Origin of the sequence: Stenotrophomonas daejeonensis, assembly GCF_001431505.1 — a bacterium.
GTDB classification, from domain to species: domain Bacteria; phylum Pseudomonadota; class Gammaproteobacteria; order Xanthomonadales; family Xanthomonadaceae; genus Stenotrophomonas; species Stenotrophomonas daejeonensis.
In genome coordinates, this window is record NZ_LDJP01000032.1 from 1 (window position 1) to 57,175 (window position 57,175).

Sequence of the window (57,175 nt, forward strand, 5' to 3'; positions counted from 1 at the left end):
GCCGGGGCGCGGAGCGGGGGCTGGGGAGAGGGCTGGCGGAGTCGGTGGCACGACGCGCGCAGCCACGCCGGCCAGCGAATCACCCGCTATTCATTGATCCAAGGCACAATCCATCCCGATCCCCACAAGGCTCCTGCCCATGCGCATCCTGATCCTGTCCGCCGCCCTGCTCGCCGGCACCGCCGCCTGCACCTGGGTGCCGATCGAAGCCGGCGGCAAGGCCGTGCGCGTGCTGCCGGCCGGCCCGGTGGCGCCGGGATGCGTGGCCAAGGGCGAGATCGTGGTGACGGTCAAGAACAAGGTCGGCTTCTACAACCGCAACCCGCTGCGGGTGCAGGAAGAGCTGGAGACGCTGGCCCGCAACGAGGCGCCCAGCGCCGGCGCCAACGCCGTCCAGGCACTGGCCCCGCCGGCCGACGGCAGCCAGCGCTACAGCGCCTGGCAATGCCCGCCGCGCTGACGAGACATCTTCCTCTCGTAGGTGCGGGGCTTGCCCCGCACGGTACCTTGCCTGGAAAAGTCCCCGTGCCGGGCGAGCCCGGCACCTACGAAAATCGTGCGCATCGCACCGGGGCCCCGGCATCCATCCATACGCTCGGGTGGCGAATCGTTAAAGATGCGTCAAAAGGCGCCAGCCGGTAGAATAACGCCCCCTTCGCCTGAGTCCTGGCGTCTTCCATGCACTTCCAGAATGTCTCGATCGCGGGACTGGCGCACATCGATGCGCCGCACACGCTGACCTCCAAGGAAATCACCGAGCGGCTGCAGCCCACGCTGGACCGCCTGGGGATCCGCGCCGACATGCTGGGCGACATCGCGGGCATCCACGCCCGCCGCCTGTGGGACCAAGGCATGCAGGCCTCCGACGCGGCCACCCTGGCCGGGCGCAAGGCGCTGGAAGACGCCGGCGTCGCCGCCGAGCGCATCGGCCTGCTGGTCAACACTTCGGTCAGCCGCGACTACCTGGAGCCGTCCACCGCCTCCATCGTCTCGGGCAACCTCGGCATCGGCGACGACTGCGTCACCTTCGACATCGCCAACGCCTGCCTGGCCTTCATCAACGGCATGGACGTGGCCGCGCGCATGCTCGAGCGCGGCGACATCGACTACGCGCTGATCGTCGATGGCGAAAGCTCCAACCTCGTCTACGAAAAGACCCTGGAGCGCATGATGGCCCCGGACGTTACCGCGCAGCAGCTGCGCGACGAGTTCGCCGCGCTGACCACCGGCTCCGGCGCCGCGGCGATGGTGCTGGCGCGCTCGGAGCTGGTACCCGAGGCCCCGCGCTACCGCGGCGGCGTGACCCGCGCGGCCAACCAGTGGAACAAGCTGTGCGTGGGCAACCTCGACCGCATGGTCACCGACACCCGGCTGCTGCTGATCGAAGGCATCAAGCTGGCGACCAAGACCTTCGAGGCCACCCGCCAGGCGCTGGGCTGGGCGGTGGACGAGATCGACCAGTTCGTCATCCACCAGGTCAGCCAGCCGCACACCAACGCCTTCATCAAGGCCTTCGGCATCGACCCGAAGAAGGTGATGACCATCTTCGGCGAGCACGGCAACATCGGCCCGGCCTCGGTGCCGATCGTGCTGAGCAAGCTGCGCCAGCTCGGCAAGCTCAAGAAGGGCGACCGCGTCGCGCTGATGGGGATTGGTTCGGGCCTGAACTGCACGATGGCCGAGGTGGTCTGGTAAGCGCTCCAGCTCTTCCCGGCAAAATCCTCAAGCGCCCGCAGCCACTAACTGCGGGCGTTTTGCGTTGGGCGACATCAAGCATGCATGGAAGTCTTTCCTTGTTTGAACATGATTTCACCACAAGGAAAAAAAGTGGTAAAAATATTTCCTTGTAATGGGCTGGCCTTGCTGCAAGGAAAGTGACATGCCTGACAGGATCACAGGGCGTTACGTTGCCGGTTCACTGGCCGGCAGCCGTTATCAGGCCTTCATCCCCGATCCTCTGCCTCCCGAGCCGGGTCTGGATTTGTCGGCAGGCGAGCTGATAGCGCGCAAGGAGCGTGCCGACCAGGCCCTGGGGCGGCTGGATGGCATCACCATGATGCTGCCCGACCCGGAGCTGTTCCTGTACCAGTACGTCCGCAAGGAAGCATTGCTGTCCTCGCAGATCGAGGGCACCCAGTCGTCCCTGTCGGACCTGCTGCTGTTCGAGGTCGATGCCGCTCCCGGCGTACCCATCGACGACGTGGAGGAAGTCTCCAACTATGTCGCCGCCCTCAACCACGGCCTGCGCCGGCTGCGCGAGGATGGTTTCCCGCTGTCGCTGCGCCTGATCCGGGAGATGCATGCACTGCTGCTGCAGGGCGGTCGCGGGGCGACCAGGCAACCGGGCGAGTTCCGCAAGGGCCAGGTCTGGATCGGCGGCTCCTCGCCTGCACTGGCCCACTTCGTGCCGCCACCGCCCGAAGCGCTGCCCGACGCATTGGCGGCGTTGGAGCGATTCCTGCACCAGCCTTCCGGTCGCATGCCGCCTCTGGTGAAGGCCGCGCTGGCCCATGTCCAGTTCGAAACCATCCATCCCTTCAGCGACGGCAACGGCCGTCTGGGCCGCCTGCTGATTGCCCTGATCCTGTGCAACGAGGGCGTGCTGCGCGATCCGAGCTTGTACCTGAGCCTGTACTTCAAGCGCCGCCGCGCCGACTACTACGACCGGCTCAATGCCGTGCGGGTGCACGGTGACTGGGAAGGTTGGCTGGGCTTCTTCCTCGATGGCGTGGCCGAAACCGCGCAGCAGGCCGTGGATACCGCCCAGCGTCTGCTGGCACTGCTGGCCGAGGACCGCGCCCGCATCGCCACCCTGGGCCAGCGGGCAGGCAACGTCGGCCTGGTGTTCGAGCAGTTCGCCCGCCGGGTGCTGCTGACCGTGCCGCAGGTTGCCCCGCATCTGGCGCTCAGCCCGCCCACCATCCGCGCCGCCGTGCGCGCGCTGGAAGAACTGGAAATCGTCAACGAACTCACCGGCCAGCAGCGCCACCGCGTATTCGCCTATCAGAAGTACCTCGACATCCTCAGTGAAGGTGCACAGCCGCTGTGACCCTCACTGCCGCCAACGGAAAGCCCATGTACGAAAACGCCTTCAATTCCCTCGACCGTGTGATGCGCAACGACGAGGGCCTCGCCTCCGAACTGGACTACGCCGAGCAGACCTCCTGGCTGCTGTTCCTCAAATACCTGGACGACATGGAGCGCGAATGGGCCGACGAGGCCGCACTGGAAGGGCGCGACTACGTGCCGGTCATCGACCTCCCTTTCCAGTGGAAAACCTGGGCCGCGCCGAAGGGGGCGGACGGCAAACCCGACGCCAACGCCCTGACCGGCAAGGACCTGATCGGCTTCGTCAACGACGAGCTGTTCCCGTACCTGCAATCCTTCCACGAAGCCGCCGATGATGCCGATACCCTCGAATACAAGATCGGCGAGGTATTTGCCGAAATCGACAACCGCTTCCGCTCCGGCTATTCGCTGCGCGACGCACTGGACATCATCGACACGCTGGATTTCGGCAGCAGCCAGTCCAAGCACGAGCTCTCCGACCTGTACGAAACCCGCATCAAGCGCATGGGCAACGCCGGCCGCAACGGCGGCGAGTACTACACCCCGCGCCCGCTGATCCGCGCGATGATCCGGGTGGTCAAGCCGGTCATCGGCGAAACCCTCTACGACGGCGCCTGCGGTTCGGCCGGCTTCCTGTGCGAAGCTTATGAATACCTCAAGCGCGACGACCTTTCCGCGCAGGAGTGGGAAGCCCTCCAGAGCAGGACCTTCCACGGGCAGGAAAAGAAATCGCTGGCCTACGTGCTGGGCCTGATGAACATGATCCTGCACGGCGTGGACGCGCCCAACATCCGCCACACCAACACCTTGTCCGAGAATGTGCGCGACTACCGGCAGAAAGACCTGCACGACGTGGTGCTGGCCAACCCGCCGTTCGGCGGCGGCGAGCGCAAGGAGGTGCAGCAGAACTTCCCGATCAAGTCCGGTGAAACCGCCTACCTGTTCCTGCAACACTTCATCCGCAAGCTCAAGGCCGGCGGCCGCGCCGCCATCGTCATCAAGAACACCTTCCTGTCCAACACCGACAACGCCAGCGTCGAGCTGCGCCGCGAGCTGCTGGCTACCTGCAACCTGCACACCGTGCTCGACTGCCCGCAGGGCACCTTTCAGGGCGCGGGCGTGAAGACCGTGGTGTTGTTCTTCGAGCGCGGCGCGCCGACGCGCAAGGTCTGGTACTACCAGCTCGACCCGGGTCGCTCACTGGGCAAGACCAACCCGCTCAATGACGACGACCTGGCCGAGTTCGTCGCCTTGCAGGAAAGCAAGCCGGATACGCCGAAAAGCTGGATGTTGGACGTGGCGGAGATCGATGCAGCCACCTGCGATCTTTCCGTGAAAAACCCACATACCCCGGAACAAGCGCCGCTGCGCAGCCCAGAGCAGATCATTGCCGACATGCTGGCGCGGGATGAGGAAACGCGGGCGTTGTTGGAGGAAGTGAGGGGGTTGTTGTGAAAGAAGGATGGGTGGAAACAACGATCTCTGACATAGCTGAAGTTGCCCGAGGCGGGTCGCCACGTCCAATCAAGAGCTTCATTACAGATGGTCCGGGTGGCGTGAATTGGATCAAGATTGGCGACACGGAAAAGGGCGGGCGCTACATCGAATCCACAGCCGAAAAGATCAAGCCAGAGGGAATCAGGAGTTCGCGGTGGGTTGAGGAGGGGGACTTCCTCTTATCCAATTCCATGAGCTTTGGTCGTCCGTACATCCTGAAAACATCTGGCTGCATTCATGATGGATGGCTTGTATTGAAGCCGGATTACACGCGGGTGGATCAGGGCTATCTCTACTACGTACTCAGCTCTCCTAGCGTATTTCAACAATTCGATAGCCGTGCTGCGGGATCTACAGTCCGAAATCTTAATATTGACCTTGTGTCCGGGGTGACAATTTCGTTGCCACCACTGGACGAACAAAAACGCATCGTGGCGAAACTCGATCAGGCCTTCGCTGTCCTCGACCGCGCCCGCACCCATGCCGAGGCCAATCTGGCGGATGCTCTGAGCCTGTACTCTCGTGTTGTAGATAGCGAGTTATCCGATGACAAGCTGGGCCGGCTTGAGGGTCTGGGTTCTCATGTCGACCTGCTGACTGGGTTCGCATTCAAGAGCAAAGGCTATACGGATGATCCGGGCGATATCCGTCTGATACGAGGCGACAACATTGTGCAGGGCGAGTTTCGCTGGGCCGGTGTCAAGCGTTGGCCATCAAGCGAGAAAAGCATCTACTCGAAATACGAACTGGCGCTTGGTGATGTTCTGATTGCAATGGATCGTACATGGGTTAGTGCAGGCATCAAGTACGCCATCGTGGACGAGAAGGCGCTGCCTTCGTTGCTTGTGCAGCGAGTGGCAAGACTGCGAACGAAGTCCACTCTTTTGCCGCGTTATCTTGGCTATTGGATCGGGAGCCATGCCTTCGAAAAATACGTGCTCTCCATCCAGAAGGGGCTTGGTGTTCCTCATGTCAGCGGCTCGCAACTTGAAGGTTTCAACATCCGGGTTCCTTCCATTGAAGAGCAACGTGCCGTGATAGAGAGGTTGGATGCACTGTCGGAGCACCATTCAATGCTTGTCGCAGCATATGAAAGACAATTGGCAGAAGTCGCCGCTCTCCGCCAATCCCTGCTCCAGCAAGCCTTCTCCGGCCAGTTGACGTGACTTTCCTCCATGACTGATCCCAACACCTACAACCGCCCATGGAAGTCGTTCGATGAACAGCTCGCGCTGCTGGAGGCACGCGGCATGGCCGTGGCGGACAGGGAATGGGCGCTGGCGTGGTTGCAGCGGGTCGGCTATTACCGGCTGAGTGCGTATTGCTACCCGTTCCGGATATTCCGGCACGAGCAGGATGCGCAAACGAGCGCGATCCGGTCGGTGCGGACGGACGATTTCATGCCGGACACGGCGTTCTCCGACGCGGTGAACCTGTACCTGTTCGACCGCCGCCTGCGCGTGCTGCTGGCCGATGCGCTGGAACGAATCGAGGTGTCGTTGCGGGTGGAAGTGGCGTACCGGCTCGGCAAGGCCGATACCTTCGCCCACCTGCATGAAGCCAACTTCCACCCCGGGTTCCGCGACAAGCCGGATGCGCGCAGCGGCCAGACCGCGTTTGCCACCTGGCAGCAGAAGTATCAGGGTTTGGTGCAGCGTTCCCGCGAGGATTTCGTCAAGCACTACCGCGAAAAGCACGGCCCGGACATGCCGATCTGGGTCGCCATCGAGGTGTGGGACTTCGGCGCGGTGTCGCAGTTGCTGGCAATGATGAAGGTGCCCGACCAGCAGGCCATTGCCGCCCGCTATGGAATCGCCGATTGGAAGGCATTTGCGAGCTGGGTGCGTTCGCTCAGCTACCTGCGCAATCTGGTGGCCCACCATAGCCGGGTGTGGAACCGGAACATGGTCAGCTATCCGGTTCCCCCATCAACCGCGTGGCCGTCATGGGGCAGCGCATTCGAGGGACGGCGGGATTTGTTGACCAAGCCCTTCATCCAACTGGCAATGGTTCGCCATCTGGTTGGCGTGATATGCCCGGGAAGCGGCTGGCCCGAGCGCATGGCGGCGCATTTGCGGGCGTTTCCACGGCTGGTATCGAAACGGCAGCTGTCCATCGCCGACATGGGCGCTCCGGAGGGCTGGGAGGCATGGTGGCTGCCGGGACACGGGCAATAAGAACCCCCGCGTAAGCTCCGGGGAGCCAAGAGGCGGGGGTCATGTTGGGCGTGATCCTAACAGAGGGGACGATGGATTTCCATAACCCGGTAACGGGTTCCGACAATCGGTTAAATTCCTGAACATGATCGAGACAGAAGCCGACACCCGCGCCAACCGCATCGACCCGGTGCTGCGCGATGCAGGCTGGGGCGTGGTGCCCGGCTCGCACGTCGCGCGCGAGTTGAGCATCTCCCCCGGCCGCATCCTCGGTGGCGGGCAGCGTGCGGCTTCGTTGTCGGCGGACTACGTACTCAGCTATCGCGGTCGCCAACTGGCGGTGGTCGAGGCCAAGCGCGCCGGGCTGGGGCATACCGTCGGCGTGGGCCAGGCCAAGCAGTACGCGGGCCTGCTCAAGGCGCGCTTTGGCTATTCCACCAACGGCATCGGCTGGTACGGCGTGGACATGCACACCGGCAGCGAAGGCGATATCGCCCTGCCGTTCCCTTCGCCGCAGGAGTTGTGGCTGCGCTGTTTCCCCGACGGCAACGACTGGCGCGAGCGCTTCGGCGCGGTGCCGTTCGAGACCGGCGGCGGCAAGTGGCAACCGCGCTACTACCAGCACAACGCCATCACCGCGGTGCTGGACGCCATTGCCCAAGGGCGCGAGCGCATCCTGTTGACCCTGGCCACCGGCACCGGCAAGACCTCGGTGGCATTCCAGGTCGCGTGGAAGCTGTTCCAGGCCAAATGGAACCTGAGCCGCGACCCGGTGCGCCGCCCGCGCATCCTGTTCCTGGCCGACCGCAACATTCTGGCCAATCAGGCATTCAATGCTTTCAGCGCGTTCCCTGCCGATGCGCTGTGCCGGATCAGCCCGGACGAGATCCGCCGGCAGGGAAAGATTCCACGCAACGCCAGCGTGTTCTTCACCATCTTCCAGACCTTCATGACCGGCGAGGGCGAGTTCACCTTCGAAGGTTACGAGCCGGACTTCTTCGATTTCATCGTCATCGACGAATGCCACCGCGGCGGCGCGCGCGACGAGAGCACCTGGCGCGGCATCCTCGACTATTTCAAGCCCGCCGTGCAGTTGGGCCTGACCGCCACGCCCAAGCGCGACGCCAACGCCGACACCTACGCCTACTTCGGCGAGCCGGTCTATGCCTACGCGCTGAAGGAAGGCATCAGCGATGGCTTCCTGACCCCGTTCAAGGTGCGGCGGATGGCCTCCACGTTGGACACCTACCGCTTCTCCGACGAAGACGAGGTGGTGTCCGGCCAGATCGACCCGGAGCGGGAATACACCGAAGCCGATTTCAACACGCGGCTGATCATCGACCAGCGCGAGCTGAGCAGGGTGCAGGAGTTCATGGACCAGATCGACCAGCGGCAGAAGACGCTGGTGTTCTGCGCCACCCAGGCGCACGCCGCGCGGGTGCGCGACTTCATCAACCAGGTGAAGGACAACCCGGACCCACTGTATTGCCAGCGCGTGACCGCCGACGACGGCAAGCTCGGCGAGAAGCACCTGGAGGATTTCCAGGACAACAGCAAGACCCTGCCGACGATCCTGACCACCTCGCAGAAGCTGTCCACCGGCGTGGATGCGCTGAACATCCGCAACATCGTGCTGCTGCGCCCGGTCCGCTCGATGATCGAGTTCAAGCAGATCATCGGCCGCGGTACCCGCCTGTTCGATGGCAAGGATTTTTTCACCATCTACGATTTCGTGAAGGCCTACGAGCACTTCAGCGACCCGGAGTGGGATGGCGAGCCGCTGCCGCCGGAGCTGCCGGGGGAACCGAGCGGCCCCCGCGAGCCGGGCGAGCCGCGTGACCCAGCCGGAGGAACGGGGGGCGAGCCGGGGGGTGTGCGGGAGCCGAAAACCGAGGTTGTGGTGGTGAAGCTTTCGGCCGGAAACGAGCGCCGGATCCATTACGTGGGGGCGACCACCTACTGGTGGCATGGCCGCATGATCACCGCGCAGGAATTCATGCAGAAGCTGTTCGGTGACCTCGGCCAACTGGTGGTTTCGGAAGACGAACTGCGCGCGATATGGAGTGACCCGGAGCGACGTGAAGGCTTTCTGCAAAGGCTGGCCGACCTGGGCTATGACGCCGACCGGCTGGACGACATGCGCCGCCTGATCGACGCACCCAATAGCGACATTTTCGACGTATTGGCCTACGTGCGCTTTGAACTGGCACCGCTTGCGCGTTCCGAGCGCGTACGCGCCGCCCGCGACACCGGCCTGGAAGGCTGTGAGCGCGAGATGCGCAGCTTCCTCGATTTCGTGCTGGGTGCCTACGAACGCAATGGCATCGCGGAGCTGGCACCAGGAAAGGTCGGGGACTTCCTGCGCATCCGCTATGGCGGCATCAATGACGCCAAACGCATGCTGGGAACGGTGGAACAGATTCGCTCGGCCTTCGTGGGCATACAGGCGCACTTGTTTCGTTGAAGCGGATGGGGCAAGTGCAGCGTTGCTCAGGCGTGTGGCAGTGCGTGAGAAACACTGTCGCCCGCCACCAACTCGAACCGGAGCGTGCAGCCCACCGCCGCCGCCGCCCGGCTCAGGGTGTCCAGCGTCAGCGCGGTGTCGTTTTCGTCCAGCACCCGGTTCACTGCCGCGCGGCTGGTGCGCATGCGCGCGGCCATTTCGGTCTTGCTGACGCCGCCTTGTTTCATCGCCTCGGCCAGTTGCCATGCGATCACGCGCTTGGCGGCGATGGCGGTGGCTTCTTCCAGCAGGCCTTCTTCGGCGAGGAAGTCGTCGAAGCTGGAGCCGATGTGGGTGTTCCCGTTCATGCGTGGACCTCGTTCCTGCGTTGCTTCGCCAGTTCCAGTTCGTCCCTTGGCGTCTTGTCCGATTTCTTGATGAAGCCGTGGAGCAGCACCCTGTTCATTCCGGCCAGCGTGAACAGCACACGGGCGATGCCTTCGGGGATGCGGCTGCGGACTTCCCACAGTTGCGTGTCCAGCTTGCGCACCAGCGGCATGCCGAGCGGCCAGCCTTCCTGCACGGTCTTGATATCCGCGCCGATGGCCTGCCGCGCGCCCGGTGAAAGTTCATGTTTCAGCCATTCGCGTACCGGCTCCCTGCCGGAGGTGGAACGGTAGAAGCGGGCGTCGAGGATCAATGGAGGCATGGCGATTGTATCAATATAGATACGTTTGGCAAGGTGCCTCCAGCCTGTCGGCTGGTCATGCCGGGCGGTATCGGCGCTTTTCCCTGCGCGGCTTAGGGAAGTACTGCGCCTGAGTGGTTCAACCGCGTAATGCGTCTGCCACCCGCGCCCGCAGCACCGGCAGCAGTTCGCTCTCGAACCACGGGTTGCGCGCCAGCCACAGCCGGTTGCGCGGGCTGGGGTGGGGCAGGGGCAGGACGCCGTGCTGCAGGTGCTGGCGCCAGGCCTGCACCGTGTCGGTGAGGGTGCGGCCACGGCGGTTGCCGAGCAGGCCGGCCTGGGCGTACTGGCCGATGGCCAGGGTCAGGCGCAGCTGTTCCAGTCGCGGCAACAACTGCGGGTGCCAGGTGGGGGCGCATACGGGGCGCGGTGGCAGATCGCCGCTCTTGCCGGTGCCGGGGAAGCAGAAGCCCATCGGCACGATGGCGATCCTTTCTGCGTCGTAGAAGAGGGTTTTATCGATCCCCAGCCAGTCGCGCAGGCGGTCGCCGCTGGGGTCGTTGAAGGGGATGCCGGTTTCATGGACGCGGCGGCCCGGTGCCTGGCTGACGATCAGCAGGCGAGCGCGCGGCGAGGCTTGCAGCACGGGCCGGCAGCCCAGCGGCAGGTGGGTTTCGCACAGGCGGCAGGCGCGCACGCGCGCCATCAGGGCGTCGAAGGATTCGGTCACGGTCGTCCCGGCGTTGCAGCACGCCATTGTGCGCCATCCGTGGCGGCCGGCCCGGCTGGCGCATTGGCCTACAATGCGCGCCCTGTCCGCGATTGCGTGAAACCGCCCGATGCAGTTCCCCGGTTACCCCGCCACCACCCATCGCTTCGAGGTCCGTCCCGGCCTGTCGATGAACTACGTCGACGAGGGCCCGCGCGATGGCGAGGTGGTCGTCATGCTGCATGGCAATCCGTCGTGGAGCTATTTGTGGCGGCATCTGGTCAACGGGCTGAGCGATAAGTACCGCTGCATCGCGCCCGACCACATCGGCATGGGCCTGTCCGACAAGCCGGACGACAGCCGCTACGACTACACCCTGCAATCGCGGGTGGACGACATCACCGCGCTGCTCGACCATCTCGGCATCACCGGCCCGATCACGCTGGCGGTGCACGACTGGGGCGGCATGATCGGCTTCGGCTGGGCACTGGGCCACCATGCGCAGGTCAAGCGGCTGGTCATCACCAATACCGCCGCGTTCCCGCTGCCGGCGGAAAAGCCGATGCCGTGGCAGATCGCGATGGGCCGGCACTGGAAGCCGGGCGAGTGGTTCATCCGCACCTTCAATGCGTTCTCCGCCGGGGCCTCGTGGCTGGGGGTGTCGCGGCGGATGCCGGCCGCCGTGCGCCACGCCTACGTTGCGCCTTACGACAACTGGGACAACCGCATTGCCACCATCCGTTTCATGCAGGACATCCCGCTGTCGCCGGCCGACAAGGCGTGGCCGCTGCTGGAACGCGCCGCCGCGGCGCTGCCGTCGTTCGCCGACCGCCCGGCGTTCATCGCGTGGGGGCTGCGCGACATCTGCTTCGATCACCACTTCCTCGCCGGCTTCCGCAAGGCGCTGCCGCAGGCCGAGGTGATGGCGTTCGAGGACGCCAACCACTACGTGCTGGAGGACAAGCACGAGGTGATCGTGCCGGCGGTGCGGGCGTTCCTGGAGCGCAATCCGATCAGTTGAGCGCGTTTGGTAGGAGCGCACCTTGGTGCGCGATAGGGCTTTACCGGTAGAGCCTCATCGCGCACCAAGGTGCGCTCCTACGGAAGGCTTATGCGGCGACCGGGGTATTCGGCGGCGACGATGGGCTGTTGCCGTTGTCGTCCGGGTGGTCGTCGTCGTTGTCCGCCTCGTCGCGCCAGCGCCAGTCGGCCAGTGTCAGCGGTTGCATGCCGTGGGCGATGCGCGCGCGGTCGCATTGCGAGCTGGCCTTGCCGTATTCCCACGAAGCATCGACCTCGCGGCACACGCTGGGCCGGTTCGGATGGATCGTGCAACGCGAATACACGCCGATTTCCGAGTCCAGTGCCACGCAGCGGATCGGGTCGGAATAGGTGCCGCGCATGCACAGCCGGTGCGCGTCCAGCCGCTCGGTCAGCTGGTGCGGCACGCCGCCTTCGGTGACCTCGTCCGATTCCATCCAGTGGAAGGCGACGCGGTATTGGGTGCAGCAGGCACCGCAGGTCAGGCAGGGATGGGGCATGGGTGCCGGCCTTCGGGCGGCTGCTGGAAAGAGGCGGGCGGGAAATTTTCCACGCCACCGGGCCGCGCGCAAGAAGTTTCCGCAGCGGCGACAATAGGAAGATGAACGAACCCTGCAACATCGCCGCGCGTCTGCCCGAGCTGGCGCGCGAACGCCCCGGGCAAATCGCCATCCGCTGCCCCGGCAAGCCCGGTGCCGGCGGCATGGCCGCCTACGACGTCACCCTCGACTACCGCACCCTGAATGCGCGCAGCGACGCCATCGCTGCCGGGCTGGCCGCCCACGGCATCGGCCGCGGCGTGCGCACGGTGGTGATGGTGCGGCCCGGGCCGGCGTTCTTCCTGCTGATGTTCGCGCTGTTCAAGAGCGGCGCGGTGCCGGTGCTGGTCGATCCGGGCATCGACAGGCGCGCGTTGCGCCAGTGCCTGGACGAAGCGCAGCCACAAGCCTTCGTCGGCATCCCGCTGGCGCACGTGGCGCGGCTGCTGCTGGGCTGGGCGAAATCGGCCACGCGGCTGGTTACCGTCGGCACGCGCTGGGGCTGGGGTGGCACCACGCTGGCGAGGGTCGAGGCGGCTGGTGCCGGCGCCGGCTCTCAACTGGCCGATACCGCGCCCGACGACATGGCCGCCATCCTGTTCACCAGCGGCTCCACCGGCGTGCCCAAGGGTGTGGTCTACCGCCACCGCCATTTCGTCGGCCAGGTGGAACTGCTGCGCAATGCCTTCGGCATGCAGGCCGGCGGTGTCGATCTGCCGACCTTCCCGCCGTTCGCGCTGTTCGATCCCGCGCTGGGGCTGACTTCGGTCATTCCCGATATGGACCCGACCCGACCGGGCAGCGCCGACCCGCGCAAGCTGCACGATGCCATCATCCGCTTCGGCGTGACCCAGTTGTTCGGCTCGCCGGCGCTGATGCGGGTGCTGGCCGAACACGGCCAACCGCTGCCGGGCGTGACCCGCGTGACCTCGGCCGGCGCACCGGTGCCGCCGCAGACCGTGGCGAAGATGCGCGAACTGCTGCCCGAACACGCGCAGTTCTGGACGCCCTACGGCGCCACCGAATGCCTGCCGGTGGCGGTGATCGAAGGCCGCGAGCTGCAAGCCACCCGCGAGGCGACGGAGGCCGGCGCCGGCACCTGCGTCGGCCGCGTGGTGGCGCCGAACGTGGTGCGCATCATCGCCATCGACGATGCGCCGATCCCCGACTGGAGCGGCGTGCGCGAACTGCCGGCGGGCGAGGTCGGCGAGATCACCGTGGCCGGCCCCACCGCCACCGACAGTTACTACAACCGCCCGCAGGCCACCGCCGCGGCGAAGATCCGCGAGGGGCTGGCCGATGGCGGCGAGCGCATCGTGCACCGCATGGGCGACGTCGGCTGGTTCGATGAACAGGGCCGGTTGTGGTTCTGCGGGCGCAAGACCCAGCGCGTGGAAACCGCCGCCGGGCCGCTGTACACCGAGCAGGCCGAGCCGGTGTTCAATACCGTGCCGGGCGTGCGCCGCACCGCGCTGGTAGGCGTGGGCGAGCTGGGCGGGCAGCTGCCGGTGCTGTGCTATGAACTGCTGCCCAGCGCCGATGTAGCCGTGGTCGAGCCGCAGCTTCGCGCGCTGGCGGCCAGCCACCCGAAGCTGGCCGGCATCGGCCACTTCCTGCGGCATCCGGCGTTCCCGGTGGACATTCGCCACAATGCCAAGATCGGGCGCGAGAAGCTGGCGGTCTGGGCTGCGGGTTTGGTGTAAAGCCCAAAGCACCCCTTCCCAGCCCTCCCCTGCGCTGCGCGCAAGGGAGGAGGTAAGAGCAGTTCGCTGCGAGCTGTCAGCTTTGCTCCCTCCCTTTCGCCGCAGGCGAAGGGGAGGGTTGGGGAGGGGTAGCTTTTGTGCTTCCCAACAGAAAAAACAGTCATGGACGAACTCCGCCGCCGTGCCCGGCATCTGCGCAACAACGCCATCGGCGCCGAGCGTCATTTGTGGCAGCACCTGCGCAATCACCTCCTCGCTGGTCATCGTTTCCGCAGGCAGATGCCATTGGCCGGTTACATCGCCGATTTCGCCTGCCCGGCCCTGAAACTGGTGATCGAGCTGGATGGTGGCCAACACACGGAACATGCCGCCTACGACGCGCGGCGTACCGAAATGCTGCAAGCACATGGCTACCGGGTGCTGCGCTACTGGAACGACGACGCGCTGGTGAGGACGGCGGCGGTGCTGGAGGATATCCTGCGTGCGATCGAGCAGGGCAACGGCACCCCTCCCCAACCCTCCCCCTCGCCTGCGGCGAAAGGGAGGGGGCGCAATGCTTCGGCCTCGCAGAGGAGGGCTGGGGAGGGGTAGCTTCAAAGCAACAGGACAGCAAAAGCGAATGAAGATTCTTGTTACCGGCGGCGGTGGTTTCCTTGGCCAAGCGCTGTGCCGCGGCCTGGTCGAACGCGGTCATGAAGTGTCGAGCTTCAACCGCGGCCACTATCCGGCGCTGGCCGCGCTGGGCGTGGGCCAGATCCGCGGCGACCTGGCCGACGCCAACGCAGTGCACCATGCCGCCGCTGGCGTCGACGCGGTGTTCCACAATGCCGCCAAGGCCGGCGCATGGGGCAGCTACGACAGCTATTTCGACGCCAACGTGGCCGGTACCCGCAACGTGCTGGAAGCCTGCCGTGCGCATGGCATCGGCAAGCTGGTCTACACCTCCACGCCCAGCGTGACCCACCGCGCGACGCATCCGGTCGAAGGGCTGGGCGCGGACGAGGTGCCGTATGGCGAGGACTTCCAGGCGCCGTATGCCGCGACCAAGGCCATCGCCGAGCAGGAAGTGCTGGCCGCCAACGGCCCGCAGCTGGCGACGGTGGCGCTGCGCCCGCGGCTGATCTGGGGGCCGGGCGACCAGCAACTGGTGCCGCGGCTGGCCGAACGCGCCCGACAGGGCCGCCTGCGCTTCGTCGGCGACGGCCTGAACAAGGTGGACACCACCTACATCGACAACGCCGCGCAGGCGCATTTCGACGCCTTCGACCATCTGGCGCCGGGCGCGGCCTGCGCCGGCAAGGCCTACTTCATCTCCAACGGCGAACCGCTGCCGATGCGCGAGCTGCTCAACAAGCTGCTGGCCGCGGTGGGCGCACCGGCGGTGGACAAGTCGATCGGCTTCAAGGCCGCCTACCGCATCGGCGCGGTCTGCGAGAAGGCCTGGCCGCTGCTGCGCCTGCGCGGCGAGCCGCCGATGACGCGCTTCCTCGCCGAGCAGTTGTGCACGCCGCACTGGTACTCGATGGAGCCGGCGCGGCGCGATTTCGGCTACGTGCCGCGGGTATCGATCGCCGAAGGGCTGCGGCGGCTGGCCGCGGCGTGCTGAGCGTGGCGACCATCATGCGGCGATCACGTTTCCGTCACCGTGCCACCACCGCGAATTGCCGAGCATGGAGCCCTGATTCTGCAACCGGGACATCGCCATGCTCCATTACGCCGTCGTGTTCTTCGTCATCGCCATCATTGCCGGCCTGCTGGGTTTTTCCGGCATTGCCGGCGCGGCCAGCAACATCGCCTGGATCCTGTTCGTCGTGTTCCTGATCCTTGCGGTGATCTCGCTGTTCCGCAAGAAAACCTGACTGCTTTGCAAAGTTTTTGATGCTCCTTCTCCCAGCGGGAGAAGGTGCCCCGAAGGGGCGGATTAGGGGTGATCGGAGTCCATGATGTTTGAGCCATCGGGACACCATTGCCCCTCACCCCAATCCCCGCTCCGCGCCCCGGCCCACGCCAGCGGCGTGGGCGCTCAACCGCACACGCGCCAATGGCGCGCAAGCCGTGCGGCATCGCCCCGATGGGAGAGGGGCTCGAAAACTCAGGCCGGGGTGATCGAACTGCGCAATGCCTTGTCGGCGGCGTGGCGCTCCAGCGCCAGTTCGACCAGGCGCGTGATCAGCGACGTGTAGTCCAGCCCGCTGGCGCCCCACAGCTTGGGATACATGCTGATGCGGGTGAAGCCGGGCAGGGTGTTGATCTCGTTGATGACCACTTCGCCGGAGGGGGTGAGGAACACGTCCACCCGCGCCATGCCGGCGCAGTCCAGCGCCTGGTAGGCACGGATGGCGATGGCGCGGATGCGCTCCTGCGCTTCGGCAGGAATATCGGCCGGGATCACCGTCTCGGCGCCGTTGGCGCTGATGTACTTGGTGTCGTAGGCATAGAAGTCGTCGTGCACCACCACCTCGCCGCAGACGCTGGCCTCGGGGTGGTCGTTGCCCAGCACGGCGCACTCGATCTCGCGCCCGGCAATAGCCGACTCCACCAGCACCTTGTGGTCGAAGGACAGCGCCAATGCCATCGCCGCGTGGAACTCGCCGGCATCGCGCACCTTGCTCACGCCCACCGAGGAGCCTTGGTTGGCCGGCTTGACGAACAGCGGCGTACCCAGCTCCGCCACCAGCGCGTCATAGTCGGCCGCGGCCGCGCTGGAGCGGTTGAAGCACACGCACGGCGCCACCGGCAGCCCGGCGTCGCGCAGCAGGCGCTTGGCCACGTCCTTGTCCATCGCCACCGCCGAGCCGAGCACGCCGGAGCCGACGAACGGCAGGTTGGCCATGCGCAGCAGGCCCTGCAGCGAGCCGTCCTCGCCGAGGGTGCCGTGCACGATCGGGAACACCACGTCGATCTGCGCCAGCGCCGTGGCCGGGTCGGAAGGCACCAGTTGCGCCTGCTCGCGGCCGGGCAGCACCGCCACCGCGTTGCCGGAGCGGTTCAGCGCGATGCGCGCCGGGTCCTCGGCGTTGAGCAGGAACTGCTGCGGGTCGCTGACGTGCCAGTGGCCCTGCTTGTCGATGCCGATCAGGCTGACGTCGAAGCGCTGCTTGTCCAGTGCGTCGAGGATGTTCTTCGCCGATTGCAGCGAGACCTCGTGCTCGGCCGAACGACCGCCGAAGATGATGCCCACCCGGGTCTTGCCCATTGCCTGTTGCTCCTGCCGATTGCGCTGATGCGGGTGCGCATAGCATGGGGGAACGGCCGGGAATGGGGAACAGGGAACGGGGAATGCGGGTTTGCCGGGCACCCCGTGCGTTCACCCGCTTGCCCGGCTGCACGGCAACCTCCGGCAAACGGAAACCCGTCATTCCCCGTTCCCCGCTTCGGTAGAATGCCGCCCATGTCTGCCTCCCCTCTCGATTTCATCAAGCCGCTGGCCGGCCGCGCGCTGGAAAGGGCGCTGAACCACGCGCTGGCGCTGGACCCGGATACCCGCGCCGCGCTGGCCCCGCTGGACGGCCAGTGCATCGCCCTGACCCTGGAATCGCCGCCGCTGGCGATGCAGGTCGGCGTGGACGGGCAGCGGCTGACGGTGGGCCCGGTGGACGCCGCGCGCGAGCCGGATCTGGCGGTGCGCAGCACCCTCGGCGGGGTGCTGGCGCAGCTGCCGTTCATGGCCAATGCGCGCCGCGCCGGCCATGCGCCGGGCGGGCGGGTGAAGGTGTCCGGCGATGCCGAACTGGCGCGGCGCCTGCAGCAGCTGGCCACGCGCTTCGACCCGGACTGGCAGCAGCCGTTCGTCGGCGTGTTCGGCGAGGTGCTGGGCGTGCAGGTGGCGCAGGCCCTGCGCACGGCGCTGGCGCAGGCCGGCCGCGGCGCGAAGGACCTGGCGCGCACAGCGGCCGAATACGTCACCGAGGAATCGCGCGACGTGGTGCCGCGCGCCGAACTGGAGGCCTTCCACGACGACGTGGACGTGGTCCGTGACGACGTGGAGCGGCTGGCCGCGCGGGTGGCGCGGCTGCGCCAGCGCAGCGGGGCGCGGGCATGAAGGCGGTGCGCGCGATGTTCCGCGCCAACCGCATCGGCCGGGTGATCCTGCGCTACCGGCTCGACGCGCTGCTCGACGGCACCCCGGTCGAGCGCTGGCTGCGGCTGGCCAAGCCGTTCGTGCCGCGCGCGCGCGGCGACATCGCCAGCCTGTCACGCGGCGCGCGGCTGCGGCTGGCGCTGCAGGAGCTGGGGCCGATCTTCGTCAAGTTCGGGCAGATCCTCTCGACCCGCCGCGACCTGGTGCCGCCGGACGTCGCCGCCGAGCTGACCCTGCTGCAGGACCGCGTGCAGCCGTTCGACGGCGAACGCGCGCTGCAGATTGTCGAACAGGCGCTGGGCCTGCCGATCACCGAGGCGTTCGCCAGCTTCGACACCACGCCGCTGGCCTCGGCTTCGATCGCGCAGGTGCACGAGGCCACGCTGCCCGGCGGCCGGCAGGTGGTGGTCAAGGTGCTGCGCCCGGACATCGAGAAGCAGATCGCCGGCGACATCGCCCTGCTCAAGTCGCTGGCCGCGCTGGTCGAGCGCACCCACCCGCGCGCCGACAAGATCCGCCCGCGCGAGGTGGTCGCCGAGATCGAGACCACGCTGGCCGCCGAGCTGGACCTGCAGCGCGAGGGCGCCAACGCCAGCGTGCTGCGCCGCTTCTGGCTGGATTCGGACGACCTGTACGTGCCGGAGGTGATCTGGACCCACACCGCCGAGCGCGCGCTGACCCTGGAACGGGTGTGGGGCATCCCGTCGGACGACGTCGCCGCGCTGGACGCGGCCGGCATCGACCGCAAGGCGCTGGCGGCTAAGGGCGTGCGCGTGTTCTACACGCAGGTGTTCCGCGACAACTTCTTCCATGCCGATGCCCACGCCGGCAACATCTGGGTCGATACCGACTCGGCGCGGCGCGACAACCCGCGCTTCATCGCGCTGGATTTCGGCATCATGGGCCAGCTCTCGGAACAGGACCAGTTCTACCTGGCCGAGAACTTCATGGCCATCTTCAACCGTGACTACCGGCGCATCGCCGAACTGCACCTGCAGGCGCAGTGGATGCCGGCCACGGTGCGCATCGACGAGCTGGAGGCGGCAGTGCGCGCGGTGTGCGAGCCGTACTTCACCCGGCCGCTGTCGCAGATCTCGCTGGCCGAGGTGCTGGTCAAGCTGTTCCGCACCGCGCAGCGCTACCAGCTCACCCTGCAGCCGCAGTTGATCCTGCTGCAGAAGACGCTGCTCAACATCGAGGGCGTCGGTCGCCAGCTCGACCCGCAGCTGGACATCTGGGCGGTGGCCAAGCCGGTGCTCGAACGCATCCTGCGCGAGCGCTACAGCCCGCGCCGCGCGCTGAAGGAGCTGGGCAAGCGCCTGCCGGAAATCATGACCCAGGCGCCGGACATGCCGGCGCTGCTGCACAGCTGGCTGAGCCAGCAGGTGCAGGGCAAGCACGAACTGGCGATGCGCTCGCAGGACATCGTCAACCTCGACACCACGCTCAAGCGCCTGCAACGGCGCGTGGTCACCGCGGTGGGCGGCGCCGGGCTGCTGGTGGTCGCCGCATTGCTGCACGGCCTGCACGCCAGCGGTCCGCAACTGGCGTCGATGCCGCTCTGGTCGTGGATCTGCGGTGGCGTGGGCATGCTGGCGCTGGCCTCGGCGTGGCTGCGCCGGTGAGTGAAGCCACGGACGTCGTGGCGGACGTCGTCTCCGAACCGCTGCCGCTGCTGTACCAGGACCCGTGGCTGGCGGTAGTGGACAAGCCCGCCGGGCTGATGGTCCACGACAGCAAGCTGGCCCGTGGCGAGGACGATTTCCTCGCCGACCGCCTGCGCGAGCAGCTGGGCCGGCCGATCTTCCTCGTGCACCGCCTCGACCGCGCCACCAGCGGCTGCCTGCTGCTGGCCTTCGACCGCGACACCGCCAGCGCGCTGGGCAAGACGCTGATGGGCGGCGAAGTGGAAAAGGACTATCTGGCCATCTGCCGTGGCTGGCCGGCGGAAGAAGCCTTCACCGTCGATCATGATCTCGACGGCGGCCCCGGCAAGCCGGTGAAGAAACAGGCCATCACCCATTTCCAGCGGTTGTCGACCGGCGAATTGCCGGTGCCCTCGAACGGCTTTGAAACCTCGCGCTACGCGCTGCTGCGCTGCCGGCCGCAGACCGGCCGCTTCCGCCAGATCCGGCGGCATTTGAAGCATGCGTTCCATCACCTGATCGGCGACACCAGCCACGGCGACGGCCGCCACAACCGCACGTTCCGCATGCACGGCGTGCACCGCATGTTGCTGCACGCGCAGCGGCTGGCGTTCCCGCATCCGCAGGATGGCCGCCGCATCGAAGTGGTCGCGCCGCTGGATGCGGAGTTCCGCAAGGCGTTCCAGCTGCTGGGCTGGAACGAAGCGCCGTAGGGCTTCAGGGGGCCATGCCTCCGACGCTCCCCACGTCGAAGGTTGCCCGCGTCCCCGCGTCCCCGCGTCGGCCACGTAGGGCCGACCTACCCTGGCTGGCAGCCGTGAAACCATGTCCGGCATGGCGTAGGCCGGGGCTACGCCCCCGGCGCACAGGCTACTCCGTCATGCACCGGATTCGTTCCGGCTCACGTTTCCCCCGACCTTCCGGGTAGATGCCGCGTGCCTTCCATGCGTGCACGCTTGACCACCGCCAATCCATCGCATCCTCGACCAGTCCATGCTTGACCGGATTGAAATGCAGGTAGTCCAGATGACGGGCGAAATCAGCGTCGTCACGGATGATGTGGTCGTAGTAGCGGGGTTGCCACAGCCGTCGCCCGGTTTCGGCGGAAAGCCGGGCCATTGCCGCGCGCTTGAAACTGCCCACCAGACCGGGAATCGCCACGCCGACGCGTGGGGCGAGCAACAGGTGCAGGTGGTCGTCGAGCAGGACATGGCCCTTGTGGGTGAACGGATGATGGCCGCGGGTCTGGCGCAATGCATCGAGCACGATGTCGCGGGCGTTGTGGATTGCCAGCCATGGCCTGCGCCCGGCGGTGGCCAAGGTCAGGAAAACCGTCTGGCCTTCCATGAAGTGGCGGCGATAGCGTGGCATGGAGGCAGCGTCGATGCGTTGTTCGACGCGCGCCATTGCCGGATATGGACTGCCGGGTATCGGCGGATGCCGTTGGATACCCTCGGGTATTCGGCGACTTTGCGAAGAGGCACGCCATGCCGGAGTCGTAGGCCGGGGCTACGACCCCGGCGGGCTGTTCGGCCGGTATTCGGGAACCCTGTCCGGCAGGGTGCTGTCGGGGGCGTAGCCTCGACCTACGAATAGATTTCAGCCGGCCCGCAGCGCGGCCAGCACGATCAGCGCCAGCGCGCAGGCGATGCCGCCCAGCCACGCCAGGCTGCGCAGCGGCGGCTTGTCGGCGACGTAGAACAGGCCGTGCAGGACGCGGAAGGCGACGAAGGCGAGGGCCAGCCCGTTGACCGTCTGCGCGTCCACCCCGGCCAGTTGCGCCAGCACCACGCCGGCGGCGAACGGCGCGAACGCCTCGAAGGCGTTCAGGTGCGCGGCATGGGCGCGCTGCACCAGGTAGTCATTGCTTTTGGCAGCCCATGCACGTGGGTTGCGGTTGTTGTAGCCGGGCCGGGCCGCCTTGGCGACCACCGCCCAGAGATAAGGCAGCACCGCGGCAACCAGCACGCACCAGTAGGCGATCGACATGGCCAGCTCCTTCGCAAGGGAAGTGGCCAGCCTAGCCGAAGCGCCGCCCGGCGTCGCGCACCGGCCATACCCGGTACGAGGCGACGACGCGCCCGATACAATCGGCGGCGATGACCACCCCGCAACTCATCGTCGATGCCACGCTGGCGATTCCGGAAACGGAGATCGTCGAGCGCTTCGTGCGCGCCAGCGGTGCCGGCGGGCAGAACGTCAACAAGGTATCCAGCGCGGTCGAGCTGCGCTTCGACGTGGCCGGCTCGCCGTCGCTGCCGGATGCCCTGCGCGCGCGGCTGCTGGCACGGCGCGACCGGCGCCTGACCGACGCGGGGGTGCTGGTGATCGACGCGCAGCGCTTCCGCACGCAGGAGCGCAACCGCGCCGATGCGCGCGAGCGGCTGGTCGCGTTCATCCGCGCCGGGTTGGCGGTGCCGAAGGCGCGGGTGGCGACCAAGCCGACCTACGGCTCCAGGCTGCGCCGGCTGGACGAGAAAAAGGGGCGCGCGCAGATCAAGCGCGGCCGTTCGCAACGCAACTGGGAGTAGCGCTTGGACAACGCCCCATCGCACCGCAGCCCGCCGCTGGTGCCACCGGTCCCGCCGAGCGTGCCGCGCGGCCGCTCCACCGCGTTCGGCCGCTGGCTCGGGCGCAACGTGCTGCGCCTGGGCGGCTGGCGCGTGGCCGGGCCGCTGCCCGACCTGCGCAAGGCGGTGGTGATCGCCGCGCCGCACTCGTCCAACTGGGACGGCATCTGGGGGTTGGCGGCCAAGCTGGCGCTGGGCGTGGAGGCGCGCATCCTCGGCAAGGACAAGCTGTTCTGGTGGCCGCTGGGCGCGGTGCTGCGCAGCTTCGGCGTGGTGCCGCTGGACCGCAGCTCGCCGCAGGGCACGGTGGGGCAGGCGGTGGCGATGATCCGGGACAACGAGCGCATCTGGTTCGCGCTGGCGCCGGAAGGCACGCGCAAGCCGGTGAAGGACTGGAAGACCGGCTTCATCCGTATCGCGCGGATGGCGCAGGTGCCGATCGTGCCGGCCTATTTCCACTACCCGGAAAAGACCATCGGCTTCGGCCCGCCGTTCCGTACCAGCGGCGACGATGCCGCCGACATGGCCGCCATCCGCCAGTGGTACCGGCCGTGGCGGGGCCGCAACCGCGGCACGGGTTGAACGATGGGCATCGCGCTGGTCTGGCTGCGCGACGACCTGCGCCTGGACGACCAGCCGGCCCTGCGCGCGGCGCTGCAACGCGGCCTGTCGCCGCTGCCGGTCTACATCCATGCGCCGGAAGAAGAGGGCGCATGGGCGCCCGGCGCCGCGTCGCACGCATGGCGCCGGCGCTCGCTGGCGGCATTGGCCAGCGAACTGGAACGCCGCGGCTCGCGCCTGTTGCTGCTGCGCGGGCCCACGCTCGATGCCCTGCAGGCATTGGCCGCGCGCACCGGTGCCGAAGCGGTGCTGTGGACGCGGCGCTACGAGCCGGCCGTCGAGCAGCGTGACGCGCGGATCAAGCGCGACCTGCGCCAGATCGGCCTGCATGCGGAAAGCTTCAACGGCGCGTTGCTGTTCGAGCCGTGGGAACTGGCGACCCGGCAGGGCGACCCGTACCGGGTGTTCACGCCGTTCTGGAAATCCGCGCGCGCGGCATGGCGGGTGCCGGCGACGTGGGATGCGCCGGCACGGTTGCCATCGTTGGCACATGCAGACCTGCCCGCCGGCGAGCGACTGGACGAACTGATGCCCACCCCGGCCCCGGCATGGGACGCCGGCTTCTGGCAGCGCTTCACACCCGGCGAGCAAGGCGCGCGCGCGGCGCTGCGGCGGTTCATCGACGACGCACTGCACGGCTACGCGCAGGCCCGCGATTTCGCCGCCGAGGCCGGCACCTCGCGGCTGTCGCCGCACCTGCATTTCGGCGAAGTGTCGGTGCGGCGCGTGGTGGCCGAAGTGCTGGCCATGGGCGACGCCATCGGCGAGGCCGACCGCGACCGCTTCCTCGCCGAACTGGGCTGGCGCGAGTTCGCCCACCACGTGCTGCACCACTACCCGCAAACGCCCGACCGCAACCTCGACCCGCGCTTCGACGATTTCCCTTGGGCGGCTCCGGACGAAGCGCTGCTGGAAGCATGGCGACATGGCCGCACCGGCGTGCCGATCGTCGATGCCGGCATGCGCGAGCTGTGGCACACCGGCTGGATGCACAACCGCGTGCGCATGCTGGTGGCCAGTTGGCTGACCAAGCACCTGCGCCAGCATTGGCGGCATGGCGCGCGCTGGTTCTGGGACACGCTGGTGGACGCCGACCTGGCCAACAACACCCAGGGCTGGCAATGGAGCGCGGGTACCGGCGCCGACGCGGCGCCGTACTTCCGCGTGTTCAACCCGGCCACCCAGGCGCGCCGCTTCGACCCGGATGGGGCCTACATCGCGCGCTGGGTGCCGGAACTGGCGGGTCTGCCGCCACCGGCGTGCTTCGCGCCGTGGGAGCACCCGGAACCGGCGCGGCGGCTGGCGCCGGGGTATCCGCCACGGCCGCAGGTGGACCTGGCCGCCGGCCGCGCCGATGCGCTGGACGCCTTCGCCAGCCTGCGCCGCGGCGCGGTGCAGCGGTAGGAGCGCACCTTGGTGCGCGATGGGGCTCTACCGGGAATGCCCCATCGCGCACCAAGGTGCGCTCCTGCCGGGGCAGCATTGCCGCCACCATCGGCACATGCCAGCCATGGCGCGAAGGAGTAGGGTTTGCGGTTTCACCGCACACTACGCAGGAGCACGTTCCATGTCGCGCACCGTCATTCTGGCCGCTGCCATCAGCCTTGCGCTGGCGGCCTGTTCCGGCAAGGAGTCCAACGCACCCGTGAATACCGACAGCACCGCCGGGCAGCCGGCCGAGGCCTCGACCAACCCGTTCATGGCCGCCAGCACGCTGCCGTTCCAGGCACCGGCCTTCGACAAGATCAAGGACGGCGACTACCTGCCGGCCTTCGAGGAAGGCATGCGCCAGCAGCTGGCCGAGATCAAGCGGATCACCGACGACACCGCGCCGGCTACCTTCGACAACACCCTGCTGCCGCTGGAGAAGTCCGGTGCCATCCTCGACCGCACCAGCCGCGTGTTCTTCAGCGTGGTGCAGGCCGACACCAACCCGGAGCGGCAGAAGATCCAGGAAGAGGTGATCCCGAAGCTGGCCGCGCACGGCGACGCGATCCACCTCGACGCCAAGCTGTTCGAGCGGGTGAAGGCGGTGTACGACGGCCGCGCCGAGGCCGGGCTGGACGCCGAGCAGCTGCGCGTGGTCGAGGAAACCTACAAGGGCTTCGTCAAGGCCGGTGCCCAGCTCGGCGACACCGACAAGGAAACGCTGAAGCAGTACAACGCCGAGGAAGCCACCCTCGCCAACGACTTCCACAACAAGCTGGTCGCGGCCACCGCCGCCGGCGCGGTGGTGGTCGATGACAAGGCGCGACTGGCCGGCCTGAGCGATGGCGACGTCGCCTCGGCCGAGGAAGACGCCAAGGGCCGCAAGCTCGACGGCAAGTGGGTGCTGGCGCTGCAGAACACCACCCAGCAGCCGGTGCTGATGTCGCTGCAGGATCGTGACCTGCGCGCGAAAGTGCTGGAAGCCTCGGAAACCCGCACCGAGCAGGGCGACGCCAACGACACCCGCAAGATCATCCAGCGCCTGGCGCAACTGCGCGCGGCCAAGGCCAAGCTGCTCGGCTTCCCGAACTACGCCGCCTACAACCTCGGCGACCAGATGGCGCAGACCCCGGCCAACGCGCTGAAGCTGCTGACCGACACGGTGCCGGCGGCGACCGCCAAGGCGCGCGGCGAGCTGGCCGAGATCCAGAAGGTGGTCGACGCCCAGAACGGTGGCTTCAAGGCCACCGCCTCGGACTGGGACTTCTACGCCGAGCAGGTGCGCAAGGCCAAGTACGACCTCGACGAATCGCAGATCAAGCCGTACTTCGAGCTGGACAACGTGCTGCAGAACGGCGTTTTCTTCGCCGCCAACCAGCTCTACGGCATCACCTTCAAGGAGCGCAAGGACATCCCGGTGTACCACCCGGACGTGCGCGTGTTCGAGGTCAGCGACGCCGACGGCCAGCCGCTGGCGCTGTTCTACGCCGACTACTACAAGCGCGACAGCAAGAGCGGCGGCGCATGGATGGACGTGTTCGTCGAACAGGACGGCCTGACCGGCACCAAGCCGGTGGTCTACAACGTGTGCAATTTCACCAAGCCCGCCGCCGGGCAGCCGGCGCTGCTGAGCTGGGACGACGTGACCACCATGTTCCACGAGTTCGGCCACGCCCTGCATGGCATGTTCTCGAACACGAAGTACCCGAGCGTGGCCGGCACCGGCGTACCGCGTGATTTCGTCGAGTTCCCATCGCAGTTCAACGAGCATTGGGCCTCGGACCCGAAGGTGTTCGCCAACTACGCCAGGCACTACCAGAGCGGCGAGGCGATGCCGCAGGCGCTGGTGGACAAGATCGCCAAGGCCCGCACCTTCAACCAGGGCTACGCCACCACCGAATACCTGTCGGCGGCGCTGCTCGACCTGGCCTGGCACACGCAGGGCGCCGACGCGCCGTTGCAGGATGTGGACGCCTTCGAGGCCGCCGCGCTCAAGCGCTTCAAGGTCGACCTGCCGCAGGTGCCGCCGCGCTACCGCAGCAGCTACTTCGACCATATCTGGGGTGGCGGCTATTCGGCCGGCTACTACGCCTACTTCTGGGCGGAGATGATCGACGACGACGCCTTCGAGTGGTTCGAGGAGAACGGCGGCCTGACCCGCGAGAACGGGCAGGTGTTCCGCGACAAGATCCTGTCCATCGGCAACACCCGCGACCTGGCCACCGCCTACCGCGAGTTCCGCGGCAAGGACCCGAGCGTGGAAGCGCTGTTGAAGAACCGCGGGCTGAAGTAAGCGCCGCGCCGCGGGAACGGGAGGGGCGACCCTCCCGTTCCGCATCGGCCATTCCACGGCTGGGCCATGATCATCTCCGCCTCCACCGATTACCGTGCCGCTGCGCGCCGCCGGTTGCCGCCGTTCCTGTTCCACTACATCGACGGCGGCGCCTATGCCGAGCACACGCTGCGGCGCAATGTCGCCGACCTGGCCGACGTCGCGCTGCGCCAGCGCGTGCTGCGCGACATGGCCGAGTTGAGCCTGGAAACCCGGTTGTTCGGCGAAACGCTGGCGATGCCGGTGGCGCTGGCGCCGGTCGGCCTGACCGGTATGTACGCGCGCCGTGGCGAGGTGCAGGCCGCGCGTGCGGCCGACAGCCGCGGCGTGCCGTTCACCCTGTCCACGGTGTCGGTGTGCCCGATCGAGGAAGTGGCGCCGGCGATCAAGCGGCCGATGTGGTTCCAGCTGTACGTGCTGCGCGACCGCGGCTTCATGCGCAACGTGCTGGAGCGCGCGCAGGCCGCGGGCGTGGCCACGCTGGTGTTCACCGTGGACATGCCGGTGCCGGGCGCGCGCTACCGCGATGCGCACTCGGGCATGAGCGGCCCGCACGCGGCGCTGCGCCGCTACCTGCAGGCCGCGACCCATCCGCGTTGGGCGTTCGACGTCGGCCTGCGCGGCCGTCCGCACGACCTGGGCAACATCTCCGCCTACCGCGGCGACCCGACCGGGCTGGAGGACTACATCGGCTGGCTGGCGGGCAACTTCGACCCGTCGATCTCGTGGAAGGACCTGGAATGGATCCGCGCGTTCTGGAAGGGGCCGATGCTCATCAAGGGCATCCTCGATCCGGAGGACGCGCGCGACGCGGTGCGCTTCGGCGCCGACGGCATCGTGGTGTCCAACCACGGCGGGCGCCAGCTCGACGGCGTGCCGTCCACCGCGCGGGCGCTGCCGGCCATCGCCGATGCGGTGCGGGGCGAATTGAAGATCCTCGCCGACTCGGGCGTCCGCAGCGGCCTGGACGTGGTGCGCATGCTGGCCCTCGGCGCCGACACGGTGCTGCTTGGCCGCGCCTTCGTCTATGCGCTGGCTGCGCAGGGCGAACGCGGCGTCGCCCACCTGCTCGACCTGATGGCGGCGGAAATGCGCGTGGCGATGACCCTGACCGGCGCGCGCCGTATCGCCGACATCGGCCGCGATTCGCTGGCGCGGATTCCCGGCTGAAACAGGTTGGCGGCCGCGGACCGACGACGCCGGATGGCGGATCGAAGGCAGGCCGCCAAGCAGTACCTCAGGGCCATGTCGTGGTCGTAGGCAGGGCTTATGCTCTCCCCCGGTCCAGTCCGATTGCAGGATGCTCCGTGCGCCTTGACCCATCGCCCACGCCATCGCCGCCGTCCAGCCCGTTGCCGGTGCTGAAACCACGCGCATGGCGCTGGCTCACCTGCCTGTGGCTGGCGTGCGCGTGCGGGTTCGCCACGGCGGCCGCGGCGGCCCCGCCGGCCGCGGAGTCCGCGCGGCCGCAGGTGCTGGTGTTGCTGTCCTACCACCCCGGCTTCAGCTGGGAGGAGCGCATCCTCGACGGCCTGCGCGAGTGGGGCGGTGCCGGCGAGCGACCGGTGTTCCATGTCGAATGGATGGACGCCAAGCGCCATCCCGATGCCGCGCAGCGCCAGCGCCTGACCGACTACCTCGGCGGGAAGTACGCCGGCCAGCGCTTCGACCTGGTCGCCACCGTGGACGACGATGCGCTGGCCTTCGTCATGCAGCACGCGGCCCTGTTCGGCGACACCCCGGTGGTGTTCAGCGGCCTCAACGCGGCGCCGGAACCCATCATCGGCACGCGCACGAACGTCACCGGCATCCTCGAACGCTTCGACCTCACCCGCACCCTCGACATCGCGCTGAAGCTGCACCCGCATACGCGCCGGCTGCTGTTCATCACCCCCGACGACGACAACGGCGCGGCGCTGCGCGACACCGTCGATGCGGCGCTGGCGCGGCTGCCCGGCCACCCCGGGGCCGAGCACTGGCGGACCGCGTGGCTGGAACAGGTGGCGCCACGGCTGCCGCGGCTGCCCGGCGACACCCTGGTCTTCGCCCTCGGCAGCCTGCCGGTGCGCGCCGGCGAGCTGCCGCTGGAGCCGGAGTTCGTGCCGGCCTGGCTGCGCGCGCGCACCGGGTTGCCGGTGTACAGCGACCTGGACACGGCGGTGGGCCACGGTGCGGTCGGCGGCTACATGAACAGTGGCCTGGAAACCGGCCGCCAGCAGGCGGCGATGGCGCGGCGGCTGCTGGCCGGTGAGGCCGCCGCCGGCATCCCGCTGGTGCGCGAAACGCCGCTGGCGCTGCTGTTCGACACCGCGGAGCTGCGCCGGCTGGGCGTGGACATGCGCGCCCTTCCCGCCGGCAGCACGCTGGTCAACGCCCCGCCGTCGATCTTCGCCCGCGAATACCGCGCGCAGCTGCTGGCCATCGTCGTGGTGGTGCTGATGCTGCTGCTGGTGGTGGTCGGGCTGGTGGTGCGCAACCGCATGCAGGCCGCGCGCCAGCGCGCGCTGCACCACCAGGCCACGCACGACGAGTTGACCGGCCTGCGCAACCGCAACGGCCTGGCCGAGCGACTGCAGGCGCTGCCGCAGGCCGCCGCCGAGGACGAGCGGGTGGCGTTGGTGATGCTCGGCCTGAACCACTTCAAGTTGGTCAACGACACCTATGGCCATGCCTTCGGCGACAAGGTGCTGGTGGCGGTGGCCGGGCGCCTGCGGCAGTGCTGCGGCGAGCGGGAAACGCTGGTGCGGTTCAGCGGCGATGCCTTCGTCATCATGGCCCGGCTGCCGGACGCGGCCGACCTGCAGCGGCTGCACGCGCTGTGCGATGCCCTGTTCCAGCAGCCGTTCCTGATCAACGGCCGGCGCATCCCGATCACCGCGGCCTTCGGCCTGAGTTCCGCGCCGCTGCATGGGCTGGTCCCCGGCAGCCTGCTGCGCGAGGCCGACGCCGCCATGTACGAGGCCAAGCGCAACCGCGGCGCGGGGCTGGTGGTCTTCGACCGCGGCATCCACGAGCGCGCCGCGCGCCAGTTCCGGATCGAGGCCGGCCTGCCCGAGGCGATCGAGCACGGCCAGATCGAGGTGCACTATCAGCCCATCCACGACATCCAGCGCGGCTGCGTCGCCGGCTACGAGGCGCTGGCGCGCTGGCGGCACCCGGAGCTGGGCTGGATCCCGCCGCCGGAGTTCGTGCGCGCCGCGGTCGAGACCGGCCACGTCGGCGCGCTCACCCGCTGCATCCTGCGCAGCGCCTGCCGGGCCTTCCTGCCGCACCTCGGCAACCCGTGCAGTCCCTACCTGGCGGTGAACGTGTCGGTCAGCGACATCTACGCCAGCGATTTCCCGGCGCAATTGGCGCAGGTGCTGGCCGAGGTCGGCATGCCGCCGCAGCGGCTGGTGCTGGAAGTGACCGAGGACATGCTGCTGGGCGACCAGCAGCACGTGGCCGCCGTGCTCGAACAACTACGCGGGCAGGGCGTGCGCATCGCCATCGACGACTTCGGCACCGGCTATTCCTCGATGGGCTACCTGTCCAGCTACCAGGTCAACCTGATCAAGATCGACCAGTCCTTCGTGCGCCGCCTGCTCGACAGCCCGTCGGACCGCAAGATCGTGCGCGCCATCGTCTCGATGGCCGGCGACCTGGAGCTGGACGTGGTGGTCGAGGGCGTGGAAACCGAAGCGCAGATCGAACTGCTGCAGGAGCTGGGCTGCCGGCTGCTGCAGGGCTACGTCTTCAGCCGCCCGCGCCCGGCGGCGGAATGGGCGGCCGACGCGCTGGCCGGCTGCTGAGGCAGCTGCGGCATGCTTTCGCAGGTGCCGGGCGGCTTCACCGGGAAGGCTTCATGCGGGGCAAGCCCCGCATCTACGGGAAGCCGGCATTCACCGTAGGTGCCGTGCTTGCCCGGCACGGGCTCACGGGGTCCATTGGCGGCTTCAGCGCTCCGAATGCCCGGTGTCGTCGTACTGGCGCGGGGCGAACAGGTCCGGGCGGATCAGCTCGATGAAGGCGCGCGCTTGCGGTGACAACACCTTGCCGCGGCGTACCGTCACCCCGTAGCTGCGCTTGGGGAAATAGCGCGCCATCGGCCGGATCGCCAGCCGCTCGCGGTCGCCGTCGTTCAGGCACAGCGCGGTGACGATGGAGATGCCCATGCCCATCGCCACGTACTGCTTGATGACCTCCCAGCCGCCCACTTCCAGCGCTACGGTGTAGGGCACGCGGTGGCGCTGGAACACCAGGTCCACCAGCCGCCAGGTGATCTGCCGCTTCGGCGGCAGGATCAGCGGCCAGGGCGAAAGATCTTCCAGCGTCAACTCGCGCTTGTCGGCCAGCGGGTGGCCGTGGGGGGCGATCAGCACCTGCTCGAAGTCGTAGACCGGCGCGTAGCTGAGGTCGGCCGGCACGTCCAGCATCGAGCCGACGGCGAGGTCGGCGGCATCGCTGCGCAGCAGCTCGTTGCCGTCGGCGCTGATCGCGTCGTGCAGGGCCAGCCGCACGTCGGGGTGGCGGCGGCGGAAATCCTCGACGATCTTCGGCAGCAGGTAGAGGATGGTCGAGGAATTCGCGGCGATCGTCAGCTCGCCCGCGTCCAGCCCGCGCACCTTGTCGCGGAAGCCGGCTTCCAGCCCGTCCAGGCTCTCCACCAGCGGCTGTGCCATCTCGTACAGCAGCTGGCCCTCGCGGCTGGGCACCAGCCGTCGCCCGCTGCGCTCGAACAGCACTACCCCCAGCTCCCGCTCCAGTGCCTGCAACTGCAGGCTCACCGCCGGCTGGCTGACGAAAAGCGCCTCGGCCGCACGTGAAACCGAACCCAGCCGGACCGTCTGGCAGAACGCGCGCAGCGGCTTGAGTCGGTCGGATTTGTAGGAAAAACGCGGGTTTGCGGGTTTCTTCGCAGGCATGGCGAGACACTATTAGCACAATTTATATATCGCATTGCAAAAACTGCATTGTCGAATAATTGATTGCGCAGCACGGTGGAGCTCCCCGACAAACGCAGGGTTCCGCCATGTCCGCCGTCGCCTCCGCCATTCCCGCCACCGCCCACGCCGTCCGCCCGACGCCGGGCATCACCGTGACCGAGCGGCTCGCCGGCCAGTCGGCGCTGCTGCCGGCCGGGGTGCTGGCGCTGCTGGTGTCGCTGCACCGGGCGGTGGAGCCGGAGCGGCAGGCGCGACTGGCCGCGCGCCGCCAGCGCCAGGCGTTCTTCGACGGCGGCGGGCTGCCGGACTTCCGCGCCGACACCGCCGCCATCCGCGAAGGTGACTGGCAGGTGGCGCCGATCCCGGCCGCGCTGTCCGACCGCCGCGTCGAGATCACCGGCCCGACCGACCCGAAGATGGTCATCAACGCGCTGAACTCCGGCGCCAAGGTGTTCATGGCCGACTTCGAGGATTCCACCTCGCCCACGTGGCGCAACCTGCTGGCCGGGCAGCAGGCGCTGTCCGCGGCAGTGCGCGGCGATCTGGATTACACCGCACCCAATGGCAAGCACTACACGTTGCGCCCCTACGAGGAGCAGGCGGTGCTGATCGTGCGCCCGCGCGGCTGGCACCTGGACGAGAAGCACGTGCGGGTGGACGGCCAGCCGATCGCCGGCGGCCTGTTCGACGCGGCGGTGTTCGCCTTCCACAATGCCCGCGCGCTGATGCGCAAGCAGCGCGGCCCGTACTTCTACCTGCCCAAGCTGCAGTCGATGGAGGAGGCGGCGCTGTGGGAAACCGCGCTGTCGCACATCGAGGGCATGCTGGGTTTGCCGCACGGGCAGATCAAGGTCACGGTGCTGATCGAGACGTTGCCGGCGGTGTTCGAGATGGACGAGATCCTGCACGCATTGAAGGAGCGCATCGTCGGCCTGAACTGCGGGCGCTGGGACTACATTTTTTCGTACCTGAAGACCTTCCGCCGCCACCGCGACAAGGTGCTGCCCGAGCGTGGCCAGGTGACGATGACCCAGCCGTTTTTGAAGGCGTATTCGGAACTGCTGATCCAGACCTGCCACAAGCGTGGCGCGCATGCGATGGGCGGCATGGCCGCGCAGATCCCGATCAACCACGACGCCGCCGCCAACGAACAGGCGATGGCGCGGGTGCGCGCGGACAAGCTGCGCGAGGTGACCGCCGGCCACGACGGCACCTGGGTGGCGCACCCGGCGCTGATCCCGGTGGCGCGGGCGATCTTCGACGAACACATGCCCGCGCCGAACCAGCACAACGTGCTGCGCCGCGACGTGCAGGTGACGCGCGACGACCTGATCGCCCCCTGCACCGGCACCATCACCCGCGCCGGCTTCGAGAACAACGTCGAGGTGTGCGTGCGCTACATGGCCGCATGGCTGGACGGCAACGGCTGCGTGCCGATCCACAACCTGATGGAGGACGCGGCCACCGCCGAGATCAGCCGCAGCCAGCTGTGGCAGTGGCTGCACGCCGGCAACCAGCACCTGGACGACGGCACCGCCATCGACTTCGCCCTGCTCGACGCCAGCCTGCGCGCGCTGCCGGCCCGGCTCGGCGACACCTCGGCGCTGCCCGGCGGCACCCGCATCGCGCAGGCCATCGCCCTGCTCGACGAACTCAGCCATGCCGACGAACTGGCCGAGTTCCTGACCCTGCCCGCCTACCGGCAGATCGACTGACCCGGCCCTCGTGAAACCGCTCTCGTAGGTGCGTGGCTTGCCCCGCACGAGGCATTACCGGGAAAGCGCCATGCGGGGCAAGCCCCGCATCTACGCGCTTCCCCGGTGCAGGAATCGAGAGAAGCCCCATCGCGCACCAAGGTGCGCTCCTACACAAACCCCGCGCCACCCCAATCCCACTGGAGAACCCCCATGAGCAAGCTGCCGACCGCCGAACAGATCCAGCACGACTGGGACACCAACCCGCGCTGGAAGGGCGTGACCCGCAACTACACCGCCGCCGACGTCGTGCGCCTGCGCGGCACCGTGCACGTCGAGCACTCGCTGGCCCGCCTCGGCGCGGAAAAGCTGTGGAACTACCTGCACGAGAAGGATTTCGTCAACGCGCTGGGCGCGCTGACCGGCAACCAGGCCATGCAGCAGGTCAAGGCCGGCCTCAACGCCATCTACCTGTCCGGCTGGCAGGTGGCGGCCGACGCCAACCTGGCCGGGCAGATGTATCCGGACCAGTCGCTGTACCCGGCCGACTCGGTGCCGGCGGTGGTCAAGCGCATCAACAACACCCTGCTGCGCGCCGACCAGTTGCACCACGCCGAGGGCAAGGACGAGATCGACTTCCTGCAGCCCATCGTGGCCGACGCCGAGGCCGGCTTCGGCGGCGTGCTCAACGCCTTCGAGCTGATGAAGGCGATGATCGAGGCCGGCGCCGCCGGCGTGCACTTCGAGGACCAGCTGGCGGCGGTGAAGAAGTGCGGGCACATGGGCGGCAAGGTGCTGGTGCCGACCCGCGAGGCGATCGAGAAGTTGAACGCCGCGCGCTTGGCCGCCGACGTGCTGGGCGTGCCGACCCTGCTGGTGGCGCGCACCGACGCCGAGGCCGCCGACCTGCTGACCAGCGACATCGACGGCAACGACCAGCCGTTCACCACCGGCGAGCGCACCGTCGAAGGCTTCTTCAAGACCCGCAACGGCCTGGACCAGGCCATCAGCCGCGGCCTGGCCTACGCGCCCTACGCCGACCTGGTGTGGTGCGAGACCGGCAAGCCGGACCTGGAATTCGCACGCAGGTTTGCCGAGGCGATCCATGCCAAATACCCGGGCAAGCTGCTGGCCTACAACTGCTCGCCGAGCTTCAACTGGAAGAAGAACCTGGACGACGCCACGATTGCCAAGTTCCAGAAGGAGATCGCCAGCTACGGCTACAAGTTCCAGTTCATCACCCTGGCCGGCTTCCACGCCCTGAACTACTCGATGTTCAACCTGGCCCACGGCTACGCGCGCCGGCAGATGAGTGCCTTCGTCGAGCTGCAGGAGGCCGAATTCGCCGCCGCCGACAAGGGTTTCACCGCGGTCAAGCACCAGCGCGAGGTCGGCACCGGCTACTTCGACGCGGTGACCCAGGCGATCCAGCAGGGGCAGTCCTCGACCACCGCGCTGACCGGCTCCACCGAGGAGGAGCAGTTCCACGGCGACCGGGCGGCCGCCTGACCGGTCCGTAGCGGCCGGGAGGATGGAGGAACGGGCGACCTGCGGGCCGCCCGTTTCCGTATCGAAATGCGCGCGCAGTCCCTGCGGATTGCGATGTGCCGCACGCTTTCACCGGTGCTATGCTGCCCGGATGACCCGCAGGAGCGGGGATTACCGGGGCGGCAGGGGCGGGAGATGAACGGCAACGGGGCTGCAATCAGGGCGGATGAACACGAGCAGAGCGTCGCCGCCACGGCGATGGCCGAGATCGTGCATCCGGTGCTGTCGCCCGCCGAAGCCGCCCTGTTCGCCGAATTCGGCCACGTGCGCGAGGTCCCCGCCGGGCAGGTACTGTTCCACAGCGGCGAATTCGGCAGTTCCATGTACGTCATCCGCAGCGGCATCGTCGACCTGGATTTCGGCGAGGACCTGATGGTCAAGTACCTCGGGCCGGGCGAATTCTTCGGCGAACTGGGCCTGCTGATCGGCAACCACCGCCGCGGCGCCGACGCCCAGGCCTCCACCGACGTGGTGCTGCTGGAACTGGGCCACGACGACTTCCAGCGGCTGGTGGACCGCGCCCCGGGCCTGATCGCCTATTTCCTGCGCCGCACCATCATGCGCGTGGTGTCCAACGAGCAGCTGCTGATCCGGCAGTTGCGGCACCGCAACCACGACCTCGAAGCGGCGCTGGACAACCTCTACACCACCACCCACCAGCTCAACCACACCGAGGAGCTGGTGCGCACCGACGAACTGACCGGGCTGGACAACCGCCGCGGCCTGACCCTGTACCTGCAGGAATGCCGGCAGTCGCGGCGCATGCCGCCGCAGGGCCTGCTGCTGATCGACTGCGACCATTTCAAGCACATCAACGACGAATACGGCCACCTGGTCGGCGACCGCGTGCTGCAGGCGGTCGCCAACATCCTGCGCTCGGTGGTGCAGGTCGACGGGCTGGCCTGCCGGCTGGGCGGCGACGAGTTCTGCCTGCTGGTGCAGGAAGCCGATGCGGAGAAGCTGGCGCACGTGGCCGGCTTCATCCTGCAGGCGGTGCACGGGCTGCTGGAACGCGCGCAGCCGGTGCCGCGGATCTGCCCGGTGAGCATCGGCGCCTGCCTGCTCGACCCGCGCAGCGACTGGAACGACTGGTACGCGCTGGCCGACAGCGCGATGTACGAAGCCAAGCGGCTCGGCGGCAACCGGCTGCAATGGCCGCGGGATTGGCTCGGGGCGAACTGACGTGCTGCCGGAGCTGGCCATGCAGGATGCAGGGGGAACGCCGGCGACTCCCGCGCCGCAGGTGCGCACCCTGCTGCTGACCGACCTGTGCGACTCGGTCGCGCTGGTGGAGAAACTGGGCGATGCCGCCGCCGCCGAGCTGTTCCAGCAGCACGACCGTCTGGTGCTGCAACTGCAGCAGCAATGGAAGGGGCGGCTGATCGACCGTTCCGACGGTCTGCTGCTGTTGTTCGAGCGCCCGATCAACGGCCTGGCCTTCGCCATCGACTACCTGCGCGGCCTGCGCGAGCTGGGCCGCGCCCGCGGCCTGGTGCTGCATGCCCGCGCCGGCATGCACGTCGGCGAAGTGCTGACCTGGCACAACAGCGCCGAGGCGGTGCAGGCCGGCGCCAAGTCGCTGGAAGTGGAAGGCCTGGCCAAGCCGCTGGCGGCGCGGCTGATGGCGCTGGCCCGGCCCGGGCAGATCCTGCTGTCGGCGGTGGCCGAATCGCTGACCCGCCGCGCGGTGCCGGAGCTGGGCGAGTCCGGCGGGCAACTGCTGTGGAAGTCGCACGGGCGCTGGCGTTTCAAGGGCGTGCCCACCGCGCAGGAAGTGTTCGAAGCCGGTGTGCCGGGCTTCGCCCCGCTGCGCATGCCGCGCAGCTCGCCCAAGGCCCGGCGCGACCTGCCGTTGTGGCGCAGTCCGCTGGCGCTGGTGGCCGAAGCGGCCCTGCTGTTGGCGCTGGGTGTCGGCCTCTGGTTCGCTACCCGCCCGGAGCCGGCCATCGCCTTCGCCGAGCGCGACTGGGTGGTGATGGGGGACGTCGCCAACAGCACCGGCGAATCGGTGTTCGACGCGTCGATCCGCCAGGCGGTCATGCTCGGGCTGGAACAATCGCGCTATGTGAACGTGTTGTCCGAAGGCAAGGTCCGCGAGAGCCTGGAGATGGCCAGGAAGCCGGCTGATGCCACGCTCGACCGCAGCCTGGCGGTGGACGTTGCCATCCGCGAGGGTGCGCGCGCGGTGCTGCTGCCCGTGGTGACGCGGCATGGCGATGGTTACCGGATCGCCATCGACCTGGTGGATCCGAACGCGGACAGCGTGGTGCGTACCTATCATGCCGTCGCCACCGCCCCGGACAAGGCCGCCGCCGCCGTGGACGATGTCCTCAACCAGTTGCGCAAGGGGCTAGGGGAGTCGGTTGCCGAGTTGCAGAAGTCGATCCCGTTGTCGCGCGCCTCCACCGGCAGCCTGCGCGCGCTGCGTTCCTATGCACTGGCGGAAACCGCGATGGGAAAGCGCAGTTTCGAGGAGGCGCGCAACCTGTACCAGGCCGCGGTGGAGATCGACCCCGAATTCGCGCTGGCCTACGCGGGGCTGGCGAAGCTGCACGCCCGCATCGGCGAGATGCAGCCGGCGCGCGAACAGTTGCAGAAGGCATTGGCCTTGCAGTCGCACCTGCCGCATCGCGAACGTCTGTACCTGAAGGCATGGCAGGCCGAGCTGGAACCCGGTGGCTGGCCGCTGGAGAATTGGCGCGCCTTGGCCAGGCTCTATCCCGACTCGTTCGCCGGTCTTTCCAATACCTCCTGGTACCTGCTCCAGGACAATCGTTTCAGCGAGGCCGAGCCGTTCGCCCGCGCGGCAGCAGTGCCGCAGGACCACCTGCGGATCTACCCGATGGTGCAGCTGGGCCAGATTCATATAGCGCTCAACCAGCCCGAACTGGCACTGCGAACCCTGCGCCAGGCACACGAGCTTGAGGGTAAAGGCGATGCCGATGATGCTGAGGTGGATGCATTGGTCGCGTTGCGGCGCAACGAGCAGGCCGAGCAGCTGCTGGCCAGGCTCGACAACGGCGGGGATTCGCTGCAGAGCCTGATGAACTTGCGTGCGCGCCTGCTGGTGCAAGCGGACCGGGACGATTGCGCTGCGATGCGGGCGACCGTGGTGTCCGACCGGACCAAACCGACCGTGGCTTATCTGCAGATCCACCAGCAATTGCTGTATGCCAGCATTGATGTGCTTTGCAAAAAGGACGGGATTACCCGGCTGGATGCGATTGCCAAGCAGCTTTCTCCCCTGCTGCGGAAGACGGACGATCCGGCGTGGCGGGACCACAACCTGCAGATGCTGGCCCTGATCTACCTGGCGCAACGCCAGGGACAGGGTGCCTTGGCTTCACGCCTGTTGCGTGAAAACCATGACGTGATCGAGGCGCAGCGCAGCCCGGTCGTCGCCAAGTGGTATCGCCTCGTGCAGGCGATGGCGTACCTGCAGGACGCCAGGGCTGATGCTGCGATAGCGGCCCTGCAGCCATTGCTGGATGGCAGCGAGCCCGTGCAGGCCCATGTGGTGTTGCTGGAGTCGCATCGCCTGTCGGGAGACGCCGCTGGGGCCAGCCGCCAGCGGCAATGGTTGCTGGCCCATCGCGGCCAGGCCATTGCCGAACTGATGGCGATGAAGGTGTTGCAGCCACTCAACGTGCATGACGTCGCCATGGCGGCGTCATCGGTGGATGATCTCTCTGCACCTTGATGGGCGTTAATCAACCGATGGCGTCGCCGACCTTGCCGGCCTCGAAGCAGAACACCACCGTCATCGGCATGGTGGATGCAGTCAGATAAGCTTCCAATTCGGCACGCACCTGCTGCAATTCTTCCGGTGATGCCAGCATGTCGACCTTTAGACACTCGTGGTGATCGACATCCATGCCGAGGGAAGCCAGCGCCGCAGCCGGGTCGGTGGTGAACGACGTGCGGAATGCGGCATCGTCGATCAGATGATCCAGCAAGGTGGACGCTTCGGAGGGAGTCAATCGACTTGCAGTCATGGCGCTTTTCCAAGGTGAGAACGTGATATCGGCCGTGATCGGGGCAAGTTGAGCAACCCGTGGAGCGGGCGTGGATATGCGGCACGATGGGGTATCGTGCGACCGCCATGCCGGCCGGCATGGAATGATCCGGGAAGCCGCCATGCGTGTCCGCCGTTGTACCCACCTGTTGCTGGAACCGCGCGAGCGGGTTTCGTTCGGCCTTGCCGCAATCCTGCGTGGCAAGGCCGAGGTGGACAGCGAGGTGGCCTGGGTCGCCCTGGCCGCGCATCTGGACCAGGCCGTTGCCGTGGATGCGGCCGAGTGTGCCCTGCTGGGTGCGTTCAGCGCCCGGCGCTGGCAGGAACCAAGCGAGCAGCAATGCGCCTCGCCGGCAGTGCTGCGGTTGCTGGAACTGGGGCTGTTGCTGGGCGACCAACCCGAGCATGCGCGGCATCTGGCGCGTGACCAGGCCATGTGTGACGCGCACTGGTGGCCGCTGGCGGCAGTGGCGCACCGGCATTCGCGCTGGCAGGGCGTGGACAGCGTCGGCGACATGCATGCGCGTGGCCTGGTCACGGCCAATGACCTGCGCCGCAATTTCGGCGCACCGCCACCGGCGGTACAGCCGCGCGATGGCAGCTATGCGCCGCTGCCAAGGCAGGCCGACGACGCATTCGATGCATTGCTGGGGCGCCGTGCCACCTGCCGGAACTTCGATCGCGATCGTCCCTTGCCGCTGCCCTCGCTGGCACGGCTGCTGCAACGGACGGTGATGGCGCAGGCCACCGTCGAGGCCGCGCCGGATACCGTGTTCCTGAAGAAGCACGTTCCTTCCGGTGGCGGCCTGCACCCGGTGGAAACCTATCTGCTGGTGCAGAACGTCGAAGGCCTTGCTTCGGGCTTCTATCACTACCACCCGGTCGAGCATGCGTTGCTGGCGCTGCCTTCGCCGCCCGCTGCGGAACTGGCCCGGCTTGCATGCACGATGCTGTCGGGCCAGGAGTGGTTCGCCGATGCCCCGGCGATGCTCGTGCTGGCGCCGCGCTTCGAGCGCTGCTTCTGGAAGTACCGCAACCATGCCAAGGCCTACCGCGCCGTGCTGCTGGACGTGGGCCACGTGTCGCAGGCGTTGTACCTGTGCGCCACCGAGGCAGGCCTCGGCGCTTTCGTTACCGCCGCGATCAACGAGGCCGACACCGACCAGGCGCTGGGCCTGGATGGCGTCCGGCAGGGTGCCGTGGCGATCTTCGGTGTCGGCTGGCGCGCGGTGCGGCAGCAGACCACCGAGTTCGATCCGGCACACCGCGTGTGGGGGTGATCAGTCCGCCTCGAAATCCACCAGCATCGCGCCGTCGCCCACCTGGTCGCCGGCCTTGACCCGGAACCACTGCACGCTGCCGTCGGCCGGCGCCTGCAGGGTGTGCTCCATCTTCATCGCCTCCATCACCAGCAGGGGCGTGCCGCGGGCGACGCGGGTGCCGGGTTCGGCCAGCAGGGCGATGACGCGGCCGGGCATCGGCGCCAGCAGGCCGCCGCCTTCGGCTGCCGGTTGGTCGGCGTCGGCCACCGGGTCGTGCAGCTCGAAACGCAGCGGGCGGTCTTCGCCGAACAGGTACAGCGCACCGTCTTCGACAACATGGTCGCCGCGCCGGAGCCGGCCATCGACTTGCAGGGCGAAGCACCGGCCATCGGCCCGTCCGCTGACGGCGATCACGTCGTCTTCCAGTTCGACGCGCCAACCATCGTCATTGGCATGCAGTACGGCGGTGCGCCGTTGCTCGCGGTGTTGCAGCAGCACGCGGCGTGGCGCGCGGCCGCACAGACGCCAGCCGTCATTGTGTTCCCAGGCTGAGGCAGTGGTGGGTGCGGGTGCGCTCGGCTGCGTCGCCAGCACCGCCGCGATGGCCCAGTCGGCCGCGTCGGGCTCGGCGTGCTGCACATCCAGCGCCTCGCGTTCGCGCTCGATCAGCGCGGTGTCGAGATTGGCGCTGCGGAACGAATCGGTCAGCACCAGCCGGCGCAGGAACGCCGCGTTCGTGGTCACGCCGACCACCTGGCACTGCGCCAGCGCCCGCTGCATGCGCCGCAGCGCGCTGTCGCGGTCCACGTCATGGACGATCAGCTTGGCGATCATCGGGTCGTAGTACGGGCTGATCGCATCGCCCTGCTCGACACCGGCATCCACGCGCACGTGCCCATCGGCGGCCGGCAGGCGCAGGTGGCGCAGGGTGCCGGTGGAGGGCAGGAAGCCGCGGTCGGCGTCCTCGGCATACAGCCGCGCCTCGATGGCGTGGCCGTGGATATGCAACTCCTCCTGTGTCTTCGGCAGCGGCTGGCCGGCGGCTACGCGCAGCTGCCATTCGACCAGATCGGTGCCGGTGATCAGCTCGGTGACCGGGTGTTCCACCTGCAGCCGGGTGTTCATTTCCATGAAATAGAAATCACCGATAGGCGAGGCGATGAACTCCACCGTGCCGGCGCCGATATAGCCGACCGCGCGCGCGGCATCGGTAGCGGCCCTGCCCATCGCCGCGCGGCGCTCGGGCGTCATGCCCGGCGCGGGCGCTTCCTCCAGCACCTTCTGGTGGCGGCGTTGCACCGAGCAGTCGCGCTCGAACAGGTACACCACGTTACCGTGGCCGTCGCCAAACACCTGGATCTCGATGTGGCGCGGGCGCTCGACGTACTTCTCCACCAGCACGTGCGCGTTGCCGAACGCCGATTGCGCCTCGCGCTGGCAACTGGCCAGCGCCGCGTCGAAGTCCGTGCTGGCTTCGACCTTGCGCATGCCCTTGCCACCGCCGCCGGCGCTGGCCTTGATCAGTACCGGGTAGCCGATGGCGTCGGCCTGCGCGCGCAGGAAATCGGCGTCCTGCCGCTGCCCGTGATAACCCGGCGTCAGCGGCACGCCGGCCTGCTGCATCAGCGCCTTGGCCGCGCTCTTGTCGCCCATCGCGTCGATGGCGCTGGCCGGCGGGCCGATGAAGACGATGCCGGCCTCGGCGCAGGCGCGGGCGAAGCCTGCATTCTCGGACAGGAAGCCGTAGCCGGGGTGGATCGCCTGCGCGCCGCTGCGACGGGCGGCGTCGAGGATCGCCTCGCCGCGCAGGTAGCTTTCCGCCGCGGGCGCGGGGCCGATGTGGATGGCTTCGTCGGCCAGCCGCACGTGGCGCGCGTCGCGGTCGGCGTCGGAATACACCGCCACGGTGGCGATGCCGAGGCGGCGGCAGGTGACGATGACGCGGCAGGCGATTTCGCCGCGATTGGCGATCAGGATCTTGTCGAACATGGCAGGTCTCCGCTCGCCGTTACATGCGGAACACGCCGAAGCGCGTGTCCTGCGTGGGTGCGTTGAGGCTGGCGGCCAGCGCCAGGCCGAGGATGCGGCGGGTGTCGGCCGGGTCGATCACGCCGTCGTCCCACAACCGCGCGCTGGCGTAATAGGGGTGGCCTTGCTGCTCGAACTGCTCGCGGATCGGCGCCTTGAACGCCTCTTCCTCGTCGGCCGCCCACTGCCCACCCTTGCCTTCGATGCCGTCGCGCTTGACCGTGGCCAGCACGCTGGCGGCCTGCTCGCCGCCCATCACGCCGATGCGCGCGTTCGGCCACATCCACAGGAAGTGGGGCGAATAGGCGCGGCCGCACATGCCGTAGTTGCCGGCGCCGAACGAACCGCCGATCACCACCGTGTACTTCGGCACCCGTGCATTGGCCACCGCCATCACCAACTTGGCCCCGTCCTTGGCGATGCCGCCGTGTTCGTACTTGCGGCCGACCATGAAGCCGGTGATGTTCTGCAAAAACAGCAGCGGGATGCCGCGCTGGCAGCACAGTTCGATGAAGTGCGCGCCCTTGAGCGCGGATTCGGAGAACAGGATGCCGTTGTTGGCGATGATGCCGACTGGATGCCCGTGTACGTGTGCGAAACCGGTCACCAGCGTGTTGCCGTAGCGCGGCTTGAACTCGTCGAAGCGCGAGCCATCGACGATGCGCATGATGACCTCGCGCACGTCGTACGGTTTGCGCGTGTCGGCGGGGATCACACCGTACAGTTCACGTGCATCGAACAGCGGTTCTTCACTCGCCTGCAACGCCACGCCCGGTTCCGGCTTGCGCCAGTTGAGGTTGGCGACGATGGCGCGCACCCGTGCCAACGCCTGCAGGTCGTTGTCGGCCATGTGGTCGGCGACGCCGGAGACGCGCGTGTGCACGTCGGCGCCGCCCAGCTCCTCGGCGCTGACCACCTCGCCGGTGGCCGCCTTCACCAGCGGCGGGCCGCCGAGGAAGATCGTGCCCTGTTCCTTGACGATGACGGTTTCGTCGCTCATCGCCGGCACGTAGGCGCCGCCGGCGGTGCACGAACCCATCACGCAGGCGATCTGCGGGATGCCCTGCGCCGACAGGTTGGCCTGGTTGTAGAAGATGCGGCCGAAGTGGTCGCGGTCGGGGAACACCTCGTCCTGCAACGGCAGGAAGGCGCCGCCGGAATCGACCAGGTAGATGCACGGCAGCCGGTTCTGCTGCGCGATTTCCTGCGCGCGCAGGTGCTTCTTCACCGTGACCGGGTAATAGGTGCCGCCCTTGACCGTGGCGTCGTTGGCGACGATCAGGCATTCCACCCCGGACACGCGGCCGATGCCGGCGACCATGCCGGCGCCGGGCACCGGATCGTCGTACATGCCGTGCGCGGCCAACGGCGCGATTTCGAGGAACGGGCTGCCGGGGTCGAGCAGGGCGTCGATGCGCTCGCGCACCAGCAGCTTGCCGCGTGCGGTGTGCTTGGCGCGTGCCGCCTCGCTGCCGCCAAGGGCGGTGCGTTCCAGCGTCGTGCGCAGGTCATCGACCAGCGTCTGCATCGCTGCGCGGTTGGCTTCGAAGGCGTCGCTGCCGGGTTGCAACTGGGATTTCAGTACGGTCATGGCGGTGGTTCCTGCTGTTCCCTTCTCCCATCGGGAGAAGGTGGCGCGAAGCGCCGGATGAGGGGTGAACGGAGTCCGTGATGCCCGAACCATAGGGACTCCATCGCCCCTCTCCCCAACCCCTCTCCCGCAGGGAGAGGGGCTTTGAGTCACGCAGTGCGCTGGAACAGCTCGCGCCCGATCAGCATGCGCCGGATCTCCGAAGTGCCCGCACCGATCTCGTAAAGCTTGGCATCGCGCCACAAGCGCCCGGCCGGGTACTCGTTGATGTAGCCGTTGCCGCCGAGGATCTGGATCGCCTGCCCCGCCGCCCACGTCGCCTTCTCGGCCGAATAAAGGATCGCGCCGGCCGCATCCTGCCGCGTGGTGCGGCCCTGGTCGCAGGCTTTCGCCACCGCATACACATAGGCGCGGCAGGCGTTGAGGCCGACGTACATGTCGGCAATCTTGGCCTGGATCAACTGGAACGTACCGATCGCCTCGCCGAACTGCTTGCGCTCGTGCACGTAGGGCAGCACCACGTCCAGCGCCGCGGCCATCAAGCCCAGCGGGCCGCCGGACAGCACCACGCGCTCATAGTCCAGCCCGGACATCAGCACCTTCACGCCGCCGCCCACGTCGCCCAGCACGTTCTCGGCCGGCACTTCGCAGTCCTCGAACACCAGCTCGCAGGTGTTGGACGAACGCATGCCCAGCTTGTCCAGCTTCTGCGCGGTGGAAAACCCCTTCATGCCCTTTTCGATGATGAAGGCGGTGATGCCGCGCGAGCCGGCGTTGGCATCGGTCTTGGCATAGACCACCAGCACGTCGGCGTCCGGGCCGTTGGTGATCCACATCTTGTTGCCGTTGAGCACGTAGTGGTCGCCGCGCTTGTCGGCGCGCAGCTTCATCGACACCACGTCCGAACCTGCGCCCGGCTCGCTCATCGCCAGCGCGCCGACGTATTCGCCGCTGCACAGCTTCGGCAGGTACTTGTGCTTCTGCGCCTCGCTGGCGTTCTTGCGCAGTTGGTTGAGGCACAGGTTGGAGTGCGCGCCATAGGACAGGCCGATGCCGCCGGAGGCACGCGAGATCTCCTCCATCGCCACCACGTGCGCCAGGTAGCCCATGCCGGTGCCGCCGTACTCGGCTTCCACGGTCATGCCCAGCAGGCCCTGCTCGCCGAGCTGGCGCCAGAGTTGGTTGGGGAAATGGTTGGTGGCGTCGGCCTCTTCGGCCAGCGGTGCGATCTGCGCGGCGGCGAACTGCGCCACGCTCTCGCGCAGCAGGTCGATTTCTTCGCCCAGGTCGAAGGACAGGGTAGGGACGTGCATGAAAGCTCCGTTGCGGCATGGCGGGAAGGCGCACCCGGATGGGGGGCGACGGCGGGCCGTCGGTGCGGGCGTTCGGGTGCAGCCTAGCGGCTTGGATCAAAAAAGTGAATACTGATTCAAGAATTGAACCATGAGTCACCCAATGGCCTACAAGCGGTCGCAACTGATGGAACGGCGCCTGGCCGGCAACCGCGAGCGCATCCTCGCCGCCGCACGCCGGCTGGTCGCCGCCGGCGGCTACCGCAACGCGCCGGTCACCGCCGTGGCCGCCGAGGCTGGGGTTTCCACCGGGCTGATCTACCGGCACTTCCCGTCCAAGGCCGAGCTGTTCGTGGAAGTGCTCACCGCCGCGGTCGAGCATGAGCTGCGTATCCTTTCGGCCATCGCCGACGAACAGCTTCCCGCGGCGCAGCGGCTGCAACGCGCGGTGGCCTCGTTCGTGCGCCGCGCGCTGGCCGGCCCCGGCCTGGCCTATGCCTTCATCGCCGAGCCGGTGGACCCGGAAGTGGAGGCCGAACGCATCCGCTGCCGGCGGCTGTTCGGCGACGTGTTCCGCCGCATCCTCGAAGACGGCGTGCGCGGCGGCGAGTTCCCCGCGCAGGACCTGGACGTCGGCGCGGCCTGCATCGTCGGCGCTTTCACCGAGGCGCTGGTCGGGCCCACCGCGCCCAGCCGCGACGGCCAGCGCGACGGCGAGCACCTGGTCGAGGCCATCGCCGCGTTCTGCCTGCGTGCGGCCGGTGCGTGACCGGCTCGCCCGTTGTGGCCGGTGCCCGGCGCTGGTTTATACTCGACGAGTAGCTGTGGTCCATCGACTACTCGCCAGGGGTAAGAAGACGTGCGGAATTACGACCTCGAATTTCTGAAGCGGTTCTCCATCGTGATCGGCGTGCTGACCGTCATCGCGATCGGCCTGATCTTCTTCGCTTCGTTCCTGCAGGGGGCCATCCCGACGGAAGAGTCGGCCAATGCGGTCAAGCGCACCGAGGAGCGCATCGCGCCGGTCGGCGCGGTCTATGCCGGCAGCACCGGTGCCGCGGCGCAGGCCGCCGCCGCCGAAGCCGCCGCGGCCAAGGCCGCCGCCGGTGGTGGCGCCTACGACGGCACGCTGGACGGCAAGGTGATCTTCGACAAGCTCTGCACCGCCTGCCACCTGACCGGCGTGGGCATGGCGCCGACGCTGGACCACGCCCACTGGGACAGCCGTATCGCCCAAGGCACCGAAACGCTCTACAAGCACGCCATCGATGGCTACACCGGCCCGGATGGCGGGGTGATGCCGCCCAAGGGCGGCAACCCGGGGCTCAGCGAAGAGCAGATCCACGCGACCGTGGACTGGATGCTGGCCAACCTGAAGTAAGCTGCTTCCGCAACGAAGCCGCCGCGCCGCCTTCCGGGCGGCGCTTTCGTTTCCGTCCCCGTGAAGTTGCCGCCCATGTGCAGATCAGCCGTATTCCTTGCCATCGCCGCGATGGTTGCCATCCCGGCGTACTCCGCCACTCCGCCACCGCTTGCCATCGGCGTGGTGCAGGGCAGCGGCGAGCGTAGCCCGCACGACGGCGAGCGCGTCACGGTCGAAGGCATGGTCACGGCTGACCTGCGCGCGGGATTGGGCGGCGTGTTCGTGCAGGACGCCGGCGATGGTGATGCGACCACGTCCGACGGCCTGTTCGTGCGGATGGGGCCGGAACCGGCCGCGCGGCAGGGTCAGTGGCTGCGCATCACCGGCACCGTGCAGGAGCAGGCCGCCGGCAAAAGCGACAACAGCCTGACCACGTTGCAGGCCGACAAGGTCGTGGCGATCGCCGCGCGCCCGGCGCCGGCGGTGACCGTGTTGCAGGACGTGCCGGCCAGTTGGGAAGCACTGGAAGGCATGCAGGTGCGCATCGCCATGCCGCTGACCCTGGCCGGCCAGGATGGATTGCAGCGCTATGGCGAACTCACCGCCGCCTTTGGTGGCCGCCTGTGGCAACCCAGCGAGCTGGCGGTCGCCGGTAGTGCCGAACATGCGGCGGTGGTGGCCGACAATGCGCGTCGTGGGTTGCACCTGGACGACGGCAGCAGCAAGCGCAATCCCGACAGCGTGGCCTACCTGCCGGAAGGCGCGGTGCTGCGTGCCGGCATGCAGCTGCAAGGCGTCGAGGGCGTGGTCGACCAGCGTTTCGACGACGGTTACCGGTTGCAGCTGACCCGTCCGCTGCAGCTGCCGGCGCTCGAGCGCCCACAGCCGCCGCAGGTGGCGGGTGGCCTGCGCATCGCCGCGTTCAACCTCGAAAACTACTTCAACGGCAATGGCCGCGGCGGCGGCTTCCCGACCCTGCGCGGCGCGAAAACGCAGGAACAGCTGCTGGCACAGCAGGCCAAGCTGGTCGCCACCATCGGCAGCCTCGGCGCCGACGTGGCCGCGCTGATGGAACTGGAGAACGACGGCTACGGCCCGGATTCGGCCATCGCGCAGCTGGTGCGCGCGCTCAATGCGGCGGCCGATGGCGGCGACTGGCAGTTCGTCGATGCCGGCAAGGGACCGGGCGACAACCCGATCCGCGTCGGCATCATCTACCGCGCCTCGCGCATCACCCCGCTGGGCAAGCCGGCGGTGCTGGAGCGCGAACCGTTCGGCGAGCGCAGCCGCGTGCCGCTGGCGCAGGCCTTCCGCATGGGTCGCAAGGGCAAGCCGTTCGTGGTGGTGGCCAACCACTTCAAGTCCAAGGGCTGCTCCGATGCGACGGGCGCCGATGCCGACCAGAACGACGGCCAGGGCTGCTGGAACGCGACCCGCGTCGAATCGGCACGGCTGTTGAACCAGTGGTTGCAGGGCGACCCGACCGGCAGCGGCAGCCGCGACGCGGTGCTGCTGGGCGACTTCAATGCCTACGCGATGGAAGACCCGATCCGCCGCTTGCAGGCCGATGGCTGGCAGGATGCGTTCAAGGTGGCCGGCGTGGTGCAGCCCTACAGCTACGTCTACAACGGCCAGACCGGCCGCCTCGACCACGCCCTGCTCAATCCGGGCATGGCCGCAAGGTTGAAGGGTGCGGCCGAATGGCACATCAATGCCGACGAGGCCGATGACGTCGGCTACCCGGGCCGCAACCTGCCGGGTCCGTGGCGCAGCTCCGACCACGACCCGCTGCTGCTGGGCTTCGACGACCCGTAGGCGGATGCCCCGCCGCAACCGGCGCGTGGCTCAGCCGTGGCCGTGCCGGCGGCGCAACGCGTTCCACAGGTGGGTGCCGGCCAGCATCAGGCTGCCGGCGACGGTCAGCCTGGTTTCGGCCTTGGCCAGTGGCCAGCCAAGTGCGCCCGCCGCCAGCAACGACAGCCCGCCGCCCGCCAATAGCCACATCGAACCGGGCAGGGCTTGGCGCCGGTGCGTGCGCCACAGCGCGTAACAGGTCACGGGCAGGGCCAGGGCGACGAACAGCCCGTGCACCCATTCGGCCTCGCTCCAGGCGCCGAGCAGCGGCAGCAGCGAGGCCAGCAGCGGCAGCGCCAGACAGTGCAGCAGGCACAGGCCCGACAAAGCGATGGCCGAGGCATCGGCCCAGGTGGCGGCATTCTTCATCGCTATTTCCTTTGTTGTTTTGTTACATAGTAACAAAATAATCCGGAGCCTTCGCCATGCTTCCGCCGCCAACGAAGCCTGCGTTGGATGCCCGGCTGACCATGACGAGGAATGGGTTGGAACCCGACGGCGATCAGCCGGCGGCGCCGCGTGCGATCAATGCGATGGCAATCACCGCCAGCCCCAGCCCGATGCGGTTCCAGCGGCTGGTCGTCTCGCCGAAGGCGAAGATGCCCACCAGCGCGCCAAGGCAGACCACGCCGATGTTCATGCCGGCGAAAATGGTGGCCGGGCTGTGCGGCAGCGCCTGGTGCGCGCGCACGTAGAACAGGATGTTGCCGAAGTTGAGCGCGCCCAGCAGCAGGCCGAAACCGAGGTTGCGCGCGCCCAGCCGGCTGCGGCCGCCGAAGTGGCGTTGCAGTTGCCACCCCAGCATCAGCACGAAGGCGATGGCGAAGCTGGCCAGCAGCGCGGCGGTGGCCGGCGTGCCGGACAGCGCCACCTGCTTGAGCAGCACGTCGATCAGCGCGAACCCCACCCACACCGCCAGCAGCCAGCGCCAGCCGCCGGGCGCGGCGACCGTGGCCTCGCCGCTGCGCGCGCTGACCCCGACGATCGCCAGCAGCCCCAGTCCCAGCCCGGCCAGCTTCCAGCCATTGGCGTGTTCGCCGAACAGCACGAAGGCCGCACCCAGCGACAACAGCAGCGACAGCCGCTGCGCCACGTCGCTGCGCACGATGCCGGCCTCGCGCACCGCGCGCGCCAGCACCAGGAAGATGCCGGGCAGCGCCACCGCCAGCCCGAGCAGCGCCGGCCACGGCGCATGGCCGCCCCGCAGCGATTGCAGCGAGGGCTTGAGCAGCAACAGCGACAGCACGCTGGCGGCCAGGTAGTTCCAGGTCACCGCCTGGGCGATGTCGATGCCGCGCCGCGGCGCCAGTTTCAGCAGGACCGAAACCAGCACGCTGCAGACAACGCTCGAAACCAGGAAGTGCATCGCGTCGGGGCTACCGTGGGCAAGGGGCGGCGATGAAGCCGCCGGGCGGGGCCGGTATCATGCCCGAATGCAGACTCCCACATTCCCCACCGAATCGGCGGCGCTGGTGCTGGATGGCCCGGCCGGGCCGCTGGAAGTCGCCGTCGACCCGGCCGACGCCGAGGCCGTGCCGCAGTCCGCCGTCGCCGTCATCTGCCACCCGCTGTCCACCGAGGGCGGCAGCATGCACAACAAGGTGGTGACGATGGCCGCGCGCGCGCTGCGCGAGCTGGGCGTGACCACGGTGCGCTTCAATTTCCGCGGCGTCGGCGCCTCGGCCGGCACGTTCGACAATGGCGAAGGCGAGCAGGACGACCTGCGCGCGGTGGCCGCATGGGTGCGCGCGCAGCGCCCGGACTGCGCGTTGTGGCTGGCCGGCTTCAGCTTCGGCGCCTACGTCTCGCTGCGCGCCAGCGCCGCGCTGCAACCGCAGGCGCTGATCTCGATCGCGCCGCCGGTGGGCCGCCGCACCTGGGATTTCGACGGGCTGCAGCCGCCGGCGAACTGGCTGGTGGTGCAGGGCGATGCCGACGAAGTGGTCGATGCGCAGGCGGTCTACCAATGGGTGGAGTCGCTGGCCAGACCGCCGCAACTGGTGCGCATGCCCGACACCAGCCATTTCTTCCATCGCAAGCTGATCGACCTGCGCGGCGCGATCCAGCATGAAGTGCGGCGCTGGCTGCCCGACGGCAGCTGCTGAGCATGACGGCGACGACCCCTTCGCAGCGCTACGCCGCCGGCGTGGCCCGTGGCGACTGGCGCGACGACCCGGCCCAGCATGCGGCGCTGGCCGAGCTGGACCGCATCCACGAGGCCCTCGTCGATACCGAGCAGGACGGCTGGCTGGACCGGCTGTCCGCCTTCTGGAAGAAGCCCGAGGCGGTGCCGGGGCTGTATTTCTGGGGCGGCGTCGGCCGCGGCAAGACCTTCCTCGTCGACCTGTTCTACGACGGCCTGCCGATCAGGCAGAAATACCGCACCCATTTCCACCGCTTCATGCGCGGCATCCACGAGCGGCTGCGCGAGCACCAGGGCCAGAGCGACCCGCTGGCGAAGATCGCCCAGGAATGGCGCAACAACCTGCGCGTGCTGGTGCTGGACGAGTTCTTCGTCACCGACATCGGCGATGCGATGCTGCTGGCGCGCCTGCTCGAACGCCTGTTCGCCGAGGGCGTGACGCTGGTGACCACCTCCAATACCGCGGTGGAGAACCTGTACCTCGACGGCCTGCAGCGCGACAGCTTCCTGCCGGCCATCGCCCTGTTGCAGAAATACTGCGTGGAGCTGTATGCCGAGGGCACCGAGGACTACCGCATGCGCGCGCTGACCCGTTCGCCGGTGTACCGCGCGCCGCTGGAAGGCGACGGCGATGCGTGGCTGGCCGGGCGTTGGAAGGAGCTGAGCGGCGGCGAGGACGCGCGTGCCGGCAACATCGTCATCGAGGGCCGCAAGATCCCGGTGCGCGGGCGCGGCAAGAGCATCGTCTGGTTCGATTTCCCGGCGCTGTGCGAAGGCCCGCGCGGGCCTTCGGACTACATCGAGATCGCGCGCGAGTTCAACACCGTGCTGCTCGGCGGCATCCCGCACTTCGACCGCATGAACGAGGACGCCGCGCGCCGCTTCGTCAACCTGATCGACGAGCTGTACGACCGCCAGGTCAACCTGGTGTGCACCGCGCAGGACGCGCCGCCGCTGCTGTATACGGGCACCCGCCTGGCCGGCGCCTTCGAGCGCACCGCCAGCCGTCTGATCGAGATGCGGAGCGCAGAGTACCTGGGTACCGCGCACCGCCATTGAGCGGTGCGCTCCGGCAAGCGGGCGTGATTTCCGGAAATAAATAGCTTGCTATTGAATTTCTCACGATGTAGATTGAGGGCATGGCCTCCCGCACCGCCGCCGCCGATCCCTCGCTGCTCCGCCTGGACAGGCAGCTGTGCTTCGCGCTGTATTCGGCGAACCTGGCGATGAACAAGCACTACCGGCCGCTGCTGAAGGAGCTGGGCCTGACCTATTCGCAGTACCTGGTGATGCTGGTGCTGTGGGAGCGCGACGCGCTGACCGTCTCGGAGATCGGCGAGCGCCTGTTCCTGGACTCGGCCACGCTGACCCCGCTGCTCAAGCGCCTGCAGACGGCCGGCCTGGTCACCCGCACCCGCGCCCGCGAGGACGAGCGCCAGGTGATCGTCGCGCTCACCGCCGCGGGCCGCGCGCTGCGCCGCAAGGCCGAACGGATCCCGGAGCAGGTGATGTGCGCGGTCGGCTGCGCGCTGGACGAACTGGCCGCGCTCAAGCGGCAACTGGAAACCCTGCGGCTGAACCTGGAGCAGGGGCCATGAACCGAACGCGACGCTTTCTTCCGTCTTAAAAATAGCGTGCTATTTGATAGCAAATTAATATTGCCGCCCGTGGCGCCCGGCACCCCCTTTCCCAGCGCGCCACCCGAGTACCGGAGAAACACCATGTCACTGGAAAAAGTCGCCTATACCGCCCAGGCCCACGTCACCGGGGGCCGCCAGGGCCGCGCCCGCGGTGAAACCGGGCTGGAACTCGAACTGAGCACGCCCACCGAGCTGGGCGGCGCCGGCGGTGCCGGCACCAATCCCGAGGAGCTGTTCGCCGCCGGCTACGCGGCCTGCTTCATCGGCGCGCTGAAACTGGTGGCCAGCCGCGGGAAAGTGTCCTTGCCGGGCGAGGTCTCGATCGACAGCCAGGTCGGCATCGGCCCGCTGGGCGACGGCTTCGGCATCCAGGTCGAGCTGCGCGTGCGCGTGCCCGGCCTTGCCCGCGAGCAGGCGCAGGCGCTGGTCGACAAGGCGCACCAGGTGTGCCCGTACTCCAACGCCACCCGCGGCAACATCGACGTGAACCTGGTCGTGCTCGACTGAGCCTCGCGGCCGGCCTTCTCCCTTGTCCCGCGCAGGGGCAGGGGAGGTGGGCCAGCCGAACCGGAGATGACCGGGCGCCGGCCCGATGCCGGCGCTCGACCCCATCGACGGCAATGGTCCGTTCCTGCCTGTGGATGCAACGACGCACCCCCAGTGGAGGAACCAATGAAACACGCATGCCCGTCCCCCCGCCGTCTGCCGGCTTCCTCGATGGCGTTCGCCCTGACGCTGCTGGCCGGGTGGCCGGCGCTTGCCGCCGAACCGCTGTGGCCGCAGCCCGCCGGCGTGGTCCCGGCACAGGCAGCACAGGTGCAGCACCCGCGGCGCCAGCGCCAGACCGCGCCGAACTTCCGCGCACCCGCGGCCACCGTATGCAGCGACACGCCACGGATGCGCGAGGTGGCCGATCCACAGCCGCAACCGCCGCGCCGTGAACGTGCGGAGCCGGTACTGGCGGAGAAGGCGCTGCATGACGGGGTGCGGCTGGAAGCCGCCCCATCGCCGCCGGCCCCGCCCGCGCCGATGCCGGCCGCCGCGCTCGATTCGGTGGTAGTCAGCGGCGCCCGTGCCGAGCGCTTGTCGCCGCCGCGCAGGCCGCTGCCGCCGATACGCCGGCAGCAGGCGCCGGTGACCGCCGGCGTGGTCGATGACAACGCCGACTTCGGCGGTTTCCTGCAGCTCCTGCAAGGCCATGACGAGTCGGTGCGGTTGGGGCGCGACGTGACCGTGCGCCAGCGCCTGCGCGTGGTCGATGCACAGGGCCGGGCGGTGCCCGACGCCGAGGTCGCGGTGGCCTCGGCCGATGGCGCGCGCATGTGGGCGCGTACCGATGCCGGCGGCCAGGCGTGGCTGCACCTGAACGCCTTCGACGACCGCGATTCGGCCAGCTACCGCATCGACGTGCGCCGCGATGGCCGGCAGGCGCAGGTGCAACTGCGGCGCGGGCAGAAGAACGCGCTGGAAGTGGTGCTGCCGGTGCAGGCGACGCCCGAACGGGCGCGGCTGGACCTGGTGTTCATGGTCGATGCCACCGGCTCGATGGGCGACGAGATCGACAAGCTGCGCGGCTCGCTGCGCGACATCGTGCGCGGCATCGAGCAACTGCCCTCGCGCCCGGACGTGTGCCTCGGGCTGGTCACCTACCGCGACCGCGGCGACGACTACTTCGTGCGCAGCTGGGACCTGACCGGCAATGTCGCCGCGTTCCAGCAGGTGCTCGACGGCGTGCGCGCCGGTGGCGGCGGCGACATGCCCGAGGCGATGAACGAAGCCTTCGACCACGCGGTGCAGGCGCTGGACTGGCGCGGCCCGGCGACCACGCGCCTGCTGCTGTCGCTGGCCGACGCGCCGCCGCACATGGACTATCCGCAACCGCATTACGACCAGACCATGCTCGCGGCGCTGGGCAAGGGCATCAAGGTGTTCAGCGTGGCCGCCTCGGGGCAGGACAGCACCGGCGAGATCGTGCAGCGGCAGATCGCGCAGTACACCGGCGGGCGCTTCATCTTCCTCACCTACAAGGATGCGGCCGACCCCGGCAGCGGCCCCGGCGGCGAGACCGTGCACGAGGTGTCCAATTACTCGGTGGATACGCTTGACAAGCTGGTGGTGCGGCTGGTGCGCGAGGAACTGGCGCAGTTGCCGTAGCGCCGGGTCTTGGCCCGGCGGGGGCATTCCCTGCGACAACGCCGGGCTTTCGAAGGTAGGTCGGGGCTACGCCCCCGACATCCGGCCAACTCGAGCATGTCTTCGTCGGGGGCGTAGCCCCGACCTACGGCAGGGTGATGCCGTTGTCCGGCGCCAGTTCCTTCGCCACCGGCGCCGGCGCATCGTCGCCGCTGACCCGCATCATCCGCAGCGGCTGGCCGTCGTAGCGGAACTCGAGCGCCGACTGTATCCGGTCCAGTGCCAGCACCTGGGTGCACAGGGACTGCGCATGCTGTTCCAGGGCGCGTGCGCGCGCTTCGATCTTCGGCTCGAGCTCGGCCTCGATCTTCTCGGTGCGTTTCTCGATGCGTTCCTCGCCGCCGGTGAGCATGGTCCACAGCACGCCGCGGGCGATGGAACCCTTGAGCGATTCGGCCGCATCCTGCACGCGCTGGTCGAAGCCCTCGCCGAACAGGTCCTGCTCCCAGCGCCCGCGGCCGATGGTCGAGGCGACGAAGCGCTCGGCGTCCCTGCGCAGGACGCGCACCTTGCGCGAATCGAACTTGCCGGTCAGGGAGCCATGGACGACGTCCAGCACGTCGAAGCTGATCCCCACCGATTCATTGGCGATGCCGGTGACCGCCGGCATCAGCTGGCGCACCCCGGCCTCGAGCACGCGCAGGCGTTGCGCATCGGCGTCGCTGACCGCCTGCATGTGGCCGTCGATGCTCAGCTGGCCGTCGTGGAACACGATCTCGCGCGGGGGGGTGTCGTGCCGGCGCAGCCAGATGCCGCCGCCATCGACCAGCACGTCGTAGTCGGTGCCGACCCCGCACTGGCTGGAGGACAGTTCCGGCGACTTCAGCGTGTCGGCGCGGGCGGCCAGCGGCGGCAGGGCGAGCAGGGCGGCGGTGAGGAGCAGGCGGCGCATGGGGACATCCGTGTTCGGGCGGGCGTGGGCGCAGCATCGCCGACGGGCCTGGCGGCAGCGCCCGCCGGAAGTCATGGCGGTGCAACCGGACGGTTGGACGATGAATGCGCAGGGAGTTTTCCCACCCTTGAATCGGCTTCCCGGGGCTTGACTGCGCAACCGCGGCGAGCAGGCCAACGCGCCCGTGCCGGCCCCGGCAGGGCAGATCGCTTGCGCCCCAAGGGAAACGCGGTTATCCACAACATTTGGCGTTGACCCCGTCATTTACCCCCACTATCTTGTGGCCCGTCGGTTCCGGGGATTCCCCGGATTGAAAGGGAAGCCGGTCCAAACCCGGCACTGCCCCGCAGCGGTAGGTGGAGACGAGGTCGCGATTTCGCACTGGGGCGGTGGCCCTGGGAAGCGGCGGCCAAGGTGGCCGGGAAATATTCCCGCCGCATCCACGAGTCCGAAGACCTGCCGACAGCCGCGCGATGCACGCCGCGCGGTGCCGGCCGCGGAATCTCCGGGGGGAGATGGCTGGTGCAGCAGGGCCTCCCGCATGGTTTCCATGCCGGTCGCAGGCCGTGCGACACCGCGCTCCCACCCTGTGCTTCCGATGCCATCCGCGCCTGCGAGGGACAGGCCGGGCCCGTGCATCCCCGCATGGAGACGCCAGATGTCGCAGACCCCGACCGCCGAAGCAGTGGCCGCCACCCCGGCTTTCGACCTCACCCCGCCGCCGACCGCCACCGCCATGAGCGTGGCCAAGCGCAACGGCAGCACCGAGCCGGTGGACCTGAACAAGATCGTGCGCGCCATCCAGCGCTGCTGCGAGGGCCTGCATGCGGTCGATCCGATGCGCGTGGCCACCCGCACCATCTCCGGCCTGTACAACGGCGCGACCACGCAGGAGCTGGATGAACTCTCCATCCGCACCGCGGCGCTGCTGATCGGCGAAGAGCCCGAGTACGGCCGCCTGGCCGCGCGGCTGCTGGCGAATTTCATCGCCAAGGAAGTGTCCGGGCAGGAAATCCACGCGTTCTCGCAGTCGGTGGGCCGCGGCCATGAAGTGGGGCTGATCAACGACCGCCTGCTCGGCTTCGTGCAGACCAACGCGCGCAAGCTCAACGACGCCATCGACCCGTCGCTGGACTTCAACTTCGACTACTTCGGCCTGCGCACGCTGTACGACCGCTACCTGCTGCGCCACCCGCACACGCGCAAGGTGATCGAGACGCCGCAGCAGTTCTTCCTGCGCATCGCCAGCGCGCTCTCCGAGGACGTGCCCGAGGCGCTGGCGCTGTACCAGCGGCTGGGCAACCTCGACTACCTGCCGTCCAGCCCGACCCTGTTCAACGCCGGCACCTGCCACGAGCAGCTGTCCTCGTGCTTCCTGCTGGATTCGCCGCAGGATTCGCTTGAATCCATTTATGCGAAGTACGGCGACATCGCGCAGCTGTCCAAGTTCAGCGGCGGCATCGGCGTGAGCTACACTCGCGTGCGCTCGCGCGGCTCGCTGATCAAGTCCACCAACGGCCACTCCAACGGCATCGTGCCGTGGCTGAAGACGCTGGATTCGTCGGTGGCCGCGGTCAACCAGGGCGGCAAGCGCAAGGGCGCGGCCTGCGTGTACCTGGAAACCTGGCACGCCGACATCGAGGATTTCCTCGAACTGCGCGACAACGCCGGCGACGATTCGCGCCGCACCCACAACCTCAACCTCGCCAACTGGGTGCCGGACCTGTTCATGCAGCGCGTGGAGGCCGACCAGGAATGGTCGCTGTTCGACCCGCGCGTGGTGCCGGAATTCACCGACCTGTACGGCGAGGCGTTCGAGCGCGCCTACCTGCAGGCCGAAGCGCAGGGCAAGGCCGCGCGCACCCTTCCGGCGCGCAAGCTGTACGCGCGGATGATGCGCACCCTGGCCGAGACCGGAAACGGCTGGATGACCTTCAAGGACAAGTGCAACCGCGCCAGCAACCAGACCCTGCGTGCCGGCAACGTGATCCACCTGTCCAACCTGTGCACCGAGATCCTGGAAGTCACCAGCGCCGAGGAAACGGCGGTGTGCAACCTCGGTTCGATCAACCTCGGCAACCATCTCGACGAGCACGGCGACTTCGATTTCGACAAGCTGGCCGAAACCGTGCGCCTTGCGGTGCGCCAGCTCGACCGGGTGATCGACCTGAATTTCTACCCGATCGAAACCGCGCGCCGCGGCAACCTGCGC

At 68.2% G+C, this 57,175-nt stretch carries 50 protein-coding genes and 1 riboswitch (1 of these 51 cut by a window edge); of the genes, 35 read left to right on the plus strand and 15 right to left on the minus strand.

Annotation, left to right across the window (positions count from 1 at the left end; translation table 11 throughout):
- Positions 1-139: 139 nt before the first annotated feature.
- From ABB34_RS05930 to hsdR, 7 genes are all read left to right on the plus strand, one after another.
- Entirely contained in the window at positions 140-460 is a 321-nt protein-coding gene (locus ABB34_RS05930; RefSeq protein WP_057640332.1) for a DUF4156 domain-containing protein, read from the plus strand.
- 218 nt (positions 461-678) lie between these two features.
- The gene (locus tag ABB34_RS05935; RefSeq protein ID WP_057640333.1) at positions 679-1,695 is read left to right on the plus strand and encodes a 3-oxoacyl-ACP synthase III; all 1,017 of its coding nucleotides are present in this window, start codon (positions 679-681) and stop codon (positions 1,693-1,695) included.
- A 184-nt stretch (positions 1,696-1,879) separates the two neighbouring features.
- The gene (locus ABB34_RS05940; protein WP_211258171.1) at positions 1,880-3,049 is read left to right on the plus strand and encodes a Fic family protein; all 1,170 of its coding nucleotides are present in this window, start codon (positions 1,880-1,882) and stop codon (positions 3,047-3,049) included.
- 26 nt (positions 3,050-3,075) lie between these two features.
- Entirely contained in the window at positions 3,076-4,524 is a 1,449-nt protein-coding gene (locus ABB34_RS05945; protein WP_057640335.1) for a class I SAM-dependent DNA methyltransferase, read from the plus strand.
- Between the two features lie 11 nt (positions 4,525-4,535).
- Positions 4,536-5,732 (plus strand): restriction endonuclease subunit S, encoded by a 1,197-nt coding sequence (locus ABB34_RS15395; protein ID WP_211258172.1) that lies wholly within the window; start codon positions 4,536-4,538, stop codon positions 5,730-5,732.
- A 9-nt stretch (positions 5,733-5,741) separates the two neighbouring features.
- Positions 5,742-6,743 carry an Abi family protein gene (locus ABB34_RS05955; RefSeq protein WP_211258173.1) on the plus strand — a complete coding sequence of 334 codons (1,002 nt, stop codon included), beginning with the start codon at positions 5,742-5,744 and terminating at the stop codon, positions 6,741-6,743.
- A 124-nt stretch (positions 6,744-6,867) separates the two neighbouring features.
- Positions 6,868-9,186, plus strand: a complete 2,319-nt coding sequence (hsdR, locus tag ABB34_RS05960) for an EcoAI/FtnUII family type I restriction enzme subunit R (RefSeq protein WP_057640337.1) — start codon at positions 6,868-6,870, stop codon at positions 9,184-9,186.
- A 26-nt stretch (positions 9,187-9,212) separates the two neighbouring features.
- Here the strand turns inward: hsdR and ABB34_RS05965 are convergent, their stop codons facing one another.
- The 3 genes from ABB34_RS05965 to ABB34_RS05975 form a co-directional block, all read right to left on the minus strand.
- Entirely contained in the window at positions 9,213-9,533 is a 321-nt protein-coding gene (locus ABB34_RS05965) for a helix-turn-helix domain-containing protein (protein WP_057640338.1), read from the minus strand.
- Positions 9,530-9,874: a type II toxin-antitoxin system RelE/ParE family toxin gene (locus ABB34_RS05970; protein ID WP_057640339.1), complete on the minus strand. Its 345-nt coding sequence runs from the start codon at positions 9,872-9,874 to the stop codon at positions 9,530-9,532. The genes ABB34_RS05965 and ABB34_RS05970 overlap by 4 nt, the downstream gene beginning before the upstream one ends.
- Positions 9,875-9,992: 118 nt before the next feature.
- A complete protein-coding gene (locus ABB34_RS05975) occupies positions 9,993-10,583 on the minus strand; it encodes a uracil-DNA glycosylase family protein (RefSeq protein ID WP_338062546.1) in 591 nt (196 codons plus the stop codon).
- A 109-nt stretch (positions 10,584-10,692) separates the two neighbouring features.
- Here ABB34_RS05975 and ABB34_RS05980 point away from each other — a divergent pair, with 109 nt between their 5' ends.
- Entirely contained in the window at positions 10,693-11,583 is an 891-nt protein-coding gene (locus ABB34_RS05980) for an alpha/beta fold hydrolase (RefSeq protein ID WP_057640341.1), read from the plus strand.
- A gap of 88 nt (positions 11,584-11,671) precedes the next feature.
- Here ABB34_RS05980 and ABB34_RS05985 read toward each other — a convergent pair whose 3' ends face one another.
- Complete coding sequence (locus ABB34_RS05985) at positions 11,672-12,103, minus strand: YkgJ family cysteine cluster protein (RefSeq protein WP_057640342.1); 432 nt, start codon at positions 12,101-12,103, stop codon at positions 11,672-11,674.
- 101 nt (positions 12,104-12,204) lie between these two features.
- Here ABB34_RS05985 and oleC point away from each other — a divergent pair, with 101 nt between their 5' ends.
- From oleC to ABB34_RS14805, 4 genes are all read left to right on the plus strand, one after another.
- Positions 12,205-13,845 carry an olefin beta-lactone synthetase gene (gene oleC / locus ABB34_RS05990; RefSeq protein WP_057640343.1) on the plus strand — a complete coding sequence of 547 codons (1,641 nt, stop codon included), beginning with the start codon at positions 12,205-12,207 and terminating at the stop codon, positions 13,843-13,845.
- A gap of 162 nt (positions 13,846-14,007) precedes the next feature.
- Entirely contained in the window at positions 14,008-14,436 is a 429-nt protein-coding gene (locus tag ABB34_RS05995) for an endonuclease domain-containing protein (protein ID WP_083490081.1), read from the plus strand.
- 28 nt (positions 14,437-14,464) lie between these two features.
- On the plus strand, positions 14,465-15,451 hold the full coding sequence (gene oleD / locus ABB34_RS06000) for a 2-alkyl-3-oxoalkanoate reductase (protein WP_057640344.1): 987 nt from the start codon (positions 14,465-14,467) through the stop codon (positions 15,449-15,451).
- 97 nt (positions 15,452-15,548) lie between these two features.
- On the plus strand, positions 15,549-15,704 hold the full coding sequence (locus tag ABB34_RS14805; RefSeq protein WP_083490082.1) for a DUF1328 domain-containing protein: 156 nt from the start codon (positions 15,549-15,551) through the stop codon (positions 15,702-15,704).
- Between the two features lie 233 nt (positions 15,705-15,937).
- Here ABB34_RS14805 and ddlA read toward each other — a convergent pair whose 3' ends face one another.
- Positions 15,938-17,041, minus strand: coding sequence for a D-alanine--D-alanine ligase (ddlA, locus tag ABB34_RS06005; RefSeq protein ID WP_057640345.1), 1,104 nt, complete (start codon positions 17,039-17,041; stop codon positions 15,938-15,940).
- A gap of 195 nt (positions 17,042-17,236) precedes the next feature.
- Here ddlA and ABB34_RS06010 point away from each other — a divergent pair, with 195 nt between their 5' ends.
- From ABB34_RS06010 to ABB34_RS06020, 3 genes are read left to right on the plus strand one after another with little or no spacing between them, the layout of a single operon-like run.
- Positions 17,237-17,887, plus strand: a complete 651-nt coding sequence (locus tag ABB34_RS06010; protein WP_057640346.1) for a ubiquinone biosynthesis accessory factor UbiJ — start codon at positions 17,237-17,239, stop codon at positions 17,885-17,887.
- A gap of 5 nt (positions 17,888-17,892) precedes the next feature.
- Positions 17,893-19,551 (plus strand): ubiquinone biosynthesis regulatory protein kinase UbiB, encoded by a 1,659-nt coding sequence (gene ubiB / locus ABB34_RS06015; RefSeq protein WP_057640401.1) that lies wholly within the window; start codon positions 17,893-17,895, stop codon positions 19,549-19,551.
- The gene (locus ABB34_RS06020) at positions 19,536-20,285 is read left to right on the plus strand and encodes a pseudouridine synthase (protein WP_057640347.1); all 750 of its coding nucleotides are present in this window, start codon (positions 19,536-19,538) and stop codon (positions 20,283-20,285) included. The genes ubiB and ABB34_RS06020 overlap by 16 nt, the downstream gene beginning before the upstream one ends.
- A 157-nt stretch (positions 20,286-20,442) precedes the next feature.
- Here ABB34_RS06020 and ABB34_RS06025 read toward each other — a convergent pair whose 3' ends face one another.
- Together ABB34_RS06025 and ABB34_RS06030 are read right to left on the minus strand one after the other, a co-directional pair.
- On the minus strand, positions 20,443-20,979 hold the full coding sequence (locus ABB34_RS06025; protein ID WP_057640348.1) for an REP-associated tyrosine transposase: 537 nt from the start codon (positions 20,977-20,979) through the stop codon (positions 20,443-20,445).
- 192 nt (positions 20,980-21,171) lie between these two features.
- Positions 21,172-21,561: an MAPEG family protein gene (locus tag ABB34_RS06030; RefSeq protein ID WP_057640349.1), complete on the minus strand. Its 390-nt coding sequence runs from the start codon at positions 21,559-21,561 to the stop codon at positions 21,172-21,174.
- Positions 21,562-21,671: 110 nt separating this feature from the next.
- Here ABB34_RS06030 and arfB point away from each other — a divergent pair, with 110 nt between their 5' ends.
- From arfB to ABB34_RS06060, 6 genes are all read left to right on the plus strand, one after another.
- Positions 21,672-22,103 carry an alternative ribosome rescue aminoacyl-tRNA hydrolase ArfB gene (gene arfB / locus ABB34_RS06035; protein ID WP_057640350.1) on the plus strand — a complete coding sequence of 144 codons (432 nt, stop codon included), beginning with the start codon at positions 21,672-21,674 and terminating at the stop codon, positions 22,101-22,103.
- Between the two features lie 3 nt (positions 22,104-22,106).
- Entirely contained in the window at positions 22,107-22,724 is a 618-nt protein-coding gene (locus ABB34_RS06040) for a lysophospholipid acyltransferase family protein (protein ID WP_245625411.1), read from the plus strand.
- Positions 22,725-22,727: 3 nt separating this feature from the next.
- Entirely contained in the window at positions 22,728-24,167 is a 1,440-nt protein-coding gene (locus tag ABB34_RS06045) for a cryptochrome/photolyase family protein (RefSeq protein ID WP_057640351.1), read from the plus strand.
- Between the two features lie 163 nt (positions 24,168-24,330).
- Positions 24,331-26,484 (plus strand): peptidyl-dipeptidase Dcp, encoded by a 2,154-nt coding sequence (gene dcp, locus ABB34_RS06050; protein WP_057640352.1) that lies wholly within the window; start codon positions 24,331-24,333, stop codon positions 26,482-26,484.
- Between the two features lie 66 nt (positions 26,485-26,550).
- Positions 26,551-27,693 (plus strand): FMN-dependent L-lactate dehydrogenase LldD, encoded by a 1,143-nt coding sequence (lldD, locus tag ABB34_RS06055; protein WP_057640353.1) that lies wholly within the window; start codon positions 26,551-26,553, stop codon positions 27,691-27,693.
- 137 nt (positions 27,694-27,830) lie between these two features.
- Complete coding sequence (locus ABB34_RS06060) at positions 27,831-30,314, plus strand: putative bifunctional diguanylate cyclase/phosphodiesterase (RefSeq protein ID WP_152979532.1); 2,484 nt, start codon at positions 27,831-27,833, stop codon at positions 30,312-30,314.
- Positions 30,315-30,458: 144 nt separating this feature from the next.
- Here ABB34_RS06060 and ABB34_RS06065 read toward each other — a convergent pair whose 3' ends face one another.
- Positions 30,459-31,427: a LysR family transcriptional regulator gene (locus ABB34_RS06065; RefSeq protein ID WP_057640355.1), complete on the minus strand. Its 969-nt coding sequence runs from the start codon at positions 31,425-31,427 to the stop codon at positions 30,459-30,461.
- Positions 31,428-31,534: 107 nt separating this feature from the next.
- Here ABB34_RS06065 and aceB point away from each other — a divergent pair, with 107 nt between their 5' ends.
- From aceB to ABB34_RS06085, 4 genes are all read left to right on the plus strand, one after another.
- On the plus strand, positions 31,535-33,163 hold the full coding sequence (aceB, locus tag ABB34_RS06070; protein ID WP_057640356.1) for a malate synthase A: 1,629 nt from the start codon (positions 31,535-31,537) through the stop codon (positions 33,161-33,163).
- Between the two features lie 192 nt (positions 33,164-33,355).
- Complete coding sequence (gene aceA, locus ABB34_RS06075; protein WP_057640357.1) at positions 33,356-34,651, plus strand: isocitrate lyase; 1,296 nt, start codon at positions 33,356-33,358, stop codon at positions 34,649-34,651.
- A gap of 174 nt (positions 34,652-34,825) precedes the next feature.
- Positions 34,826-35,872: a GGDEF domain-containing protein gene (locus ABB34_RS06080; RefSeq protein ID WP_057640358.1), complete on the plus strand. Its 1,047-nt coding sequence runs from the start codon at positions 34,826-34,828 to the stop codon at positions 35,870-35,872.
- Between the two features lie 19 nt (positions 35,873-35,891).
- A complete protein-coding gene (locus tag ABB34_RS06085; protein WP_057640403.1) occupies positions 35,892-38,390 on the plus strand; it encodes a putative peptide modification system cyclase in 2,499 nt (832 codons plus the stop codon).
- Positions 38,391-38,400: 10 nt separating this feature from the next.
- On the opposite strand, the gene ABB34_RS06090 is transcribed toward ABB34_RS06085, so the two are convergent.
- Positions 38,401-38,685, minus strand: coding sequence for an NHLP-related RiPP peptide (locus ABB34_RS06090; protein ID WP_057640359.1), 285 nt, complete (start codon positions 38,683-38,685; stop codon positions 38,401-38,403).
- A gap of 142 nt (positions 38,686-38,827) precedes the next feature.
- On the opposite strand from ABB34_RS06090, the gene ABB34_RS06095 reads away from it, so the two are divergent.
- Positions 38,828-39,985: a putative peptide maturation dehydrogenase gene (locus ABB34_RS06095; protein WP_057640404.1), complete on the plus strand. Its 1,158-nt coding sequence runs from the start codon at positions 38,828-38,830 to the stop codon at positions 39,983-39,985.
- Here the strand turns inward: ABB34_RS06095 and ABB34_RS06100 are convergent, their stop codons facing one another.
- The 3 genes from ABB34_RS06100 to ABB34_RS06110 form a co-directional block, all read right to left on the minus strand.
- Positions 39,986-41,956 (minus strand): acetyl/propionyl/methylcrotonyl-CoA carboxylase subunit alpha, encoded by a 1,971-nt coding sequence (locus tag ABB34_RS06100; RefSeq protein WP_057640360.1) that lies wholly within the window; start codon positions 41,954-41,956, stop codon positions 39,986-39,988.
- Between the two features lie 19 nt (positions 41,957-41,975).
- Positions 41,976-43,586, minus strand: coding sequence for a carboxyl transferase domain-containing protein (locus ABB34_RS06105; RefSeq protein WP_057640361.1), 1,611 nt, complete (start codon positions 43,584-43,586; stop codon positions 41,976-41,978).
- A gap of 149 nt (positions 43,587-43,735) precedes the next feature.
- Positions 43,736-44,899, minus strand: a complete 1,164-nt coding sequence (locus ABB34_RS06110; RefSeq protein ID WP_057640362.1) for an isovaleryl-CoA dehydrogenase — start codon at positions 44,897-44,899, stop codon at positions 43,736-43,738.
- A gap of 142 nt (positions 44,900-45,041) precedes the next feature.
- Here ABB34_RS06110 and ABB34_RS06115 point away from each other — a divergent pair, with 142 nt between their 5' ends.
- From ABB34_RS06115 to ABB34_RS06125, 3 genes are all read left to right on the plus strand, one after another.
- Positions 45,042-45,647 (plus strand): TetR/AcrR family transcriptional regulator, encoded by a 606-nt coding sequence (locus ABB34_RS06115; RefSeq protein WP_057640363.1) that lies wholly within the window; start codon positions 45,042-45,044, stop codon positions 45,645-45,647.
- Between the two features lie 90 nt (positions 45,648-45,737).
- Complete coding sequence (locus ABB34_RS06120) at positions 45,738-46,259, plus strand: c-type cytochrome (RefSeq protein ID WP_057640364.1); 522 nt, start codon at positions 45,738-45,740, stop codon at positions 46,257-46,259.
- A 75-nt stretch (positions 46,260-46,334) separates the two neighbouring features.
- Positions 46,335-48,056, plus strand: coding sequence for an ExeM/NucH family extracellular endonuclease (locus tag ABB34_RS06125; protein ID WP_152979533.1), 1,722 nt, complete (start codon positions 46,335-46,337; stop codon positions 48,054-48,056).
- A gap of 30 nt (positions 48,057-48,086) precedes the next feature.
- Here the strand turns inward: ABB34_RS06125 and ABB34_RS06130 are convergent, their stop codons facing one another.
- Positions 48,087-48,464 (minus strand): MerC family mercury resistance protein, encoded by a 378-nt coding sequence (locus tag ABB34_RS06130; RefSeq protein WP_057640365.1) that lies wholly within the window; start codon positions 48,462-48,464, stop codon positions 48,087-48,089.
- 133 nt (positions 48,465-48,597) lie between these two features.
- Positions 48,598-49,461 carry an EamA family transporter gene (locus ABB34_RS06135; RefSeq protein ID WP_057640366.1) on the minus strand — a complete coding sequence of 288 codons (864 nt, stop codon included), beginning with the start codon at positions 49,459-49,461 and terminating at the stop codon, positions 48,598-48,600.
- Between the two features lie 67 nt (positions 49,462-49,528).
- On the opposite strand from ABB34_RS06135, the gene ABB34_RS06140 reads away from it, so the two are divergent.
- The 5 genes from ABB34_RS06140 (at position 49,529) to ABB34_RS06160 (ending at position 54,032) form a co-directional block, all read left to right on the plus strand.
- Complete coding sequence (locus ABB34_RS06140) at positions 49,529-50,200, plus strand: alpha/beta hydrolase (RefSeq protein WP_057640367.1); 672 nt, start codon at positions 49,529-49,531, stop codon at positions 50,198-50,200.
- A 2-nt stretch (positions 50,201-50,202) separates the two neighbouring features.
- Complete coding sequence (gene zapE / locus ABB34_RS06145; protein ID WP_057640368.1) at positions 50,203-51,297, plus strand: cell division protein ZapE; 1,095 nt, start codon at positions 50,203-50,205, stop codon at positions 51,295-51,297.
- 80 nt (positions 51,298-51,377) lie between these two features.
- Positions 51,378-51,836, plus strand: a complete 459-nt coding sequence (locus tag ABB34_RS06150) for a MarR family winged helix-turn-helix transcriptional regulator (RefSeq protein WP_057640369.1) — start codon at positions 51,378-51,380, stop codon at positions 51,834-51,836.
- Positions 51,837-51,959: 123 nt separating this feature from the next.
- Positions 51,960-52,385 carry an organic hydroperoxide resistance protein gene (locus ABB34_RS06155; protein WP_057640370.1) on the plus strand — a complete coding sequence of 142 codons (426 nt, stop codon included), beginning with the start codon at positions 51,960-51,962 and terminating at the stop codon, positions 52,383-52,385.
- A gap of 210 nt (positions 52,386-52,595) precedes the next feature.
- Entirely contained in the window at positions 52,596-54,032 is a 1,437-nt protein-coding gene (locus tag ABB34_RS06160; protein WP_057640371.1) for a VWA domain-containing protein, read from the plus strand.
- Between the two features lie 124 nt (positions 54,033-54,156).
- On the opposite strand, the gene ABB34_RS06165 is transcribed toward ABB34_RS06160, so the two are convergent.
- Positions 54,157-54,963: a DUF2884 family protein gene (locus ABB34_RS06165; RefSeq protein ID WP_057640372.1), complete on the minus strand. Its 807-nt coding sequence runs from the start codon at positions 54,961-54,963 to the stop codon at positions 54,157-54,159.
- 272 nt (positions 54,964-55,235) lie between these two features.
- Positions 55,236-55,441, plus strand: a riboswitch (cobalamin riboswitch).
- A 180-nt stretch (positions 55,442-55,621) separates the two neighbouring features.
- On the opposite strand from ABB34_RS06165, the gene ABB34_RS06170 reads away from it, so the two are divergent.
- Positions 55,622-57,175, plus strand: partial view of a ribonucleoside-diphosphate reductase subunit alpha gene (locus ABB34_RS06170; protein WP_057640373.1) — the 5' portion only. Its footprint extends 834 nt past the window's final position; the window shows 1,554 of its 2,388 coding nt (coding positions 1-1,554); its start codon is at positions 55,622-55,624; its stop codon lies beyond the right edge, outside the window.

Excerpts from the sequence above, each read along its gene's own strand:
- ABB34_RS05930 (WP_057640332.1), top strand. The coding sequence starts at position 140 with ATGCGCATCCTGATCCTGTCCGCCGCCCTGCTCGCCGGCACCGCCGCC.
- ABB34_RS05935 (WP_057640333.1), top strand. The coding sequence starts at position 679 with ATGCACTTCCAGAATGTCTCGATCGCGGGACTGGCGCACATCGATGCG.
- ABB34_RS05940 (WP_211258171.1), top strand. The coding sequence starts at position 1,880 with ATGCCTGACAGGATCACAGGGCGTTACGTTGCCGGTTCACTGGCCGGC.
- ABB34_RS05945 (WP_057640335.1), top strand. The coding sequence starts at position 3,076 with ATGTACGAAAACGCCTTCAATTCCCTCGACCGTGTGATGCGCAACGAC.
- ABB34_RS05955 (WP_211258173.1), top strand. The coding sequence starts at position 5,742 with ATGACTGATCCCAACACCTACAACCGCCCATGGAAGTCGTTCGATGAA.
- hsdR (WP_057640337.1), top strand. The coding sequence starts at position 6,868 with ATGATCGAGACAGAAGCCGACACCCGCGCCAACCGCATCGACCCGGTG.
- ABB34_RS05965 (WP_057640338.1), bottom strand. The coding sequence starts at position 9,533 with ATGAACGGGAACACCCACATCGGCTCCAGCTTCGACGACTTCCTCGCC.
- ABB34_RS05970 (WP_057640339.1), bottom strand. The coding sequence starts at position 9,874 with ATGCCTCCATTGATCCTCGACGCCCGCTTCTACCGTTCCACCTCCGGC.
- ABB34_RS05980 (WP_057640341.1), top strand. The coding sequence starts at position 10,693 with ATGCAGTTCCCCGGTTACCCCGCCACCACCCATCGCTTCGAGGTCCGT.
- ABB34_RS05985 (WP_057640342.1), bottom strand. The coding sequence starts at position 12,103 with ATGCCCCATCCCTGCCTGACCTGCGGTGCCTGCTGCACCCAATACCGC.
- oleC (WP_057640343.1), top strand. The coding sequence starts at position 12,205 with ATGAACGAACCCTGCAACATCGCCGCGCGTCTGCCCGAGCTGGCGCGC.
- ABB34_RS05995 (WP_083490081.1), top strand. The coding sequence starts at position 14,008 with ATGGACGAACTCCGCCGCCGTGCCCGGCATCTGCGCAACAACGCCATC.
- oleD (WP_057640344.1), top strand. The coding sequence starts at position 14,465 with ATGAAGATTCTTGTTACCGGCGGCGGTGGTTTCCTTGGCCAAGCGCTG.
- ABB34_RS14805 (WP_083490082.1), top strand. The coding sequence starts at position 15,549 with ATGCTCCATTACGCCGTCGTGTTCTTCGTCATCGCCATCATTGCCGGC.
- ddlA (WP_057640345.1), bottom strand. The coding sequence starts at position 17,041 with ATGGGCAAGACCCGGGTGGGCATCATCTTCGGCGGTCGTTCGGCCGAG.
- ABB34_RS06010 (WP_057640346.1), top strand. The coding sequence starts at position 17,237 with ATGTCTGCCTCCCCTCTCGATTTCATCAAGCCGCTGGCCGGCCGCGCG.
- ABB34_RS06025 (WP_057640348.1), bottom strand. The coding sequence starts at position 20,979 with ATGGCGCGCGTCGAACAACGCATCGACGCTGCCTCCATGCCACGCTAT.
- ABB34_RS06030 (WP_057640349.1), bottom strand. The coding sequence starts at position 21,561 with ATGTCGATCGCCTACTGGTGCGTGCTGGTTGCCGCGGTGCTGCCTTAT.
- arfB (WP_057640350.1), top strand. The coding sequence starts at position 21,672 with ATGACCACCCCGCAACTCATCGTCGATGCCACGCTGGCGATTCCGGAA.
- ABB34_RS06045 (WP_057640351.1), top strand. The coding sequence starts at position 22,728 with ATGGGCATCGCGCTGGTCTGGCTGCGCGACGACCTGCGCCTGGACGAC.
- dcp (WP_057640352.1), top strand. The coding sequence starts at position 24,331 with ATGTCGCGCACCGTCATTCTGGCCGCTGCCATCAGCCTTGCGCTGGCG.
- lldD (WP_057640353.1), top strand. The coding sequence starts at position 26,551 with ATGATCATCTCCGCCTCCACCGATTACCGTGCCGCTGCGCGCCGCCGG.
- ABB34_RS06065 (WP_057640355.1), bottom strand. The coding sequence starts at position 31,427 with ATGCCTGCGAAGAAACCCGCAAACCCGCGTTTTTCCTACAAATCCGAC.
- aceB (WP_057640356.1), top strand. The coding sequence starts at position 31,535 with ATGTCCGCCGTCGCCTCCGCCATTCCCGCCACCGCCCACGCCGTCCGC.
- aceA (WP_057640357.1), top strand. The coding sequence starts at position 33,356 with ATGAGCAAGCTGCCGACCGCCGAACAGATCCAGCACGACTGGGACACC.
- ABB34_RS06080 (WP_057640358.1), top strand. The coding sequence starts at position 34,826 with ATGAACGGCAACGGGGCTGCAATCAGGGCGGATGAACACGAGCAGAGC.
- ABB34_RS06085 (WP_057640403.1), top strand. The coding sequence starts at position 35,892 with ATGCAGGATGCAGGGGGAACGCCGGCGACTCCCGCGCCGCAGGTGCGC.
- ABB34_RS06090 (WP_057640359.1), bottom strand. The coding sequence starts at position 38,685 with ATGACTGCAAGTCGATTGACTCCCTCCGAAGCGTCCACCTTGCTGGAT.
- ABB34_RS06095 (WP_057640404.1), top strand. The coding sequence starts at position 38,828 with ATGCGTGTCCGCCGTTGTACCCACCTGTTGCTGGAACCGCGCGAGCGG.
- ABB34_RS06100 (WP_057640360.1), bottom strand. The coding sequence starts at position 41,956 with ATGTTCGACAAGATCCTGATCGCCAATCGCGGCGAAATCGCCTGCCGC.
- ABB34_RS06105 (WP_057640361.1), bottom strand. The coding sequence starts at position 43,586 with ATGACCGTACTGAAATCCCAGTTGCAACCCGGCAGCGACGCCTTCGAA.
- ABB34_RS06110 (WP_057640362.1), bottom strand. The coding sequence starts at position 44,899 with ATGCACGTCCCTACCCTGTCCTTCGACCTGGGCGAAGAAATCGACCTG.
- ABB34_RS06115 (WP_057640363.1), top strand. The coding sequence starts at position 45,042 with ATGGCCTACAAGCGGTCGCAACTGATGGAACGGCGCCTGGCCGGCAAC.
- ABB34_RS06125 (WP_152979533.1), top strand. The coding sequence starts at position 46,335 with ATGTGCAGATCAGCCGTATTCCTTGCCATCGCCGCGATGGTTGCCATC.
- ABB34_RS06130 (WP_057640365.1), bottom strand. The coding sequence starts at position 48,464 with ATGAAGAATGCCGCCACCTGGGCCGATGCCTCGGCCATCGCTTTGTCG.
- ABB34_RS06135 (WP_057640366.1), bottom strand. The coding sequence starts at position 49,461 with ATGCACTTCCTGGTTTCGAGCGTTGTCTGCAGCGTGCTGGTTTCGGTC.
- ABB34_RS06140 (WP_057640367.1), top strand. The coding sequence starts at position 49,529 with ATGCAGACTCCCACATTCCCCACCGAATCGGCGGCGCTGGTGCTGGAT.
- zapE (WP_057640368.1), top strand. The coding sequence starts at position 50,203 with ATGACGGCGACGACCCCTTCGCAGCGCTACGCCGCCGGCGTGGCCCGT.
- ABB34_RS06150 (WP_057640369.1), top strand. The coding sequence starts at position 51,378 with ATGGCCTCCCGCACCGCCGCCGCCGATCCCTCGCTGCTCCGCCTGGAC.
- ABB34_RS06155 (WP_057640370.1), top strand. The coding sequence starts at position 51,960 with ATGTCACTGGAAAAAGTCGCCTATACCGCCCAGGCCCACGTCACCGGG.
- ABB34_RS06160 (WP_057640371.1), top strand. The coding sequence starts at position 52,596 with ATGGCGTTCGCCCTGACGCTGCTGGCCGGGTGGCCGGCGCTTGCCGCC.
- ABB34_RS06165 (WP_057640372.1), bottom strand. The coding sequence starts at position 54,963 with ATGCGCCGCCTGCTCCTCACCGCCGCCCTGCTCGCCCTGCCGCCGCTG.